49 protein-coding genes, 1 tRNA gene and 1 pseudogene (1 of these 51 running past the window's edge) are annotated in these 57671 nt (G+C 60.2%); 30 read left to right on the forward strand and 21 right to left on the reverse strand.

Features of this window, described 5'->3' with window-relative positions; all coding sequences use genetic code 11:
• The 5 genes and pseudogenes from L972_RS20615 to L972_RS05515 form a co-directional block, all read left to right on the forward strand.
• Window positions 1-771 (forward strand): annotated as a pseudogene (locus L972_RS20615) (beta-galactosidase small subunit); the annotation flags it as partial.
• Window positions 772-1047: 276 nt separating this feature from the next.
• Window positions 1048-2034 (forward strand): galactose/glucose ABC transporter substrate-binding protein MglB, encoded by a 987-nt coding sequence (gene mglB / locus L972_RS05500; RefSeq protein ID WP_005340747.1) that lies wholly within the window; start codon window positions 1048-1050, stop codon window positions 2032-2034.
• 53 nt (window positions 2035-2087) lie between these two features.
• A complete protein-coding gene (gene mglA / locus L972_RS05505) occupies window positions 2088-3608 on the forward strand; it encodes a galactose/methyl galactoside ABC transporter ATP-binding protein MglA (RefSeq protein ID WP_041234376.1) in 1521 nt (506 codons plus the stop codon).
• A 16-nt stretch (window positions 3609-3624) separates the two neighbouring features.
• The gene (gene mglC, locus L972_RS05510) at window positions 3625-4635 is read left to right on the forward strand and encodes a galactose/methyl galactoside ABC transporter permease MglC (protein WP_005342585.1); all 1011 of its coding nucleotides are present in this window, start codon (window positions 3625-3627) and stop codon (window positions 4633-4635) included.
• A 51-nt stretch (window positions 4636-4686) separates the two neighbouring features.
• Window positions 4687-6420: a methyl-accepting chemotaxis protein gene (locus tag L972_RS05515; RefSeq protein ID WP_047436427.1), complete on the forward strand. Its 1734-nt coding sequence runs from the start codon at window positions 4687-4689 to the stop codon at window positions 6418-6420.
• Window positions 6421-6487: 67 nt separating this feature from the next.
• Here the strand turns inward: L972_RS05515 and trmA are convergent, their stop codons facing one another.
• On the reverse strand, window positions 6488-7621 hold the full coding sequence (gene trmA / locus L972_RS05520) for a tRNA (uridine(54)-C5)-methyltransferase TrmA (protein WP_047436430.1): 1134 nt from the start codon (window positions 7619-7621) through the stop codon (window positions 6488-6490).
• Between the two features lie 170 nt (window positions 7622-7791).
• Between trmA and L972_RS05525 the strand changes: the two genes are divergently transcribed.
• Both L972_RS05525 and L972_RS05530 read left to right on the forward strand, forming a co-directional pair.
• Window positions 7792-8934: a DUF5610 domain-containing protein gene (locus L972_RS05525; protein ID WP_047436433.1), complete on the forward strand. Its 1143-nt coding sequence runs from the start codon at window positions 7792-7794 to the stop codon at window positions 8932-8934.
• 89 nt (window positions 8935-9023) lie between these two features.
• A complete protein-coding gene (locus L972_RS05530) occupies window positions 9024-9557 on the forward strand; it encodes an ATP--cob(I)alamin adenosyltransferase (protein WP_043821496.1) in 534 nt (177 codons plus the stop codon).
• Between the two features lie 99 nt (window positions 9558-9656).
• Here the strand turns inward: L972_RS05530 and malZ are convergent, their stop codons facing one another.
• From malZ to L972_RS05575, 9 genes are all read right to left on the reverse strand, one after another.
• On the reverse strand, window positions 9657-11486 hold the full coding sequence (malZ, locus tag L972_RS05535) for a maltodextrin glucosidase (RefSeq protein WP_047436436.1): 1830 nt from the start codon (window positions 11484-11486) through the stop codon (window positions 9657-9659).
• A 5-nt stretch (window positions 11487-11491) separates the two neighbouring features.
• Window positions 11492-12322, reverse strand: coding sequence for an HDOD domain-containing protein (locus tag L972_RS05540; RefSeq protein WP_005355498.1), 831 nt, complete (start codon window positions 12320-12322; stop codon window positions 11492-11494).
• A gap of 88 nt (window positions 12323-12410) precedes the next feature.
• Complete coding sequence (locus L972_RS05545) at window positions 12411-12827, reverse strand: META domain-containing protein (RefSeq protein ID WP_005340725.1); 417 nt, start codon at window positions 12825-12827, stop codon at window positions 12411-12413.
• 165 nt (window positions 12828-12992) lie between these two features.
• Window positions 12993-14354 carry a molecular chaperone gene (gene yegD, locus L972_RS05550; protein WP_047436439.1) on the reverse strand — a complete coding sequence of 454 codons (1362 nt, stop codon included), beginning with the start codon at window positions 14352-14354 and terminating at the stop codon, window positions 12993-12995.
• 92 nt (window positions 14355-14446) lie between these two features.
• Window positions 14447-15436, reverse strand: a complete 990-nt coding sequence (locus tag L972_RS05555; RefSeq protein WP_005340720.1) for a 2-hydroxyacid dehydrogenase — start codon at window positions 15434-15436, stop codon at window positions 14447-14449.
• A gap of 74 nt (window positions 15437-15510) precedes the next feature.
• On the reverse strand, window positions 15511-16005 hold the full coding sequence (locus L972_RS05560; RefSeq protein WP_047436441.1) for a CreA family protein: 495 nt from the start codon (window positions 16003-16005) through the stop codon (window positions 15511-15513).
• A gap of 26 nt (window positions 16006-16031) precedes the next feature.
• Window positions 16032-16478: an Mpo1 family 2-hydroxy fatty acid dioxygenase gene (locus L972_RS05565; protein WP_047436444.1), complete on the reverse strand. Its 447-nt coding sequence runs from the start codon at window positions 16476-16478 to the stop codon at window positions 16032-16034.
• 62 nt (window positions 16479-16540) lie between these two features.
• Window positions 16541-17398, reverse strand: a complete 858-nt coding sequence (locus L972_RS05570; RefSeq protein WP_047436448.1) for a hypothetical protein — start codon at window positions 17396-17398, stop codon at window positions 16541-16543.
• Between the two features lie 146 nt (window positions 17399-17544).
• A complete protein-coding gene (locus L972_RS05575) occupies window positions 17545-17931 on the reverse strand; it encodes a TraR/DksA family transcriptional regulator (RefSeq protein ID WP_005356952.1) in 387 nt (128 codons plus the stop codon).
• Window positions 17932-18411: 480 nt separating this feature from the next.
• Here L972_RS05575 and L972_RS05580 point away from each other — a divergent pair, with 480 nt between their 5' ends.
• The 10 genes from L972_RS05580 (at window position 18412) to L972_RS05625 (ending at window position 30009) form a co-directional block, all read left to right on the forward strand.
• A complete protein-coding gene (locus L972_RS05580; RefSeq protein ID WP_013723370.1) occupies window positions 18412-19743 on the forward strand; it encodes a glutamine synthetase family protein in 1332 nt (443 codons plus the stop codon).
• 173 nt (window positions 19744-19916) lie between these two features.
• Window positions 19917-21278, forward strand: a complete 1362-nt coding sequence (locus tag L972_RS05585; protein ID WP_047436451.1) for an aspartate aminotransferase family protein — start codon at window positions 19917-19919, stop codon at window positions 21276-21278.
• 53 nt (window positions 21279-21331) lie between these two features.
• Complete coding sequence (locus L972_RS05590) at window positions 21332-22429, forward strand: extracellular solute-binding protein (RefSeq protein WP_005340709.1); 1098 nt, start codon at window positions 21332-21334, stop codon at window positions 22427-22429.
• 119 nt (window positions 22430-22548) lie between these two features.
• Complete coding sequence (locus tag L972_RS05595; RefSeq protein WP_005355476.1) at window positions 22549-23634, forward strand: polyamine ABC transporter substrate-binding protein; 1086 nt, start codon at window positions 22549-22551, stop codon at window positions 23632-23634.
• A 78-nt stretch (window positions 23635-23712) separates the two neighbouring features.
• A complete protein-coding gene (gene potA, locus L972_RS05600; protein ID WP_005340704.1) occupies window positions 23713-24867 on the forward strand; it encodes a polyamine ABC transporter ATP-binding protein in 1155 nt (384 codons plus the stop codon).
• The gene (locus L972_RS05605) at window positions 24864-25769 is read left to right on the forward strand and encodes an ABC transporter permease subunit (protein WP_005340703.1); all 906 of its coding nucleotides are present in this window, start codon (window positions 24864-24866) and stop codon (window positions 25767-25769) included. The genes potA and L972_RS05605 overlap by 4 nt, the downstream gene beginning before the upstream one ends.
• Complete coding sequence (locus L972_RS05610) at window positions 25766-26611, forward strand: ABC transporter permease subunit (protein WP_005340701.1); 846 nt, start codon at window positions 25766-25768, stop codon at window positions 26609-26611. The genes L972_RS05605 and L972_RS05610 overlap by 4 nt, the downstream gene beginning before the upstream one ends.
• Window positions 26612-26656: 45 nt before the next feature.
• A complete protein-coding gene (locus tag L972_RS05615) occupies window positions 26657-27361 on the forward strand; it encodes an MOSC domain-containing protein (protein ID WP_021230759.1) in 705 nt (234 codons plus the stop codon).
• Window positions 27362-27516: 155 nt separating this feature from the next.
• A tRNA-Pro gene (locus tag L972_RS05620) sits at window positions 27517-27593 on the forward strand.
• A gap of 262 nt (window positions 27594-27855) precedes the next feature.
• Window positions 27856-30009 (forward strand): nuclease-related domain-containing protein, encoded by a 2154-nt coding sequence (locus L972_RS05625; RefSeq protein WP_047436455.1) that lies wholly within the window; start codon window positions 27856-27858, stop codon window positions 30007-30009.
• 210 nt (window positions 30010-30219) lie between these two features.
• Here L972_RS05625 and L972_RS05630 read toward each other — a convergent pair whose 3' ends face one another.
• Both L972_RS05630 and L972_RS05635 read right to left on the reverse strand, forming a co-directional pair.
• The gene (locus L972_RS05630) at window positions 30220-30747 is read right to left on the reverse strand and encodes an AbiTii domain-containing protein (protein WP_005356927.1); all 528 of its coding nucleotides are present in this window, start codon (window positions 30745-30747) and stop codon (window positions 30220-30222) included.
• A gap of 124 nt (window positions 30748-30871) precedes the next feature.
• A complete protein-coding gene (locus L972_RS05635; protein WP_047436458.1) occupies window positions 30872-31336 on the reverse strand; it encodes a thioesterase family protein in 465 nt (154 codons plus the stop codon).
• 133 nt (window positions 31337-31469) lie between these two features.
• Between L972_RS05635 and recQ the strand changes: the two genes are divergently transcribed.
• Window positions 31470-33305: an ATP-dependent DNA helicase RecQ gene (gene recQ / locus L972_RS05640; RefSeq protein ID WP_047436461.1), complete on the forward strand. Its 1836-nt coding sequence runs from the start codon at window positions 31470-31472 to the stop codon at window positions 33303-33305.
• Window positions 33306-33372: 67 nt separating this feature from the next.
• Here the strand turns inward: recQ and L972_RS05645 are convergent, their stop codons facing one another.
• Entirely contained in the window at window positions 33373-33675 is a 303-nt protein-coding gene (locus L972_RS05645) for a c-type cytochrome (protein WP_005340687.1), read from the reverse strand.
• Between the two features lie 105 nt (window positions 33676-33780).
• Between L972_RS05645 and L972_RS05650 the strand changes: the two genes are divergently transcribed.
• From L972_RS05650 to L972_RS05660, 3 genes are all read left to right on the forward strand, one after another.
• Complete coding sequence (locus tag L972_RS05650; RefSeq protein WP_047436464.1) at window positions 33781-35208, forward strand: protein adenylyltransferase SelO; 1428 nt, start codon at window positions 33781-33783, stop codon at window positions 35206-35208.
• Between the two features lie 10 nt (window positions 35209-35218).
• On the forward strand, window positions 35219-35506 hold the full coding sequence (locus tag L972_RS05655) for a DUF3630 family protein (RefSeq protein ID WP_047436467.1): 288 nt from the start codon (window positions 35219-35221) through the stop codon (window positions 35504-35506).
• Between the two features lie 159 nt (window positions 35507-35665).
• Window positions 35666-36340 (forward strand): 7-cyano-7-deazaguanine/7-aminomethyl-7-deazaguanine transporter, encoded by a 675-nt coding sequence (locus L972_RS05660; protein WP_005340680.1) that lies wholly within the window; start codon window positions 35666-35668, stop codon window positions 36338-36340.
• Between the two features lie 270 nt (window positions 36341-36610).
• On the opposite strand, the gene rraA is transcribed toward L972_RS05660, so the two are convergent.
• Complete coding sequence (rraA, locus tag L972_RS05665) at window positions 36611-37096, reverse strand: ribonuclease E activity regulator RraA (RefSeq protein ID WP_005340678.1); 486 nt, start codon at window positions 37094-37096, stop codon at window positions 36611-36613.
• Window positions 37097-37242: 146 nt separating this feature from the next.
• Here rraA and L972_RS05670 point away from each other — a divergent pair, with 146 nt between their 5' ends.
• Both L972_RS05670 and L972_RS05675 read left to right on the forward strand, forming a co-directional pair.
• Window positions 37243-39096 carry a methyl-accepting chemotaxis protein gene (locus L972_RS05670; protein ID WP_047436471.1) on the forward strand — a complete coding sequence of 618 codons (1854 nt, stop codon included), beginning with the start codon at window positions 37243-37245 and terminating at the stop codon, window positions 39094-39096.
• Between the two features lie 122 nt (window positions 39097-39218).
• Window positions 39219-39869, forward strand: coding sequence for a chromophore lyase CpcT/CpeT (locus tag L972_RS05675; RefSeq protein ID WP_021230765.1), 651 nt, complete (start codon window positions 39219-39221; stop codon window positions 39867-39869).
• A gap of 100 nt (window positions 39870-39969) precedes the next feature.
• On the opposite strand, the gene rpmE is transcribed toward L972_RS05675, so the two are convergent.
• Window positions 39970-40185, reverse strand: a complete 216-nt coding sequence (rpmE, locus tag L972_RS05680) for a 50S ribosomal protein L31 (RefSeq protein WP_005340673.1) — start codon at window positions 40183-40185, stop codon at window positions 39970-39972.
• A 147-nt stretch (window positions 40186-40332) separates the two neighbouring features.
• On the opposite strand from rpmE, the gene priA reads away from it, so the two are divergent.
• Window positions 40333-42540 carry a primosomal protein N' gene (gene priA / locus L972_RS05685; protein WP_047436474.1) on the forward strand — a complete coding sequence of 736 codons (2208 nt, stop codon included), beginning with the start codon at window positions 40333-40335 and terminating at the stop codon, window positions 42538-42540.
• A gap of 63 nt (window positions 42541-42603) precedes the next feature.
• On the opposite strand, the gene L972_RS05690 is transcribed toward priA, so the two are convergent.
• Window positions 42604-43695 (reverse strand): hypothetical protein, encoded by a 1092-nt coding sequence (locus L972_RS05690; protein ID WP_047436477.1) that lies wholly within the window; start codon window positions 43693-43695, stop codon window positions 42604-42606.
• 374 nt (window positions 43696-44069) lie between these two features.
• Here L972_RS05690 and L972_RS05695 point away from each other — a divergent pair, with 374 nt between their 5' ends.
• The 5 genes from L972_RS05695 to dtd all read left to right on the forward strand — a co-directional run bounded on the left by L972_RS05695 (window position 44070) and on the right by dtd (window position 49969).
• A complete protein-coding gene (locus tag L972_RS05695) occupies window positions 44070-45503 on the forward strand; it encodes a DUF2867 domain-containing protein (RefSeq protein WP_047436481.1) in 1434 nt (477 codons plus the stop codon).
• Between the two features lie 169 nt (window positions 45504-45672).
• Complete coding sequence (locus L972_RS05700) at window positions 45673-46899, forward strand: aromatic amino acid transporter (RefSeq protein ID WP_047436485.1); 1227 nt, start codon at window positions 45673-45675, stop codon at window positions 46897-46899.
• A 254-nt stretch (window positions 46900-47153) separates the two neighbouring features.
• Complete coding sequence (locus L972_RS05705; RefSeq protein WP_047436487.1) at window positions 47154-48395, forward strand: malic enzyme-like NAD(P)-binding protein; 1242 nt, start codon at window positions 47154-47156, stop codon at window positions 48393-48395.
• 177 nt (window positions 48396-48572) lie between these two features.
• Entirely contained in the window at window positions 48573-49445 is an 873-nt protein-coding gene (locus tag L972_RS05710) for a virulence factor BrkB family protein (protein ID WP_005340664.1), read from the forward strand.
• 86 nt (window positions 49446-49531) lie between these two features.
• On the forward strand, window positions 49532-49969 hold the full coding sequence (dtd, locus tag L972_RS05715; RefSeq protein ID WP_047436491.1) for a D-aminoacyl-tRNA deacylase: 438 nt from the start codon (window positions 49532-49534) through the stop codon (window positions 49967-49969).
• Here dtd and L972_RS05720 read toward each other — a convergent pair.
• Window positions 49958-50638: a spermidine synthase gene (locus L972_RS05720; protein ID WP_047436495.1), complete on the reverse strand. Its 681-nt coding sequence runs from the start codon at window positions 50636-50638 to the stop codon at window positions 49958-49960. The genes dtd and L972_RS05720 overlap by 12 nt on opposite strands.
• Before the next feature lie 51 nt (window positions 50639-50689).
• On the opposite strand from L972_RS05720, the gene L972_RS05725 reads away from it, so the two are divergent.
• Window positions 50690-51598, forward strand: coding sequence for a bifunctional GNAT family N-acetyltransferase/hotdog fold thioesterase (locus L972_RS05725; protein WP_047436499.1), 909 nt, complete (start codon window positions 50690-50692; stop codon window positions 51596-51598).
• 54 nt (window positions 51599-51652) lie between these two features.
• On the opposite strand, the gene L972_RS05730 is transcribed toward L972_RS05725, so the two are convergent.
• From L972_RS05730 to gntU, 4 genes are all read right to left on the reverse strand, one after another.
• Window positions 51653-53770 carry an AsmA family protein gene (locus L972_RS05730; RefSeq protein WP_047436503.1) on the reverse strand — a complete coding sequence of 706 codons (2118 nt, stop codon included), beginning with the start codon at window positions 53768-53770 and terminating at the stop codon, window positions 51653-51655.
• A 31-nt stretch (window positions 53771-53801) separates the two neighbouring features.
• Complete coding sequence (gene recG, locus L972_RS05735) at window positions 53802-55871, reverse strand: ATP-dependent DNA helicase RecG (RefSeq protein WP_047436506.1); 2070 nt, start codon at window positions 55869-55871, stop codon at window positions 53802-53804.
• Window positions 55872-56061: 190 nt separating this feature from the next.
• Window positions 56062-57411 (reverse strand): CDP-diacylglycerol--serine O-phosphatidyltransferase, encoded by a 1350-nt coding sequence (pssA, locus tag L972_RS05740; RefSeq protein ID WP_047436509.1) that lies wholly within the window; start codon window positions 57409-57411, stop codon window positions 56062-56064.
• Window positions 57412-57561: 150 nt separating this feature from the next.
• Window positions 57562-57671, reverse strand: partial view of a gluconate transporter gene (gene gntU / locus L972_RS05745; RefSeq protein ID WP_005355418.1) — the final stretch only. Its footprint extends 1231 nt past the window's final position; 110 of the gene's 1341 nt are visible here — the last part of the coding sequence; its start codon lies off the right edge, out of view — the gene reads right to left on this strand; the stop codon is at window positions 57562-57564.

Consider the following 57671-nt stretch of genomic DNA (forward strand, 5'->3'; position numbering starts at 1 on the left):
AGCGGCCGCATCACCAGTTGGCAAAAATCGGGGCAGGAGCAGTTGCTGGCGCCGATCATGGATCACTTCTACCGGGCGCCGCTCGACAACGACATCGGCACCAGCGAAGCGGATCACGCCGACCCCAACTCCTGGATTGCTCGCTGGCAGGGCTGTGGCCTCGGTCAGTGGCAGCACCGCTGTCTGGGGATCGCGGTCGCCGGAGGGGATATCCGGGTCAGCCATGGCTACTTCCACCGTGATGAGCTGCTGCTGGTGAGTCACTGGCATCATCACTTTACCGACGATGGCGCTATGAGCCTCGAGATAGAGACCGAGCTGGCACAGGTGCTGCCGTCGCTGCCGCGGATCGGCCTGCTGCTTCATCTGGCCGAGGTACCGGCGCGAGCCGAATGGCTGGGGCGTGGGCCGCACGAGAACTATCCGGATCGCCTGCTGGGCGCCGATCTGGGGCGCTGGAGCCTGCCGCTGGAAGCCATGCACACCCCTTACATTTTCCCGAGTGACAACGGCTTGCGCTGCGATACCCGTCAGCTGCAGCTGGGCAGCACGACGGTGCACGGCACCTTCCATTTCAGTGCCAGCCGCTTCAGTCTGCAACAGCTGGCCGCTGCTCGTCACCAGAGCGATCTGGTGGCCGAAGAGGGGCTGTGGGTCTGTCTCGATGGCGCCCATATGGGGGTGGGCGGGGATGACTCCTGGAGCCAGAGCGTGCGTCCCGAGTATCAACTGCTCGAGCGCCGTTACCGTTGGAGCTGCACTCTCCGTTAATCCAGCTATTGAAGCGACTGTCGAGCCAGTGCGCCATTTTGACAACAGACCAGTAACGACTAGCCTCAATGCTGTGGGAAAGATTGAGTCTCAAATCTGATTTTTATTTATATGTATTTGAAAAATAAATATAAAGTTTCAATGTAACAGAATGTAAACGTTTTCATTTTGTCGTCATGATCACAGAAGAAATGACAACAAACTGATTACATTGATTGGCGCTTGCTCAATTGCTCGCCACCCTACAACACAGATAGACACATCGGAGCACACATAATGAAAAAACTGACCACAGTTGCCGCCCTGCTGATGGGCATGATGGCTGGAGCCAATGCCCAGGCTGACACCCGTATCGGGGTAACCGTCTACAAGTACGACGACAACTTCATGGCGGTCGTGCGCAAGGCCATCGAGAAGGAGGCGGCAGCCACTCCGGGGGTGGAACTGCTGATGAACGACTCCCAGAACGACCAGTCCAAGCAGAACGACCAGATCGACGTGCTGCTGGCCAAAGGGGTGAAGGCGCTGGCCATCAACCTGGTTGACCCGGCTGCGGCACCGGTGGTGATTGAGAAAGCCCGTGGCGAAGATATCCCGGTGGTCTTCTACAACAAGGAGCCGAGCGCTACCGATCTGGCCAGCTACGACAAGGCCTACTACGTGGGTACCGACTCCAAGGAGTCAGGGATCATCCAGGGTCAGCTGATTGCCAAACACTGGAAAGCCCATCCGGAGTGGGATCTGAACAAGGATGGCGTGATCCAGTTCGTGCTGCTGAAAGGGGAGCCGGGCCACCCGGATGCCGAAGCGCGCACCTCCTACGTGGTCAAGACCCTGAACGATGGCGGCGTCAAGACCGAGCAACTGCACATGGATACCGGTATGTGGGATACCGCGATGGCGAAAGACAAGATGGATGCCTGGATCTCCGGCCCCAACGCCAACAAGATCGAAGTGGTCATCGCCAACAACGACGGCATGGCAATGGGTGCAGTCGAGTCACTGAAAGCCCAGGGCAAGACTGCCATTCCGGTATTCGGCGTCGATGCGCTGCCGGAAGCGCTGGCCATGGTCAAGAGCGGTGCCATGGCGGGTACCGTGCTGAACGATGCGGCCAACCAGGCCAAAGCCACCTTCGAGCTGACCAAGAACTTGGCTGAAGGCAAACCGGCCGGTGAAGGCACCAAGTGGAATATCGTCGACAAGGTAGTACGTGTTGCCTACGTCGGTGTGGATAAAGACAACCTGTCCCAATTCGAGTAATTCCCTCCTTCAGGGCAAGGGAGATCCCCTTGCCCTTTTTTCAACCAGATGTGATGGCTGATATGACAACACAGCAACAATCAGAATGGCTGTTGGAGATGATTGACGTCAGTAAGAGCTTTCCCGGCGTCAAGGCACTCGATAATGTCAATTTACGGGTCCGTCCTCATTCTGTGCATGCGTTGATGGGCGAGAACGGAGCGGGAAAATCCACACTGCTCAAGTGCCTGTTCGGCATTTACGAGAAGGATCAGGGCAAGATCTTCTTCAAGGGGCAGGAGATCAACTTCACCTCCTCCAAAGAGGCGCTGGAAAATGGCGTCTCCATGGTGCATCAGGAGCTCAACCTGGTGTTGCAGCGTACCGTGATGGACAACATGTGGCTCGGCCGCTACCCCACCAAGGGGTGGTTTATCGACCACGGCAAGATGTATGACGACACCAAGCGCATCTTCGATGAGCTGGATATCGACATCGACCCCAAAGTGAAGGTCGCGACCCTGTCGGTCTCCCAGATGCAGATGATCGAGATCGCCAAGGCGTTCTCCTACGACGCCAAGATCGTCATCATGGACGAACCCACCTCCTCCCTGACCGAGAAAGAGGTGAACCACCTCTTCAAGATCATCAACAAGTTGAAGGAGAAAGGGTGCGGCATCGTCTACATCTCTCACAAGATGGAGGAGATCTTCCAGCTCTGTGACGAGATCACCATATTGCGGGATGGCCAGTGGGTGGCAACCCAGCCGCTCAAGGGCATGACCATGGATCAGATCATCGGCATGATGGTCGGCCGTGAACTGACCCAGCGTTTCCCGGAAAAGACCAACCAGCCGAAAGAGGTGATCCTCGAGATCGAACACCTGACGGCGAAGAACCAGCCCTCCATTCAGGATGTGACATTCAACCTGCACAAGGGGGAGATCCTCGGCATCGCCGGACTGGTGGGGGCCAAGCGCACCGACATCGTCGAGACCCTGTTCGGTATTCGTGATCGCAGTCAGGGCAGCATCAAGCTGCACGGCAAAGAGGTAGCCAACCACAACGCCCACGAAGCGATCCGCAACGGCTTTGCGCTGGTGACGGAAGAGCGCCGCTCCACCGGTATCTACTCCCGGCTCGATATCGCCTTCAACTCCCTGATCGCCAACATGGACAGCTACAAGGGCTCCATGGGGCTGCTCAGCGACAACAAGATGAAGAGCGATACCCAGTGGGTGATCGACTCCATGCGGGTCAAGACGCCGACCCAGCAGACCCAGATAGGTTCCCTCTCCGGGGGCAACCAGCAGAAGGTGATCATCGGCCGCTGGCTGCTGACCCAGCCGGAGATCCTGATGCTCGACGAGCCCACCCGCGGCATCGACGTCGGGGCCAAGTTCGAGATCTACCAGCTCATCCTGGAGCTGGCGAAGAAGGACAAAGGGATCATCATCATCTCGTCAGAGATGCCGGAATTGCTGGGGATCACCGACCGCATCATGGTGATGAGCAACGGCCGGGTCGCCGGGATCGTCAATACCAAAGAAACTGACCAGAGCGAGATACTGCGCCTGGCATCTCTGTACCTCTAGAGACAGGAAGACATTTATGGAGTCGGCTAAAAATTTCAATCTGATGCAGGCGCTCAAGGAAAACGCCATCTATCTGGTGCTGCTGGTGCTGCTCATGGTCATCGTGATCCAGGAGCCCTCCTTCCTGAGCCTCACCAACTTCAGCAACATCCTGACCCAGTCCTCGGTGCGGGTCATCATCGCGCTGGGGGTGGCGGGCATCATCATCACTCAGGGGACGGATCTCTCGGCCGGTCGTCAGGTCGGTCTGGCGGCACTCATCGCGGCAACCATGTTGCAGGCGCTGACCAACGTCAACAAGGTGTTCCCGACGCTGGGGGAGGTGCCCATTCCTGCGGTGATCCTGCTGGTGTGTGTGGTGGGGGCGCTGATTGGTCTGGTCAACGGTCTCATTGTGGCCTACCTGAACGTCACCCCGTTCATTACCACCCTGGGCACCATGATCATCGTTTACGGTATCAACTCCCTCTACTTTGACTCGGTAGGGGCCTCGCCGGTGGCCGGGTTTGATCCCCGCTTCTCCAGTTTCGCCCAGGGCTTTATCCGGATAGGAGGATTCAAGCTCTCCTATCTCACCTTCTATGCGGCCATCGCCAGCGTGTTCGTCTGGGTGCTGTGGAACAAGACCCGCTTTGGCAAAAACATCTTCGCCATCGGTGGCAACCCCGAGGCGGCCAAGGTCTCCGGCGTCAACGTGGCGGTCAATCTGGTGATGATCTATGCGCTGGCGGGGGTCTTCTACGCCTTCGGCGGTATGCTGGAAGCGGGCCGGATCGGTAGCGCCACCAACAACCTCGGCTTCATGTACGAGCTGGATGCCATCGCGGCGTGCGTGGTGGGTGGGGTGTCATTTGCCGGCGGGGTGGGAACGGTCGCGGGTGTGATCACCGGCGTACTTATCTTCACCTTGATCAACTATGGTTTGACCTATATCGGGGTCAGCCCTTACTGGCAGTTCATCATCAAGGGCGGCATCATCATTCTGGCGGTGGCATTGGATTCCATGAAGTACGCCAAGAAGAAATAACGATTGGCAGAGAGGGTTGGCGTTGTCAGCCCTCTCTTCTGGAGGGACCCCATGCCATTCAAGGTCAAGATTTACCTCTTGCTGCTACTGGCCATTCTGGTCACCATCGGCACTGCCGGGCTCAGCGTCAACCACTTCATCAGTGGCTATATTCGCACTCAGGCCACCCACAACATCAACGAGCAGATCACCCTGGTCAAAGAGAAGCTGGCCAGCGACATCAATCAGAAAATCCTGTTGGCCGCCAACCTCAACTTCGGGGTGACCAACGTCAAGAAGACCCTGCAAGAGACCGGCTTTCACAACATCGTCAAGGTGATCGGCGACATGGCCTTCGACGTGAGCGGGGTCATCAACGACAACGCCAAGGTCGATGCCCTGCGCAAGCTGATCCCCGCCGCCAACAACCAGATCACCGTCAGCCCGCTGCAACAGGTGGATGGCAAGCCGGTCATCACCATTCTGGTGCCGCGCGGTGCCGATTCCGCCTATCTCTACTACCTCGATATGAGCGAGTTCAAAAGCCTGCTGGAGAAGATGAGTGGCGATGGCCGCTACTTCTCGCTGGCCGACAGTCAGGGCAACAGCCTCTATGACAGCAAGCCGCAGGGGGAGAGTGAAGCGCGCCCCAACCAGCTGGATATTCGCGGTAGCAGCTGGACCCTGACCGGCTACATCGATCTTGACTACATCCGGGCCATGACCCGGGCCCTCAACGGCCAGATCATCATGGCGCTGTGCGGCGTGGCGATTGTGGTGATGGTGCTGGCAATGCTGGCGCTCAATGTGGCCTATCGCCCCATCCTCTCGCTGCGGGATCTGGTGCTGGAGCTCTCCCGCGGCAGCGGCGATCTCACCCGCCGATTGGCGGTAACCAGCAAGGATGACCTTGGCCAGATCTCGGCCGGGATCAACCGCTTTATCGAACGGTTGCAGGAGATGATGGGGGAGGTGCGGCAGGCGAGCGGCCAGCTCAACAGTGGTATAGAAGGGCTGGCCAGCCAGACCGGCGCCGCCCAGTCTCTGCTGGCGGATCATGTACGCGAGACCGAGCAGGTGGTGACAGCCATCAACGAGATGAGCCGCACCGCGGTCTCCGTCTCCGAGAGTGCGGCCAGCACCGCCCAGCTCACCGGCCAGAGCCAGCAGCTGGCGAGCCAGTCCCGTCAGGTGGTGGATCAGGCCATGGCCAGCGTGATGGCGCTGGTGGACGAAGTGGAAGCCACTGCTCGCTCCATCGAGGCGATGCAGCAGGATGTGCAGCAGATTGGCTCTGTGCTGGGGGTGATCGGCAGCATTGCCGAACAGACCAACCTGCTGGCCCTCAACGCCGCCATCGAGGCGGCCCGCGCTGGTGAACAGGGGCGTGGCTTTGCGGTGGTGGCAGACGAAGTGCGCTCCCTCGCGGCCCGCACCCAGCAGAGCACAGCCGAGATCCAGACCATGCTGGCCAGTCTGCAGCGGGGCACCCGAACTGTGGTGGATGCCATGGGTAACACCAAGCAGAGCTGTCAGGGGGCGGCCGAGAACACCACCCGGGTCAACGAGTCGCTGGATCTGATGGCAGGGGAAGTAGTGGAGATCAACGATCTCATCAGCCATATCGCCACGGCGGCGGAGCAGCAGAGTGCGGTAGCTGAGGAGATCAACCGCAACATGAGCGCCATCGCCGAAGTGATCCGCCAGCTGACCCACAATGGCGAAGCGACGGTTGCCAGCTCTGCGGCGATGCAGCAGACCTACGACCGGCTGCGGGAGATCGTGGGTCACTTCCGGCTGGAGTGAGGCCGGTGTTCAGCCAATAACAAAACAGGGCCATCCGGCCCTGTTGTTGTTTTCCTGTCTGCCTGAATCAACCGGCCTTGCGGCGCAGATAGACCCCGGCTTCCATGTGATGGGTCCAGGGGAACTGGTCGAACAGGGCGAAACGGGCGATCTCGTGGGTCTCGCCCAGAACTGCCATGTTGGCCTGCAGGGTATCTGGGTTGCAGGAGATGTAGAGGATGTTGTCGTACTCCTGCACCAGCTTGACGGTGGCATCATCGAGACCGGCGCGGGGCGGGTCGACGAAGATGGTGTTGCACTGGTAGCTCTTGAGATCGACCCCCTTGAGGCGGTTGAACTCCCGCTCGCCACGCATCGCCATGGTGAACTCCTCGGCCGACATGCGCAGGATGATCAGGTTGTCGACGCCGTTGGCGGCGATGTTGAACTGGGCGGAGTCGACGCTCGGCTTGGCGATTTCGGTGGCCAGCACCTTGCGGAAGTTCTGCGCCAGCGCGATGGAGAAGTTGCCGTTGCCGCAATAGAGCTCCAGCAGGTCCCCTTCGCTCCCCTTGGTCACATCCAGCGCCCAGGCCAGCATCTGTTCGTTGATGGCGGCGTTGGGCTGGGTGAAGCTGTTCTCCACCTGTTTGTAGGTGAGCTGGCGACCCGCCACGTTGAGCTGTTCGATGACGAAGTCATCCCCCAGACAGATCTTCTGCTTGTGGGCGCGGCCAATCAGTTGCAGCTCGAACCCCTTGGCGCGCAGATCGGCCTGCAGCGCCTCGGCGGCCTGCAGCCATTCGGCCTCCAGCTTGCGGTGATAGAGCAGGCTGACAATGATCTGGCCGGACTGGGTGGAGAGGTAGTCGATCTGGAACAGCTTGCAGCGCAGCACCGGGTGTGGGCGCAGCCCCTCCAGCAGCAGCGGCATCAACTGGTTGATGAGACGGCTGGCGGTGGGGAAGTGGTCTATCTTGATGATCTCTTTGGTCGCCGGGGCATACATGCAGTGGAAGAGGTCATCCCCTTCGTGCCAGATGCGAAATTCGGCGCGCATCCGGTAGTACTCCGCCGGCGAGCTGTGCACTTCCAGCGCCGGGAGGGTGAAGCCGGCAAACAGCTCGGTGAGGCGAGCGCGCTTTTCGTCGAGTTGGGCCTGATAGTCGGCCGCGGTTCTAGGCGCCGGAGCGTTCGCGGAAGGCTGTTGGGATTGGGTCATAAATACCTCACATGCACACCGGCCGGGCCGGGTCGAAATCGGGGGAAGGCAACAGGCCACCCAAAGGGGCCCGATTTTAAAAGCCAGCCGCAGATTGTCCAGTATTTTGTGGTCAAGAAGTGTTCAGTCAGGCCGATAGCTGATCTACAGGCATGGTGGGAGGACACATTATGCAGATCGAAGGCGTGGGCGCAGCCCAACCCAAGGGAGTGGGTGTTTCTCCCAAATCGCCCCAACAGGCGGAGCAGAAACAGGTCAAGAGCGAGGAGGAGGTCTCCTTGCACAAGCCGCCCAAGTGGGCGCAGGTGCTGATCCAGCAGGCGTTGCAGTTCTCGCTGGAGATCAACGGCCAGGGCTATCAGGCGCCGAAGGTGAAAGAGCCCGAGGAGATCACCCCGGAGACCTTGTTTGACTTCCAGTCGGTGGCGGACAACGTGCTGCAGTTCGTGACCGGGCGGCTTGGTGCCGCGCGCGCCGATGGCAAATCCGACGACGACCTGACCGGGATGATGGAGCAGGCCCGCAAGGGGGTCGACAAGGGCTTTGACGAGGCGAAGAAGCTGCTCGGTAAGTGGGCGACTGACAACGACGATATCAAAACAGGTATCGATCAGAGCTACAAGCTGATCCAGAAAGGGCTCGAGGAGTTCGAGAAGGAGTTCTTCGGCAAGGTCTCCCCGACCGACATGGGACAGGCCGAGATGGCCAGTCGCCAGCAGGGTTATCTGGAGATCCAGACCAAGGATGGCGACAAGGTAGTGCTGCGCTTCAACGACAGCTGGCAGACCAAGTCCCAGAGCAGCGAGAGCGGCAGCCAGTTCAGCCTCAAGTCGAGCCAGAGCTTCAGCTTCTCGCTGGAGGGGGACCTCAGCAGCGACGAGATGGAGTCCATCGGCAAGTTGGTCAAAGGGATCGACGAGCTGGCGGGGAGCTTCTTCTCCGGCAACTTCGAGGATCTGCTGGACAAAGCGGGCGAGCTGAAACTGGATGACAGCCAGTTGGCCTCCTACTCCCTCAAGCTCAAGCAGAGCGTCAAACTGAGCCAGACCTATCAGGGGGCGCACTCCCTGCAGGATCTGATCAAGCCGTTTGCAGACTACCTGCCCAAGCTGGATCAGGTGCAGAAACAGGCTGATACCCTGCTGCCACCGTCCCAGCAACAGGCGCTGACCCCGGCCGTGCTGGCCGCGAGAGGTGAAGAGGAACCGGCGCAGGTCGATCGCTTCACCAGCTTCAACCAGCGGATGCTGGAGGCGCTGCGGATGATCAACCAGTTCCAGCCCTCCACCGAGCCCGCCAGTAAGAACGCCTGAGCCACAGCGCGTAACGCAAGTAATGACCTGCCGTTTGCCAGCCCTTTCCGGGGCTGGCAAACTGGCCTTTTCTCCAATCCGGTTGCCCCATGAACCCCAAGAAGCCAAGAGACAAGCGCGAGCTCTGCTACCCCTTTATCTTCGAAACCTCGCTCAAATGTGATTTTGAGATCGCCACGGACGAGCTCTGCTGTCAGGTCGGGGCCGTGCTGTCACACCTTGCGCCGGATGCCGATACCGAGCCCATGCTGGCGGATCTCGCGGCGTTGCAGCGGCTTATCTACAACCTCAACGGCTCGGTGCGCGGCAAGCTGGGGATCTTCGACGCAGATCTTGAGTGGCTCAAGGCCCGTTACGACCACTACAACGAGGCGAGTCGCGGCAGCGTCACCGGTTTTGTGCTGCCACAGGGGCCACAGCCCATTCCCACCCTCCATCTGTGCCGCTGCGGCAGCAAGAAGGTGGTGCGGCTGTTGGTCAGGTTGGAAGAGAGCGGGGTGGCCTTCGATCCCATTCTCTATCGCTTCGCCAACCTGCTGGCCAACTTCTTCTTCGTGCTCACCGTCTACCTCAAGCAGCGCTGGCAGGTGCCGGAAGTGCCCTACGTCAGCATCAACTACTGATGGCGGCAGGCAAGGGGCCAAACGCCATGGTGGATTGAACGGAATAAAAAACCGGAGCTTTGGGCTCCGGTTTTGTTTTTCAGCGCGTCAGTTGCCCGCTCAGCTGGAGATCAGCACCCGGGCCGAGTTGGCCGGGATGGTGAGCTGCACCTCGCCCTGCACCACTTCAAACTTCTCGCCGTTGAAGGCGTCAGTGAAGCGGCTGGCAGGGCTGGCGGTCTGCCACAGGGGCAGGCTGATGGTGCGCGGCTCGCTCGGATGGCGGTTGCAGGCCACTACCACCTGATCGCTTTGCAGGGTACGGGCGAACACATAGCTGTGGGGCCCGGCGTAGAGGGTCTGGATATCGCCGCGGCGCAGGGAGGGGCGCTGGCGGCGGATCTGGATCAGCCGACGATAGTGGTCGTGCAGCACGTGATCCCAGTCTGTGGTATCCCACGGGAAGCAGCGGCGGCAGTCTGGGTCGTTGCCGCCGGAGAGCCCCACTTCATCGCCATAGTAGATGGAGGGCACACCGATATAGGTGAGCAGCAGGGTGGCGGCCAGTTGCATCCGCTGCTTGTCTTCACCCAGCAGATGGAGGAAGCGGGCGGTGTCGTGGCTGTCCAGCAGGTTGAACTGGGCCAGCTGGTTCTTGAACGGGATGTGGGCCCGCGCCAGCTTGAGCCAGCGATCCAGCTCTTCGGCGCTGATCTTGATGGGGTGGTAGGCGATGTCCTTGCCAGCCAGGAAGGCGCGGATCGGGTGGGCGAAGCCATAGTAGTTCATGGCGCCATCCTCCTGATCCCCTTGCAGCCACTGGCTCGCCTCGAAGAAGTGTTCGCCGAGCACATAGGCGTCCGGGTTCTCCTGCTTCACCGCCCCGCGAATGGCGCGCACGTGACTGCGGTTGCCCTCGGCGGTGCCGCGCTCGCCCAGCATGTGGATGACGTCAAAGCGCCAGCCATCGATCTGGTAGGGTGCGCGCATCCAGTAACGGAGGATGGCGTCGTCGGCCCGATAGACGGCGTCTTGTACCTTCTCGCAGGAGAAGTCGAGCTTGGGCAGGCTGCGAATGCCCTTCCAGCTGACGTAATCCCCTTCTTTGTCAAAGGTGTAGAAGCTGCGCCACGGGGAGTCCGGATTGCTCTGGGCTCCCAGTGGCGGGCAGAACCAAGGATGCTCGGTAGAGGTGTGGTTGACCACCGCATCGAGGATGATCTTCATGCCGCGCTGGTGCAGGTTGCGGGTCAGCTCGGCGAACTGTTCGTTGCTGCCGAGGTGGGCATCGACCTTGAAGTAGTCCTGGGTGTCGTACTTGTGGTTGCTCGGCGAATCGAAGATGGGGTTGAGGTAGAGCGCAGTCACCCCGAGAGATTGCAGATAGTGCAGCTTGGCATCGATGCCCGCCAGATCGCCGCCATAGAATTCGCAGGCGCCGTGGCCCTCTTCATGTCGACTGACCGGCTCGCCCCACGCCTTGCTGATCACCGCCTTGCCGCGATATTCGTACTCGTGATGCTTGACGCTCAGGGACGGATCGCCGTTGCAGAAGCGGTCGGGGAAGATCTGGTAGAACACCTGATCCTGCACCCAGGCCGGTGGCTGGTGCAGGCTGTTGAAGCGAAAATGTTGCTCCCGTGGCGGCATGGACGCGCTGACGCCCGCCCCGTGCAGCCACCACTGCTCCTCGTCGGTGAGGCACTTGAAGCTGTAGAGGTGGATATCCTGTCCCTTGATGAGCGGCAGTGTCGCCTGCCATACCTGCAGTCGATCGCGGGTGGAGAACGCTGTCATCGGGATCAGGTACTCCTCGTTATCCGGCTCGTGGCGCAGCCACACCTCGCGGATCGGCGCATCCAGCTCGCTAAAGAGGGTCAATTGCAGTGCGTCGGCGCTCTCTTTGAACCAGGGCGCCACCTGGGGATGAAACAGAAACGGATGGGTCATGATGCTTATTGAGTCAGAAGATCGGCGAGGGCATTACCCTGTTCATGCAGTGTTTCGAGCTGGCCTGCCAGCGACTTGGGATCCAGTCCCAACTGGTCGGCGAGCGGCTTGGGGAAGCGGGCGATGATGGCCTGGGCAGGCACGCCCGCGTTCCAGGCGAAGGAGATAAAGACCGCCAGACGGATCAGCACCGCCTCCTTGCTGACCGGATCGTGGGAGAGCGGGTCAAGCTGTTGGGAGATGGCATCGACGAAGGCCTCGGAGAGGTTCCAGCGCCGCGCCAGCTCGGCACCGAGCTGGGCGTAGTCGTAACCCAGCATCTCCCGCTGTGCCTCGACCCGGCTGCTGCCGTTCTGGATCGCCATGTTGATGAGCTCGGCCTCTTCCGGCAAGGTGCTCTGGATAAGCAGTTCGCCGATGTTGTGGATCAGAGCGCAGGTGAAGGCGGTCTCGGGATCCATCACCTTGGCCTCCTGGGCCAGGGTTTTGGCGATGGTGGCGACCTGGAAGGTCTCGGTCCAGAACTTGTTCTTGTCGAAGCTGGGCGGGGCCTTGAAGGTACCGATGATGCCGGAGGCGACCACCACGGAGCGCAGCCGGTTGAAGCCGAGCCGGATCACCGCCTGTTCAATAGAAGTCACTTCGTTGCCCCGGCGCAGGGCGGCCGAGTTGGCCATCCGCAGCACCTTGACGCTGATCACCTGATCCATGGCGATCTTGGCCGCAATCTCGTCGATGCGGGCATTCTCGTCGTTGAAGCTCTGCATCAACTCGTGCAGCAGCTTGGGAATAGTGGGGAGTTGTTTGATCTTGTCAAACAGGCGATCCATCGACATGGCTGAGGCAGCCTCCGTTGCGAACTCTGCCTCATATTGTGCCACAGCCGGACAACATGTTCCTGTTTGTGATGCGGCTTTGTGAGCGCTAGAACACCCAGTCGCGCAAGGTGTATTCCAAACGGTGCTGTTTTCCCTGCAGGATCAGGTTTTGACTGGTGCCGCTCAGGGTTGCACCCTCGGTAAGGGTGGTCAGTACAGCCTGTTCGATAGTGTCGAGCGGCGGCATGCAGGCCATTTCGGTGCTGCCCAGACTGGTGACCCACAGTTTGTCATCTTCCAGATGGCCCTGACCGAAGTAGCGGTTGCAACCGGCGATGCCGTTGACGGTGAAGTGCTCGCCGATCTCGAAATCGGGGGGATTGTCGCGGGGGGCCTTGATCGGTTCGCCATCCAGTTTGCTCAGTACCCAGTGGTGGTGTTGCAGATCTTGCTGAACAAAGGCGGTCGAGCTGCAGCCAGCGAGCAGTAACAGGGGGATCAGCAAAAAGGGCAATCTGGGCATGAGGGGGCTCCGGTTGGGGGAGCGTCAAGAATACCCTTTTTGGGCAGTCGGGAGCAGGGCGGGAGAGGGGACGACCGACCGCTTCTGTCGCCCCTTGCCCCGCACGACTGTCGCTTAATGGCAACACACGGGTGATGTTGCCATCAATTTACGCTATCTCAGGGATCAGTTGGCGAACAGCCGCTCGGCATAACGGGCAAGACCCGCGGCCACCGAGCCGAAGTCATCGCCCCCTTCAAGCGGGATGGAGGGGAGCTTCTGGTGGATAAAGCTGGCGATCAGCGGCGAGCGGGCGCTACCACCGGTGACGAAGATGCGATCCGGCTGCACTCCGGCAGCGGCAATCGCTTCGTCCATCAGCTCGCCAATCTTCTCCAGCAGCAGGGCCGAGGCGTTGGCCAGCTGTTCGCGGGTCAGCTCCGCTTCCAGCCCTTTTTCCAGCTCGGCCAGCGACTGGCGATTGAGATCCTGCTCCGAGAGGGCGATCTTGCCCTGCTCGGCACGCCATACCAGCTGGTGGCTCAGCTTGTGGGCTCGCAGGCTGGCAAGGCGGCCCAGCTTGCTGCCGGGCTGGCTGTCGAGCTGCAGATCCTGCAGCTGGCGGGCGGTGTCGAGGCTGTAGAAACGGCTCTGGGCGCTGACGTCGTTGATGGCGGCCGCATCCCAGAACAGCGGATGGGGCAGCGGCTTGCCGGTCTTGAGGGTCTCGTGCATGCCGAGCAGCGGCATCATCCCCTCCACCGTCAGGCGGATATCGAAGTCGTTGCCGCCGATCCGCTGGCCGCTGTGGCCGAGCAGATCGCCGCTCCGATCCAGCTGATCTCGGTAGCCGGGGCCCATCCGCAGCATGGAGCAGTCAGTGGTACCGCCGCCGATATCCACCACCAGTACCACGGCGTCTTCGGTGAGGCGCGCCTCGAATTCAAACCCGGCGGCCACCGGCTCGTAGAGGAACTCCACCTGCTCGAAACCGGCCAGACGGGCCGCCTCGGTCAGGATGGCGATAGCTTGCTGGTTGCTCTCTTCCCCCGCCAGACCCTGGAAGTTGACCGGTCGACCGATCACCGCCTGGCGGATCGGGGCGCCGAGCTGCTGCTCCGCCTGCTGGCGAACGTGGAGCATCATGGCGCAGACGATATCTTCAAACAGGGCGATCTGGGGAGCCTTGAGGCCATAAGCGCCGAGGAAGGATTTCGGCGATTTGATGTAGTAGCCGTCGTCCGGCTCTTCCAGATAGCGCTCCAGCGCGGCACCACCAAAGCTCAGCTCGTCGATCAGTCCCTCTTCGCGCATCTGGCGACGAACCGTCTGGGCGCGGGTGACCACGGGGCCACGCAGCTTGAGGTACTCCGCCTGCTGGGCGGGTGCTAGCCCTTCGGCCAACAGACCGGCGATAGCATCTCGGTGGGGGGCATGCAGGGTGGAGGGGAGATAGCGGGATGCGCCAAGATTCAGCAGCCTGGGGCTACCTTGTTCCATCACGGCCACAGCACAGTTGGAGGTGCCGTAATCAAATCCGATAAACATGGGCGCCAGACTCCTGAATAAAAAAGGGGGGCTAGCCTACCCGAAGGCGCCGGGTCTCACAACCCGGCGCGTGACGAAGAGAGGGCGAGCCCTTATTCCACTTCGTTGTCGCAGCGGCCCTGGCTCTCGATGGCGCGGATATTGCCGAGGGTGGTATCGGCGATGGCGTGCAGCGCCTCGCGGGTCAGGAATGCCTGATGGCCGGTGAACAGCACGTTGTGGCAGGCTGACAGACGGCGGAACACGTCATCGGTGATCACCTCGTTGGACTTGTCGGAGAAGAAGAGATCCTCTTCCTCTTCGTAGACGTCCAGCCCCAGCGCGCCAATGCGGGAAGTTTTGAGTGCCTCGATGGCGGCGTTGGAGTCGAGCAGGCCGCCACGGCTGGTGTTGATGATCATCACCCCGTCCTTCATCTTGGCAAATGCCTCCTTGTTCAACAGGTGGTAGTTCTCTTTGAACAGCGGGCAGTGCAGGCTGATGATGTCGGATTGGCGGAACAGGGTATCGAGATCCACGTACTCGGCTCCCAGCTCGATGGCTGCCGGATTCTGGTAAGGATCGTTGACCAGCAGGCGAACCCCGAAGCCCTTGAGGATGCGCAGGGCGGCCAGACCGATCTTGCCGGTGCCGATGACGCCAACGGTCTTGCCATGCATGTTGAAGCCGACCAACCCTTCCAGCGAGAAGTTGGCGTCGCGGGTGCGCTGATAAGCCTTATGGATGCGGCGGTTGAGGCACATCATCATGCCGACGGCGTGTTCTGCGGTCGCCTCGGGGGAGTAGGCGGGCACCCGCACCACTTTCAGCCCCAGCTCTTTGGCGGCGGCCAGATCCACGTTGTTGTAACCGGCGCAGCGCAGGGCAATCACCTGGGTGCCGTTGGCAGCCAGTTCGGTCAATACCTCGCGGTCGGCATCGTCATTGACGAACAGACACACCACCGGGAAGCCGTGAGCCAGTCGGGCCGTTTTGGCCTCCAGCCGCACATCGAAAAACTCCAGGTCGAAGCCGTACTGGCTGTTGGCCTGGTTGAAATGCTCTTTGTCATAGCTCTTGGTACTGAATACGGCGACTTTCATGGTATGTGCTCCGCAGCGTGTGTGTCGTCAAATTACAACAAAATGGGTCAGCTATCACCGGACAAACCGGCTGGTTATTGTCCCCACGGCATAATGGGAACGGCGCTGACTGCACTCTTGTACGAACCATCCACCAGTTTGGTGCTGTAGGTCAGGTAAACCAGTGCATTGCGTTTCTTGTCGTAAAAACGCACCACTTTCTGCTCCTTGAACACCAGCGAGGTGCTGACATCGAACACCTCTTCCCCCGCCTTCAGCTTTTCGGGCAGGGTGATGGGGCCGATCTGGTGGCACGACAGGGAGGCGTGGGAGGGATCTTCCGCCAGGCCCAGCCCGCCTTTTACACCACCGGTCTTGGGGCGCGCCAGATAGCAGGCGACGCCGTCGATGCGCGGGTCGTCGAACGCCTCCACCAGGATCTTGTGGTTGGGGCCAAACAGCTTGAAAGCGGTGCTCACTTCACCGACGGTATCAGCCTTGTCGGCCAATGCCGGGCCGGCAAACAGGGCCCCCAGCAGCAGGGGCAGGGCGCGGCGCAGGGCATTATGTCGCGTGTGGTTATGTGTCATGGTCTCTCCTGTTGGCCCGGCACTCCTCAATAGGGAATGCCCAGGCGACGATAGAGGCTGGCAAGCACCCAGGCGGGGCCTATCAGCAGAAATTGCAGGTCGGCGAGGAAGGAGGGGCGTTTGCCCTCGATCTTGTGGCCGACAAACTGGGCTATCCAGAGCAGCACGAACGCTGCCACGGCGGGCCACAGCAGCGGCCCCTGCCATTGGTGGCAGATCCACAGTCCCAGTGCGGTCAGCCCGGCCATCCCCGCGAACAGCGAAAACGACAGCTGCAAATAGAACAGCAGCACCGGAATGGCTGCCACTGCCGCCCAGTTGAGGGGCTCTGGCAAGGGCCCGTGTGGCAGACACCAGAGCAGCGCCAGCGAGCAGAGATAGATGCCCGGCACCGCCAGTTTGTGGATGGCGACGTTTATCGGATGGCGATGGCTCTGGCCGTACTGCGCAAACCACTCCTGGATTCCCTTCATGGCACCTCCCTGGCGCACTGTGTTCTCGCTGCCTGACCTTCGTGGCCAGGCGCTCGGGATGCTTATCTTTGCGGTGGATACTCCCAATATTGGGCCGGAATGGATTTTAGCAACGGGGTCATATCCGGATTGGGCAGGGCGATGGTGACCCGCTGATCGAGGTTGGCGCTGGCGAGCGCTTCGCGGATCTTGGGGTTGTCATTGAAGAACTTCATAAAACTGCCATCGGCATAGGCCCGCTCCAGCCCGGTCTGAATCGCCTTGGCCAGCTTGGGGTATTCGGGGCTGACGAAGAAGAACTGGGCGAAGGGGTAGCGGATCAGCAGATGCTGCTCGATGGCGAGGTTGGGATACTGCGCCACCAGCTCGCTGCGCTCGGCGAAGATTTCCACCAGGGCGCGCGGGAAGAAGTCGATCTTGTCGCCGTCGTTGATAAGGCGAAACAGACTGCTGTATCGGCCGGAGAAGGTCGGGATGCCTGCATTTTCCAGAATTTTGTTATCGGCCCAACCGACCCCTTGCGCCGCCTTCAGCTGTTTGAGGTCGGCCAGGGTATTGAGCTGGTTGAACTTCTCCTGAGCGTCCGCGTGGATGAATGACAGCCGCAATCCTTCCAGCCCGCGAAACAGCGGAATGGGGACGGCAATCAGGGAAGATTCGAGTGCGCTGGAGGTGCCCATCCAGAAGACGTTGATGGTCTTGCCCTTGCTCAGCTGCTGCTGGAGGGTGAACTGGTTGAGGTCGAGTTCGACAGGCTGGATGCGAAAGGGTTGCCCGGAGCGGGTCAGGGCCAGTTCCAGCAGCTTGTACTGGTACTCCTGGTCAAGATTGTTGACGGGACGGCTGGGGACCTTGACCGTCAGAACCTGTGCTTGTGCCAGCAGTGGCAGGCACAAACACAGCTTGATGAGCCATTTCACTCTCTGTTCTCCTGTAGATTCCGGAAGGTGTCCGGAGTCTAACAGAACTTGTCACCATCTTGCTGCGAGGCGTTGTACAAGGTTTGAGCGCGGGCCCTGCCTTGCTGGCGTCTGTTGCACCAGAATGGTGACGGTTCTTCGAAGAATCAGGCGACGCGACGGAACACGTGGGTATCGTTAAATTCCTTGGTGCTCTGGCATTCGACGCAGAAACGGGATTCCGGACGGGCATGCAGCCGCTTGAGGGAGATCTCGTCACCGCAAGATTCGCAGTAACCAAAATCCCCTTCGCTGATGCGCTTCAATGCGCCCCGCAGCTTGCGCAGGTGCAGCTTGTCGTGCTCGATGCGGTTCAGCTCCAGACGGCGGGCTTCCTCGATACTGGCACGGTCAATTTCATCAGCCATCTCGTTGGTGTCGGTGGCGATGGCCTGGCTGGCCTGGGAGTTCAGGCGCTCTTCGAGCTCGACGATCTGTCGCTCGATCTGCCCCTTGTAAAAGGCCAGTTGGTCTTCAGTCATGAAATCACACATACGATTAACTACCAGTCAGTTTACTAACCCAATTATCCCTGTTTATGGGGGCTGTCTGCCTACAGACCAAGCCCTTGTATCCCGATTTGCACCTGTTTCATGCAAGAGAGTGCAAATCAGGGCGGGCCTTGTACCAAAAAAATGCAGCCAAGCAAAGCAAATAGGATAAGGATTGTGCGCCCTTGCAAAAAAATGGTCCGTTCCTGCGGGGGATTGGCCGGGATCTGGCGCCTGCTTCACCCTCTGTTGGCATCGCCTTTGCAACGATGAGAGGGGGGGGCTTCGTACGGATTTGAGTGTTTAGTATTTGGTGCCGCCTTGGTCATTATATGCGCCGTTATTTATAGTTTTTTAAACACGCCCGCTTGACATTGCCCTTGATGGCGGGCTTTTATGGTGATGTTGATTACAATTTTATAACAAGGGTGTTCCATATATTAGACACCCTTGCCAATGGCAACCGTAAAGTCGGGGTTTAACATGGACAGTATCAAAGGCTGGATGGAGAGCAATCGCATCACGGAAGTGGAGTGCCTGTTCCCGGATTTCACCGGCAACGCCCGGGGCAAGATCATCCCAGCCAACAAGTTTTTGCGTGAAGGGGGCATGCGTCTGCCCGAGGTGATTTTCACCCAGACAGTGACCGGCGAATATCCGGATGACGACAGCATGATCGACCCGCTGGAGCGGGACATGCAGCTCTATCCCGACCCCAACACCATCCGTTTTGTCCCCTGGGCGCTGGAGCCTACTGCCCAGGTGATCCACGACTGTTTCGACGTCAACGGCAAGCTGATCGACATCGCGCCGCGCTCCGTGCTGCGTCGGGTTCTGTCATTTTACGAGAAGCAGGGTTGGAAGCCGGTGGTGGCGCCCGAGCTGGAATTCTATCTGGTCACCCGCAACGAGGACCCCGACTATCCGCTGGTGCCGCCGGTGGGTCGCAACGGCCGCCCTGAGACCGCCCGCCAGTCGTTCAGTATCGATGCGGTCAACGAGTTCGACCCCATCTTTGAAGACATGTATGACTACTGCGAGGCGCAGGAGCTGGAGGTGGACACCCTGATCCACGAGTCGGGCGCCGCCCAGATGGAGATCAACTTCCTGCATGGTGATGCCATCGATCTGGCGGATCAGGTGTTCCTGTTCAAACGCACCATGCGTGAGGCCGCTCACCGCCACGGCATTTATGCCACCTTTATGGCCAAGCCGATGAGCGATGAACCGGGGTCGGCCATGCACATCCATCAGAGTCTGGAAGATGTGAACGGCCACAACCTGTTCGGTACCCCGAACGGCGGCAACAGCGAACAGTTCATGCACTTTATCGCCGGTCTGCAGAAATACACCCCGGCGGTGACAGCCCTGCTGGCCCCCAACGTCAACTCCTACCGCCGCCTCACCTTTGGCGAGAGTGCGCCGCGCAACGTCCAGTGGGGTGTCGAGAACCGCACCTGCGGCCTGCGGGTGCCCTTCTCCGACCCGAGCGCGCGGCGGGTGGAGAACCGCTTCGCCGGTGCCGATGCCAACCCCTATCTGGCGCTGGCCGCCACTCTGGCCTGTGGCTACCTCGGCATGATGGAGAAGCTGGAGCCGCTACCGGAGATGAAGTCGAGCGCCTATGACCTGCCCTACAGCCTGCCCCGCTCGCTGGAGGAGGCACTCAGCCATCTCGAACAGTGCGAGCCCATCAAGGAGATGCTGGGGGAGCGCTTCACCCGCGCCTTCGTCGCGGTTAAACGCAAAGAGTACGAGACCTACTTCGGGGTGATCAGTCGCTGGGAGCGGGAGTTCCTGCTGCTGAACGTCTGATCCCCCTGTAACGGGGGGGCCGGAGTCGGCCTCCCCGGTCCCTGTATCGAAGAGACCGGAACGCGAGTCAGGTGGCGGCAGCCACCTGTGAGTGGTTGTGGCCGAAAGAGCGCTGCCACCTGGACTGATTAACGACTGAATCTTGCTAAATCGAAGGAACCGAGGAGCAACAAATGCAGCAGACAACCCGTGAGTGGCAACAACTGGATGCCAGCCACCACCTGCACCCCTTTACCGACTTTCAGGCCCTGAACAAGAAGGGTTCGCGCATCATTACCAAAGCCAGCGGTGTCTATCTGGAAGACTCCGAGGGAAAACGCATTCTCGACGGCATGGCGGGCCTGTGGTGCGTCAATATGGGCTATGGCCGCCAGGAGCTGGTGGATGCCGCCACCCGTCAGATGCAGCAGTTGCCCTACTACAACCTCTTCTTCCAGACTGCTCACCCGCCGGTGATCGAGCTGGCGACCCTGCTGGCCGAGGTGACACCCGCCCATCTCAACCACGTCTTCTTTACTGGCTCCGGCTCCGAGTGCAACGACACCGTGCTGCGGATGGTGCGCCACTACTGGGCCAGCAAGGGTCAGCCTGACAAACAGGTGATCATCAGCCGCCACAACGCCTATCACGGCTCCACCGTGGCGGGGGCGAGTCTGGGTGGCATGAAGGGGATGCATGCCCAGGGCGGCCTGCCCATTCCCGGCATAGTGCACATCGATCAGCCCTACCACTTCGGTGAGGGGCAGGGGATGAGTGCCCACGAGTTCGGGCTGGAGCGGGCCCGTCAGCTGGAGCAGAAGATTCTGGAGCTGGGGGTGGACAAGGTGGCGGCCTTTATCGGCGAGCCGATCCAGGGGGCGGGCGGCGTCATCATTCCGCCTGACAGCTACTGGCCGGAGATCCAGCGTATCTGCGATCACTACGGCATCCTGCTGATCGCCGACGAGGTGATCTGCGGCTTTGGCCGCACCGGCCACTGGTTTGCCAGCGAAGGGTTTGGCATCAAGCCGGACCTGATGTGTCTGGCCAAGGGGATCACCTCCGGTTATCTGCCGCTCGGCGCAGTGATGGTGAGTGACCGGGTTGCCAAGGGGTTGGTGGAGGAGGGGGGCGAGTTCAACCACGGCTTCACCTACTCGGGCCATCCGGTCTCTTGCGCCGTGGCGGTGGCCAATATCCAGCTTATGCAGAAAGAGAGCATAGTTAAGCGAGTGCATGATACTATCGGTCCCTATTTGCAGCGCCGCTGGGCGGAGCTGGCCGATCATCCTCTGGTGGGGGAAACCCGTGGCCGCGGGCTGGTCGCCGCGCTGGAAATCGTTGAGGACAAGCAGACCAACCGGCGTTTCCCGGCTCAGGCAAATGCGGGGATGACTTGCCGGGAGTTCTGCTTTAACAATGGCTTGGTGATGAGGGCTGTAGGCGATACCATGATCATATCGCCCCCCTTGGTCATCACCGAGGAACAGGTTGATGAATTGGTCGATCTGGCCAGGCGCAGTCTGGATCTGACAGCCGAAAAGCTGAAGGGTTGAGGTGGGTCGGGCAGGTTGGCATGCGCATACAATTTGCTTAGGAGACAAGGATGATGTCTTTCAAAACAGGAGTGATCGCTGCCTCTGTGGCTCTGGTCATGGCAAGTGCCGGAGCAATGGCTGAAGAGAAGGTGCTGCACGTCTACAACTGGAGCGACTACATAGCGCCGGATACTCTGGATAACTTCCAGAAGGAGACGGGGATCAAGGTGGTCTATGACGTGTTCGACAGTAACGAGGTACTGGAAGCCAAGTTGCTGGCGGGTAGTTCGGGCTACGACATCGTGGTGCCATCCAACCCCTTCCTGGCCAAGCAGATCAAGGCGGGCGTGTTCCAGAAACTGGACAAGTCCAAGCTCTCCAACTGGCAAAACATGGATGTCGACCTGCTCAAGGCGCTCGAGCCGAGCGATCCGGGCAACCAGTACTCCATCCCCTATCTGTGGGGCACCATCGGCTATGCCTACAACGCCGAGAAGGTGAAAGCCGTGCTGGGGGCCGATGCCCCGGTCAACTCCTGGGATCTGGTGTTCAAGCCGGAGAACATGGCCAAGTTGAAAGAGTGTGGCGTCTCCTTCCTCGATTCACCGACCGAAATGCTGCCGGCTGCCCTGCAATATCTGGGCTTCAAACCGGATAGCCAGAAACCGGCCGAGTTGAAGAAGGCTGAGGAGCTGTTCCTCTCCATCCGTCCCTATACCGCCTATTTCCACTCCTCCAAGTACATCTCGGATCTGGCCAACGGCAACCTCTGCGTCGCGGTCGGTTACTCCGGTGACTTGCAGCAGTCCAAGGCGCGGGCAGCCGAGGCCAAGAATGGCGTCGCGCTCACCTACACCATTCCGAAAGAGGGGGCAGGCAGCTTCTTTGACATGATCGCCATTCCGGCGGATGCCAAGAACGTCGAGGCGGCCCACACCTTCATCAACTACCTGATGAAGCCGGAGGTGATCGCCAATATCACCAACGTGGTGCAGTTCCCGAACGGCAACAAGGCGGCGACCCCGCTGGTGGATGAGGCGATCCGCACCGATCCGGGTATCTACCCTGATGCGGCAACCCTGCAGAAGATCTACACCTTCCCGGATCTGCCGGCCAAGGTGCAGCGTCTGATGACCCGCAGCTGGACCAAGATCAAGTCCGGCAAGTAAGTAACGAATGCCCCTCCCGGTCCGCAGTTCGGCCGGGAGGGTAGTGATGCCATCCATCCGGATGGGCCGCGCGAATGGATGCGCAGACGGTCAACCACTGAAACAGGAGAACTGACACCGTGAATACAACCAGATTGCTAACCATAGCGCTGACCATGGGATTGGCGAATGTGGCCCAGGCTGCCCCTGTGCTGCACTTCTACAACTGGTCTGACTATATCGGTGAGACTACCCTCAGCGATTTCCAGCAGGCGACCGGGATCAAGACCGTCTATGACGTGTTTGACTCCAACGAGACCCTGGAAGGCAAGTTGCTGACGGGGCGGACCGGTTACGATTTGGTGGTGCCCTCCAATAATTTCCTGGCCAAGCAGATCAAGGCGGGAGCCTTCCAGAAACTGGATAAATCCCTGTTGCCCAATCTGGCCAACCTGGATCCCGTGCTGCTCAAGCAGCTCGACAAGGTGGATCCGGGTCATCAGTACGCGGTGCCCTATCTGTGGGGGACCAACGGCATCGGCTACAACGTCGACAAAATCAAGGCGGTGCTGGGGGTCGACAAGATTGACTCCTGGGCAACCATCTTCGAACCGGAAAACATGGCGAAACTCTCTCGCTGCGGCGTCGCCTTCCTCGACTCTGCCGACGAGATGATCCCTGCAGCCCTCAACTACCTCGGACTCGATCCCAACAGTCATGCGACGGGGGATATCAAGCAGGCCGAGGCGCTGCTGCTCAAGGTGCGGCCCTATGTGGCCTACTTCCACTCCTCCAAATACATCGGCGATCTCGCCAATGGCGACATCTGCGTGGCGGCCGGATTTTCCGGCGACATCCTGCAAGCCGCTGCCCGCGCCGATGAAGCTGGCAAGGGGGTGAAAATTGCCTACAGCATTCCGAAAGAGGGGGGCAATCTCTGGTTCGACATGATGGCGATCCCGTCCGATGCCACCAATGTCAAAGAGGCGCACGCCCTCATCAACTACGTCCTGCAGCCCGAAGTGATCGCCAAGGTCAGCGACTATGTGGGCTACGCGAATCCCAACTCAAGGGCGGGCGAGTTTATGGATGAGGCGGTGCGCAACAATGAGGAGGTTTATCCCCCTCAGGCCGTGCTGGAGCGACTCTATGTGCAGGAAGCACATCCCCGCTCGGTACAGCGTCTAATCACCCGGAGTTGGACCAAGATCAAGTCCGGTACCTAACCTTGGTGCCCGTTCGGGGGCGCCAAATCGCTTTTATGGATCGGCCGCAAGGCCGGTATCACGTTGGGGAGTTTGGTAATGGCGATAGCCTCCAGTGCCTACAAGAAAGCCCTCGAGGGCAGTCAGCAGCGCAAAGAAGTGCTGGTGAAAATTGATCGGGTAAGCAAGCAGTTCGACGAAACGCTGGCGGTCGATAACGTATCTCTCAATATTCACAAGGGGGAGATTTTCGCCCTGCTCGGCGGGTCCGGTTCCGGCAAATCGACCCTGCTGCGGATGCTGGCCGGTTTCGAACGCCCGACCGAGGGGCGGCTGTTCCTCGACGGGGTCGACATCACCGACATGCCCCCCTATGAACGCCCCATCAACATGATGTTCCAGTCCTACGCCCTGTTCCCCCATATGACGGTGGCCCAGAACATCGCCTTTGGCCTCAAGCAGGATGGCCTGCCCAAGGCCGAGATCGATGCCCGGGTGGAGGAGATGCTCAAGCTGGTACAGATGACCCAGTACGCCCGCCGCAAGCCGCATCAGCTCTCCGGTGGCCAGCGCCAGCGGGTGGCGTTGGCTCGTTCCCTGGCCAAGCGTCCCAAGTTGCTGCTGCTGGATGAACCCATGGGGGCGCTCGACAAGAAGCTGCGTTCCAAGATGCAGCTGGAGCTGGTGGAGATCATCGAGCGGGTCGGGGTGACCTGCGTCATGGTGACCCACGATCAGGAAGAGGCCATGACTATGGCGGAGCGGATCGCCATCATGCACCTCGGCTGCATCGAGCAGATCGGCAGCCCGATGGATATCTACGAGACTCCGGCCAGTCGGCTGGTGTGCGAGTTCATCGGCAACGTCAACCTGTTTGACGGCCTGCTGGTGGAGGATGAGCAGGACCACGCCACCATCGCTTGCGCCGACTTGGAACAGCCCATCTATGTGGGCCACGGCATCAGTTCCCGCGCCGAAAACAAGAAGGTGACCTACGCCCTGCGGCCGGAAAAACTGCTGATGAGTCTGCAAAAGCCGGAGGAGATCGAGCACCCGGACTTCAACTGGACCAAGGGTGAGGTCTATGACATCGCTTATCTGGGCGGTCACTCGGTTTATCACATCCAGCTGCCCTCGGGCAAAATCGTTCAGGCTTTCATCGCCAATGCCGAACGCCACGGCAAGCGGCCAACCTGGGATGACCAGGTGTTCCTCTACTGGGAAGATGACAGCGGCGTGGTGCTGCAATCATGAAGTTCTTGCAACGACTGAAGCGGGTCGGGGGGCGCCGACTGGTGATTGGCATCCCCTTCTTCTGGCTGTTCCTCTTCTTCCTGCTGCCCTTTGTCATCGTGGTGAAGATCAGTTTTGCGGAAGCGGATGTGGCGATCCCGCCTTACACCGACGTGGTGAGCTGGGCCGACAATCAGCTCACCATCCTGCTCAACATGGGCAACTACCTGCTGCTGCAGGAGGATGAGCTTTATATCGCGGCCTATCTGGGCTCCCTCAAGATGGCCTTCGTCAGCACTTTGCTCTGCCTGCTGATTGGCTATCCGATGGCCTACTCCATCGCCCGGGCCAACAAGGAGACCCAGACCGTTCTGCTGCTGCTGATCATGATGCCGACCTGGACCGCCATTCTGATCCGGGTCTACGCATGGATGGGGATCCTCAGTAACAATGGTCTGCTCAACAGCGTTTTGCTGGGGATCGGGGTGATCGACGAGCCGCTGCAGATCCTCAACACCAACCTGGCGGTCTATATCGGCATCGTTTACTCCTACCTGCCCTTCATGGTGCTGCCGCTCTACGCCAATCTGGTCAAACACGATCAGAGCCTGCTGGAGGCTGCTTCCGACCTGGGGGCCCGCAACCTGACCCGGTTCTGGCAGATCACGGTACCGCTCTCCAAGAACGGCATCATCGCCGGCTGCATGCTGGTGTTCATTCCGGTGGTGGGAGAGTTCGTTATTCCGGAAATGCTGGGCGGCCCGGAGACCCTGATGATCGGCAAGGTGCTGTGGCAGGAGTTCTTCAACAACCGCGACTGGCCGGTCGCCTCTGCGCTGGCGGTGGTGATGCTGGCGGTGCTGATCATTCCGATCATCCTCTTCAACCGTAACCAGGCCAAAGAGCTGGAGGGCAAGGCATGATGAGACGTTTCGGTTTTGCCAAGCTGATGCTCTGGCTGGGGCTGCTGTTTATCTACCTGCCCATGATCATCATGGTGATCTACTCCTTCAACGCCTCCAAGCTGGTGACGGTGTGGGGCGGTTGGTCGCTGAAGTGGTATTTCGGCCTGCTCGACAACAAGCAACTGATTGGGTCTGTGTTCCGTTCGCTGGAGATCGCCTTCTACACCGCGATCGCCGCGGTGGCGCTGGGGACGGTGGCAGCCTTCGTGCTGACCCGAATTCCCCACTTCCGTGGTCGCACCCTGTTCGGTGGCATGGTGACGGCGCCGCTGGTGATGCCCGAGGTGATCACCGGTCTGTCGCTGCTGCTGCTATTCGTGGCGATGGCCCAGCTGGTGGGCTGGCCCGCCGAGCGGGGCATGCTGACCATCTGGATCGCCCACACCACCTTCTGTACCGCCTACGTGGCGATCGTGGTGTCGGCGCGGTTGCGGGAGCTGGATCTCTCCATCGAGGAGGCGGCAATGGATCTCGGCGCCAAGCCGTGGAAGGTGTTCTTCCTGATCACTATCCCGATGATCGCCCCCTCGCTGGCGGCAGGCGGCATGATGTCGTTCGCCCTGTCGCTGGATGATCTGGTGCTGGCGAGCTTCGTCTCCGGCCCGGGCTCGACCACCTTGCCGATGGAGGTCTTCTCGGCGGTACGGCTCGGGGTGAAACCCGAGATCAACGCGGTGGCCAGCCTGATCCTGCTGTCGGTATCGCTCTTTACCTTCGGCAGCTGGTATCTGATGGCCAGGGCGGAGAAGCGCCGTCGCGCCGAGATAGCCATGACCACCCAGATGCAGGCCGTGGTCTGACGCCATGATAAGATCCGCCTACTCTCGTCAACCTGGAGGATGAGTATGCGGATCTCCCTTTTTAGCGGTCGTGGCACCGAGCTGGTGCCCGGCCTCACCAGCGCCATTCACAAGCAACCGATCTCTGCACCAGTTCGCTGTACCTTTGCCGGTCTGGAAGGGGATGAGCAGTGTGACCTGCGCCACCACGGTGGCCCGGATCGGGCGCTCCACTACTATCCTGCCGATCACTATCTCTGGTGGCAGACCTGGCAAACCGCGCTGGGCTTGCCTGCGCCACGTACACCCTGGCAACCTGCCGCCTTTGGCGAGAACCTCTCCGGTATCGGGCTGACCGAGGTGCAAGCTTGCATTGGCGATGTCTATCGACTCGGCGAGGCGCTGATCCAGATCAGCCAGCCGAGATCCCCCTGTTTCAAACTCAACCAGCGCTTTGGCTATGGCCAGATGTCGCAGGTGATGCAACTGAATGGCCGTTGTGGCTGGCTGCTGCGGGTGCTGGAGGAGGGGATGGTGTCGCCGGAGTCGGCCATGGAGCTGGCAGACAGACCCTATCCCGAACTGACGGTGAAGCGCACGGCGGATATCCTGTTCAATCAGGTGCGCAATGAAGCGGATCTGCTGATGCTGCTGGAGAATCCTGCTCTCTCCCCCAACTGGCGCCAGCATGCAGCCGACTGGCTGGAGCATGGCACTGTGGCTGACTGGCAGCGCCGTCTATTGGGGCCGGCATCCCTGCGCCTGGCCTGACGGCCGGTTACCGGAATGTCACCAGCTGGCTGCAGCCCGGTAAGCGGATGACAAGAGTGCTGAATAGTTGAGCAAATGGCACTTTTTTTCCTGCCAAACGCAAAAAAGGCTTGTGTCGGGTCTGGGCTTTCGGTAAATTCCCGTCCCGCAGACATCGGTGTGTAGCGCAGCTTGGTAGCGCACTTCGTTCGGGACGAAGGGGTCGGAGGTTCGAATCCTCTCACACCGACCAAATCCAAAAAGGGCTTAGCTTCGGCTAGGCCCTTGTGCATTTCTGGCCCTCCAGTTCTGTGGGGCATTTTGATTTTCTGCCCTGTTTACTACATCTGCAATTGCTAGCTATTGACTCCTCATCAGTTGTTTCCCCCTTCTTGGAAACGTGTTAACTATTTCCTTCCATACAGATTGCCAGACTCGTTGTGGGCCTTAAATGAACAGCTGATTTTAATCTCTTTGAATATCAGGGTTCGACTGCAGGAAAAGGATGACCAGATATGCAAGGCCAGGAACGGCAATGCCAGGAATTTTACCAGACTCTCTTTGCTGGATATGCTCAGCAGCTTGCCCCATTCGCCGCACTTGATGAGTGCCTTCACGACTTTCTAGATCAACGCCCGAGCGGCAAATATACCGCGCGCAATCGTGCTGCTGGACTGGCTGCCGCGACCTTCTGGTGGGAACCCGCCAACTTGGACGGTGCTCAACTGGCAAGCTTGGCACTGGGACGTATTTTGCATTCTGAGGATGCTATTAGCACTGCGCTGCTGGATCATCTGGCCGCTCGTCATCCAGATGTATTGCGTTGGGCGATTCGTTACTCGAAGCTGTTTACACGCAGCGATTCACCGCTCTGGCGGCATCTCCGAGACAATCTCGGTAGCGGAGATTGGTACGAATTTTTCGGCGTCTGTGATCGTCTACTTGAGCAACTTGAACCATTCGACGAAGCAATTGCACTGGCTGAGACCCACCTGAAGTCGCTTTCGTTACTAGAGCTGCTTTCCTATTTGAGCGTGATCGCATATGGGCAACTTGGCGCCTCTCAGGGTAAGGACAGTTCTGCGGAAGATTGGGATGTCTATGATCGGTTAATAGCGCGCAAGCTGTCGAATTGCTCTGAGTGTGATTTTCAGCTGACAGAGGAAGCTATTGGCCGCTCTATTAAGCGTCATTTGTCGCCACTCCTGTTTCCACAGTCAGGTTTGGGGCGAGAGAATGTTGCCAACCTCGAATCGGTCGCCTTGCTTACTGTCGCCATGCGTGAGCGAATCGACTACGAGAATTCCATCAATTGGTTCTGTTTTGACAATGATTGTGGTTACCAGCTCAAACCGGGACAACCGGTCATATTCAACAAAACAGATACGGGCTCACAGCGCTGGCAGCGTACCGGGCGCAAAAGCAAGTTGCTTTGGCACTACTGGATGTACCGTGCAATTGACCAATTCGCAGCTTCGGATATGGCTGGCAAAATCATCGGGAGACCGGAAAACCACGAATCGAATCAGCTAGCTTACATAAAAACCATCCGCAGTCAGCTTTACCTGCAGACGATATTCGGCCTGGGTGAGCGCGTCAGACTGAACGACGGAGCGGAGGTAATCCTGCACCACGCGATATTAGCCAGTGAGCTGACGACAGTGTTTTTTAAGCAGGCGTTTCTTCAGCCTTTTCTTCGCTATATGGGCGACTCCGGTGTAGCAGCAAAAGCACTTGGTCAATTAGCTTTGGAAGGGCTTGTACAAGGCGAGAACCGCTTTCCCATCACTTGGTCGGAACCGAAAGATAAGATCCGTCGTATCTGTGGTTGGACCGTCAGCCCCGAACATCCCAAGGGCGACCCCGAAGCGGCCGAGGCCATCCTGAAGTTCTGGACCAGTGACCTGCAGGCACTGTCCGTGCAGATGAGGCTGACACCTAACATGCCATTTCCACGTCTGTACGAGCGGCCGTTCTACAAGATTGGCTGCTACAGCTTTCAGTTCCCCTGGGTTGCCGGTCAACAGAACAATCTGACCGCTGCGGTGAATAACCTGCGACGTGTTGAGCAACGCAGGCCTGCTTTGCGCAGCGAAACGGAACGTATTGAACATACCCTTGCCGAAGCACTAAGGCAGAGGGGGTTTCGCGTCGTCGTGGGCTACCAACCACCATTGAGTGATGAGCGCGATGCTGGTGAAGTGGACCTGATCTGTCACTTGGATGGGGTAGTGTTGCTGCTGGAGGTCAAGTCGGGCTTCATCCGTTCAACTTGCCATGAAGTCTGGCTGCATCGAACCAATACCCTGCGCAAGGCGGCAAGGCAGTTAAAGCGCAAGCAACCGGTTGTGCTTCAAGCCCTGCAAAATGACCAAGGGTTGCGTTCAGCTCTATTGCTGAGTGATTTCAATCCTCTGCCAGCTTTGCATGCTTGGGTTGTGGATACGTCGATTGAATTTGATGGCGAGGTCATCGATGGTTTTCACGTCGTCTCCCGCGAGATCATGGAGATCGCTTTGCGCGATGAACCGCATTATCTGCGCGCGTTTGAACAGATGGGCGATGCTGAGGTTGGGAATGAGGAAGAGACACTGTATGCCGACGGATTCAGTGCACAAGCTCTTGTTAGGTTGATCGAGTCCGATGGGGTCTGGCGTGATGTGCTGTAGAACGTGACAAGTAGGTTTGCGGGATTCATGAGGTGTGGGGCGCCACATTATGGCTATCTGCTTGGCAATAAAGCAGTAGCCGTGGGCATTAAAAGGGCCACCGCTCGGTGGCCCATCGGTGGAGTCTGATCCTGACTCCGGCACTCTAGATTGTGGCAATCTCGCTATGGGTCTTGTCTATGGTGCCCTCCTTGCGCGCCAGGCGCTTACTCAGATATGCCAGTGCTGATGCCGCAAAGCCTTGAAACTGTGTTGAGGCAGCAAGGCCGCGTGCTTGGGGTACTCACTAATGAAATGTTCTATTCCCTCCATCAGTTGTGCACGTAATGAAATCACGGGCTCATGCCAGGCTTGTAGGCATAAATGGCCGGGGATCAACTGCTCCTGATAATCTTCCAGCAGCTGTTCTGGCCAGGGTTCAATACCGGAATTGCGTTGCAGCAAATAGTGGGCGGCGGGTTCACGGGCATAAATGAACTGAATTTGGGCCAGATCGCGTTGGCATAGCGTTTGACTGTTGATGTGACAGGTCAAATATTTTCCCGTTTTCAGATCCAGAAAGTGACCGCGTTGCCGACAGGGAACGATGCGATACCAAGGCAGGGGTGAGGAGAGAGAATACCCCTCAAGCTCCTGTTCCAACCAGTGGCGACACTCGGGTGTCTGCACCTCATCGAGCATGGACTCGAGCTGTGTCAACAAGGCTCTGGATGGTTTGATGGCCAGTTTCGCACTCATCGCCTGCAATCCTCCCTCTGCACACAATCCCGACTATCAGTATGGACCTTGTTCGGCCAGAGGGGGTAAGGAATCTAATGATTAAAATTGGATTAGCCGCGTGGTTTTTATGCACTAATTTGGTTCAACCCACCAGATAGGTACCAGTGCCGAAGGCGATGTGGGTGCCCTCTTCGTTGTGCAGCTCCATCCGGGCTACCGCGACCTTGCTGCCGGCCCGGATGATGTGGGCGGTGGCGATAAACTCGTTGCCGCGCCCTGGGCGCAGGTAATCTACCCGCAGATCTATGGTGCCGAGGCGAGCGAAGCGCTCCTTGAGATAACTGGGGGAGAACTCCTCCACCTCGTCGATGCAGGATGCGGCGACGATCATGCCGCCCGCTACATCGAGCAGCGTGGCGGTGACGCCGCCGTGCAGGATGTTGTGGAAAGGGTTGCCGATCAGCTTCTCGTCCATCTTGATACGCAGCTCCACCTTGTCGAAGTCGTAGTGGGTCACCTGCATGCCGATCAGCTTGTTGAAGGGCATCTTCTCGGCAAACAGGTTGGCAATGCCACTGAGCGCCATCTTCTTGAGCATCTGTTTCATTCTCTGATCCCAATCCTTGTCATCAAAGCCGAGTAAAAACTCCAGCCAGTCTGCAACAGTTCCTTAACAGTCGCAATGGCAGGTTTATTGTGGGCGGCGGCTGCTTTAGAATGGCGACCCCAAAGGAGAGCCCATGACCGCGATTGCCGAAACCCTGCCAGATCCTCAGCCAGAGAGTCCGCTTGCCCTGCTGCAGGCGGTCTTCGGCTATCAGCAGTTTCGGCCGGGTCAGCTCGAGATCATCGAGCAGATCGTCGCGGGGCGCGATGCGTTGGTGCTCAAGCCTACTGGCGGCGGCAAGTCGCTCTGCTACCAGATCCCGGCACTGCTGCGGCCCGGGCTCGGTGTGGTGGTCTCTCCCCTTATTTCGCTGATGAAGGATCAGGTCGACAGCCTGCGCGCCAACGGCGTAGCGGCGGTCTACATCAACTCGGCCCTTAGCCGGGAGGAGATGATCCAGAACTTCGCCGCCATGCGTCGCGGCGAGATCAAGCTGGTCTATGTCTCCCCCGAGCGCTTGCTGCAGCACGAGTTTATGGATCGGCTGGCCGAACTGCCGCTCGGGCTGTTCGCCATCGACGAGGCGCACTGCGTTTCCCAGTGGGGCCACGATTTCCGGCCTGAGTATGCGGCGCTGGGGCGGCTAAAACAGTGGTTCCCACAGGTGCCGGTGGTAGCGCTCACCGCCACCGCCGACGAGGCGACCCGCAGCGACATGCTGCATCGGTTGGAACTGAGCGATCCCTTTATTCACACAGCCAGCTTTGATCGCCCCAATATCCGCTACAGCTTGGTGGAGAAGTTCAAGGCGGCCGAGCAGCTGCTGCGTTACGTGCAGAGCCAGAAGGGCAACTGCGGTATCGTCTACTGCTCCAGTCGCAACCGGGTGGAGGAGGTGGCCGAGCGGTTATCCCGCCACGGCTGCAAGGCCGCGCCCTATCATGCGGGGCTACCGCTCGAGCAGCGCCAGCAGACCCAGGATGCCTTCCTCAAGGATGACATCGAGATAGTGGTGGCGACGGTGGCGTTCGGTATGGGTATCGACAAGCCCAACGTACGCTTCGTGGTGCACTACGACATTCCGAAGAACATCGAATCCTACTATCAGGAGACCGGTCGCGCCGGGCGCGATGGCACTCCTGCCGAGGCGCTGCTGCTCTACGATCCCGCCGACATCGGTCGGGTGCGCCGTCTGCTCGACAACATCGAGAATCCTCAGCAGTTGCAGGTGGAGCAGTACAAGCTCAACGTGATGGCGGCGTTTGCCGAGGCGCAGACCTGCCGTCGTCAGGTGCTGCTCAACTATTTCGGCGAGTACAACGACAAGCCCTGTGGCAACTGCGATATCTGTCTCGATCCGCCCAAGAGCTATGACGGCACTGAAGATGCCCAGAAGGCGCTCTCCTGCGTCTGGCGGGTGGGGCAGAATTTCGGGGTGGGCTATGTGGTGGAGGTGCTGCGCGGTTCGCTGAACCAGCGCATCAAGGATCACGGCCACGACAAGATCTCGACCTACGGCATCGGCAAGGATCAGAGCCATGAATACTGGATGAGCGTGATCCGCCAGCTGATCCACAAGGGGCTGCTGACCCAGAACATCACTCGCAATCTGGTGCTGCAGCTGACCGAAGCGGCCCGTCCGGTACTGCGTGGCGAGGTGAAGCTGGAACTGGCGGTACCCCGCCTGCAGCCTATCTCCAGCCGCAAGGAGAAGCGCAATGGCCTGCTCGATAACGCCAACTACGACAAGCGGTTGTTCAAGGAACTGCGCGGCCTGCGCAAGCAGATTGCCGAGGATGAAGAGGTGCCGCCCTACGTGGTATTCAACGATGCGACCCTGGTGGAGATGGCGCAGCTGATGCCGATGACCGAAGACGAGATGCTGGCTATCAACGGTGTCGGGCACCGCAAGCTGGAACGCTTTGGCGAAGCCTTTATGGACCTGATCATCGACTACTGCCGTCGTTAGGGTCGATTAGGCTGCCTAATCGACCACGGTAAGCGCGGCTCGGAAGAACCTGGGGTCAGACGCGAGGTTATTTCAGGCTGGCGTAGAAGGCCGCCAGATTGTCGATATCCGCATCGGTCAGTGGTGCCATGAAGGGGTCCATCAAGGGCTCTTTGCGGGTGCCATCCTTGAACGCTTTCAACTGTTTTACCAGATAGGCGGCATTCTGGCCCGCCAGATGGGGATAGTTGGGGATCATCGCCTTGCCTTCTACGCCGTGACAGGCGGCACAGACCGCCGCCTTGGCCTTGCCTGCTTCAATATCGGCAGCCTTGGCCTGATGACCCCACGCCAGTGCCAGCAAGGGCAGGGCATATACCCATTTTTGCATCTTCTTCTCCTTGAATTGAAAAATGATGGTCGCCAGTTAGCGCAAGCATGGCTGACGGCAGTATAAAGAGTGACACGAGCATACGCAGGGACGAATGGCACAACCATGAAGTTGATCAACACTTTTGCGACCGAGCTGCCTTGGGCCTGTGAACCCGTGGTCCCCCAGCCGCTGCAGCAACCCCGGTTGCTTCATCTCAACCGGGCTTTGCTGGATGAGTTGGGGCTGAGAGGCGTCAGCGAGGCTGACTGGATCGCCTGTTGTGGCGAGGGAAAAGTGCTGCCCAGTATGCAGCCGGTAGCGCAGGTCTATGCCGGCCATCAGTTCGGGGGTTATAGCCCCCGGCTTGGGGATGGTCGTGCGCTGCTGTTGGGTGAGCAGCAGGCGCCGGATGGTCAGCGTTGGGATCTCCACCTGAAGGGGGCGGGAAAGACGCCGTTTTCCCGTTTTGGTGACGGTCGCGCCGTGCTGCGCTCCAGCATTCGCGAGTATCTCGCCTCCGAAGCGCTCCATGCCCTCGGCATCCCGACCACGCGGGCGCTGGTATTGGTGGGGAGTCAGGAGCCCGTTTATCGTGAGCAGGTGGAGACGGGAGCGACCGTGCTGCGCACCGCCCTCAGCCATCTGCGCTTCGGTCATATCGAGTATTTCGCCTGGAGCGGGCAGGGGGAGAAGATCCCGCATCTCATCGACTATCTGCTGCGCCACCACTTCCCCGAACAGGAGAGTGGTGCCGAACTGTTTACCGAAGTGGTGCGCCGCACCGCGCGGCTGATTGCCAAATGGCAGGCGGCGGGCTTCTGTCACGGGGTAATGAATACCGACAACATGTCGCTGCTCGGCTTGACGCTGGATTATGGCCCCTACGGCTTTATCGATGCCTACGTGCCCGATTTTGTCTGCAACCACTCGGACCCTGCGGGCCGCTACGCGCTGGATCAGCAGCCCGCGGTCGGTTACTGGAATCTGCAAAAGCTGGCGCAGGCGTTGGCTGGCCATGTAGACAGTGATGCGCTGGCTGCAGCGTTGGCCCAGTACGAGCAGCAGCTGATGCTGCACTACTCCGAGCTGATGCGGGCCAAGCTCGGACTGGCAGTGTGGGAGGAGGATGACCCGGCTCTGTTCCGCGAGCTGTTCCGGTTGCTGGCGGCCCACAAGGTGGATTACCACCTGTTCCTTCGTCGTCTCGGTGAGGTAACGCAAGAGGGGGCGTGGCCTGCGTCTCTGCTGGCCCTGTTGTCTGAACCTGGTGTTTGGCAGGCGTGGCTGGAGCGCTATCGGGCGCGGCTAATGCGCGAAGGAAGCGAGGATGCCGTGCGCAAGGCGCAGATGGATGCCATCAATCCCAAGTATGTGCTGCGCAATGCGCTGGCCCAGCAGGTGATAGACGCCGCCGACGCAGGGGATATGCGGCCGTTCGAGCGGCTGTTCGCCGCCCTGCAGCGCCCCTATGATGAACAACCCGAATATGAGGATCTCGCCACCCCGACTCCGGCATGGTATTGCGGTGGTGAGCTCTCCTGCAGCAGCTGAGAGATTGGGCATGAGTTGGCAAATCAAACAGGTAGATAGCGAAGCTGGCGTAGTGACGCTGGATTGTCCGGCGCTCGACTGGGACATGTTTCCGCTGTTGGCGCAGGCCTTGCTGCGAGAGTGGGAGCTGCAGCCGCTCGAGCAGGATGCGGGGGCCGACCGCCATTGCTGGTTGCTGGAGTTTGAAGGGAGCCAGTTTCGGCTGGAGTACGAACACTACAGCGGCTGCTGGCTGGAGGCGGTGCGCCCGGCGGATCGGGAGGCGCTGCTCTGGCTCGCCAGACAGCACAAGGTGTGACTATCGCCCGCAAGGCCTGCTCTGCCGCTGACCAACCTGGACAAGCGTAATCGCATAAAGATTGAACTATCGGTTTGGGGGCGTATAATCTCGCCCCTCGATTATCGCCAATGGTGGCGATATGGGTTCCCTAACCCCATTAACCAAAAAGGTCACAAGATGAATCTGACCCCTGCGCAGTACCAAACGGCGCTCGTTCGCCTGTCGTTGTTCCACATCCTGATCATTGCCAGCAGCAACTATCTGGTGCAGCTGCCGATCACCGTGTTTGGCTTCCACACCACCTGGGGTGCGTTCAGCTTCCCGTTTATCTTCCTCGCCACTGACCTGACGGTGCGGATCTTCGGTGCCGGTCTGGCACGCAAGATTATCCAGACCGTGATGCTGCCTGCGCTGGCGGTCTCCTATGCGCTCTCCGTGCTCTTCTTCGAAGGGAGCTTCCAGGGCGTGGGTCATCTGGCCGAGTTCAACCTGTTCGTGGCTCGTATCGCGCTGGCCAGCTTTATGGCCTATCTGGTAGGGCAGTTCATGGATGTGGTGGTGTTCAACCGCCTGCGTCTGCTCAAGCAGTGGTGGATTGCGCCAGCGGCCTCCACCCTGTTCGGTAATCTGGTTGATACCATCGCTTTCTTCAGTGTGGCCTTCTGGCGCACCACAGACCCTTTCATGGCAGAGCACTGGGTCGAGATCGCAACCGTCGATTACGTATTCAAGTTGCTGATAAGCCTTGGTTTGTTCGTGCCGCTCTACGGTGTCTTGCTGCGCTACCTCAGCCGCAAGCTGGTGGGCGAGGCCGGATTATCCAGCCTGCAAACGGCCACCCGGCAAGCCTGACCAGATTGACCACCCTTCGCGGTGGTCAATTTTTTTGCACTTTCTGCAAATAGCGCTTGCCTAGTTAAATGAGAATGATTATTGTTAACTTGTTTTCCGGGAAAGACTTCATTCGTTCCAACGTGATGGACTTCTTGTGAAGGCACGACATTGCTCACATTGCTTCCAGTTAAGGGCCAGTTTATCTGGCCCTCTTTTTTTGTCATTTTTCAGCAAGTTGCAGGCATAAAAAACGGGAGCCAAGGCTCCCGTCGTCACGCTGTTTGTGGCTTACTCGATATCGAGTGCCTCGGGGGAGAGGATCACCCCTGTGGTATCGGCGTAGAGGTGGTCGTCAGGCAGGAAGGTCACGCCACCGAAGTTGACCGGCAGATCGGTCTCCCCCACATCCTTGCTGTCGGCACCGACCGGAATGGCTGCCAGTGCCTGAATACCGATATCCAGATCTTCCAGAATATCGACTTCGCGGACGCAGCCGTAGCAGACAATCCCTTCCCAATCGTTCTCGGCCGCCGTGGTGGCGATGTCGCTGTCGATCAGAGCTCGGCGCATGGAGCCACCGCCATCGATCAGCAAGACGCGTCCCAGTCCGTTCTCTTTGACGAGTTCACGGATCAGGCCATTCGATTCGAAGCATTTGACGGTGGTGATGACGCCGCCGAAAGAGGCGCGGCCGCCGAAGGAGCAGAGCATGGGTTCAAGCACATCCACCATGTCCTGATAGATGTCGCACAGTTCAGAAGTATTGTATTCCATAGTGTCAAATCCACGGCTGGAAACAGGTGCAACCAGTATAAGGAGTGGGTGTGGCATTTCAATGAATATTCCTTGCACAGATCACCTGTCGCCGCTTTTCTGCATAAGCTCAATGCAGTTCACTGCCAGTTTGCGAGAGGTCTATCGTGCTTATCCGTCATAAGTTGATCCTGAATACCGTGCTGGTTGCCGTTGCCATGCTGGTACTGAGCGGCCTGTTTATCTACTCCAGCCAGGTGCACCGTCACCTGACCGAAGCTCAGCGCAATATCGACCAGCTGGAGATCGCCATGCTCAACCTGCGGCGGGCCGAGAAGGATTTTCTGATCCGCAAAGATATGACCTTCGTCGAGCGCTTCAATCAGGGGCTGTCAGACTTTCACCAGCACAATCGGGAGCTGCTGACCGATGACAATCTGGCGGCCGTCGAGGGGGAGCTGACCAGACTGGATCAGCAGATCAGCGGTTATGGCAAAGCCTTCAACGATCTGGTGGCCCAGCAGCAGAAGATTGGTCTGGGGCCGGAGGAGGGGCTCTATGGCAAGCTGAGGGCGGCGGTGCATGAGGTGGAGAATGGGCTCAAGCAACTGGACCAGCAGGGGCTGCTCATCACCATGTTGCAGCTGAGACGGGCGGAGAAAGACTTCATGCTGCGCTCCGATATCCAGTATCTGGAGCGTTTTGAAACCTTGCACAAGAGTTTTCAGGATAGCCTTGCCACTTTGCCGGAGGGGGATCGCGGCAGGTTGGAGCAGGCCAGCAAGCAGTACCGGCAGGACTTTGTGGCGCTGGTGCAGGGGATGCAGGTACTGGGGCTGAAAGAGGATGAGGGGCTGCGCAACCAGATGCGGGATCTGGTGCATCAGACCGAACAGGGGTTTGCCGCCGTCGATCAGCACATTGTCGCTGAGCTGGAGCGGCAGAGCGCTCGCCTCAACAGCCTGATGCTGGTCTGTGGCGGGGTGATTGTGGTGCTGATCGGCATCATGAGCGTGTTGCTGGGGCGCAGCATCGACCGTCCCATTACTCAGGTGAATGATACCGTCAACCGCATTCGCCAGGATAATGACCTGCGCCTGAAGATAGAGCTGCGCGGGGCAGATGAAATGGCCCAGCTGGCAGGCAATCTCGACGTGATGCTGGGCGGGTTTCGCAACCTGATTGGCGATGTGAAGCAGAGCGTGCACACCCTGACCGAAGCGGCGGATCACCTCTCGGCCAACGTCAAACGCACCAGCGAAGGGGCGGCGCGCCAGCTGCAGGAGACCGACATGGTGGCGACCGCGTCCACCGAGATGGGCTCCACCATCGAAGAGATCGCCCGCAACACCGAGCAGGCGGCCAACAATGCGCAGGCGACCAACAACAAGGCGATGGAGGGGCGGACTGCGGTCGAGAACACTGTCGAGCAGATCCGCTCGCTGGCGGGCAATCTGGAGAGTTCATCCCGCGAGGTGAGCCAGCTGCAAAAAGAGAGCGAGACCATCGGCTCCGTGCTCGATGTGATCCGCGGCATTGCCGAGCAGACCAACCTGCTGGCCCTCAACGCGGCCATAGAAGCTGCTCGAGCAGGAGATCAGGGGCGCGGCTTTGCGGTAGTGGCCGATGAGGTGCGCAATCTGGCCATCCGTACCCAGAAATCGACCCAGGAGATTGCCGGCATCATCAGCTCGCTGCAGAAACAGACCGGCAGCATCGTAGAGGTGATGGCGACCTGCCGCGAGCAGGGCAACCGCAGCTCGGATCAGGCCAGTACCGCAGGGGAGTTGCTGGGGCAGATCACTCAGGATGTTACCAACATCATGGACATGAGCACCCAGATTGCTGCGGCTATCGAACAGCAGAGTCTGGTGGCCAACGAGGTGAACCGCAACGTCAACAACATCCGCGACATCGCCCAGGAGTCGAGCATCATGGCGGAGGAAAATGCGAGATCCAGCGAGGGTCTCAACGAGCAGGCCCAGCTGCTCAACAAGGCGGTGGCAAAATATCGGGTTTAGTGAGCGGACTGGCATCCTTGTGAGGTTTTTGCACCAGAGTGGCAATGATTTGATCGTAGTGGCTGTTATTGGGGTAATTCGCTCATATAATCGCCGCCACTATGATGATTCGGAAGGATTCGATGGCAAAGTTGCTGGTGGCCGTATTCGGGCTGCTCTGTTCCTGTCTGGTGTTGGCAGGTTCGGCGCCTCAGGCTACCCCACTCAAGCCCGGTATGGAACCGCTGCTCAGCTGGTTCAACGGGGCCTTTACGAGCCGGGAGCAGGCCAGTTACGACAGCCGCTTTACCAGTGCCGAGCTGCGTCTGATGGAGATTTGGCCCGGCTATCAGGGCTATCGCTGGGTCTATGCCGAGCAGTATCTGAGCATGCGCTCCGTCCGTCCTTTCCGCCAGCGCATCTATCGCTTCTCACCCGCCCCTGACGGGCGGATCCTGATGGCAGAGCTGACCATGCCCCGTGCCACCGATTTTGCCGGTGCCTGGCATGATCCCGCCCTGCTCGACAGTCTGACCCCGCAGCAGCTCTCCTTGCGTCACGGATGCGAGATTTGGCTGACACGCACTCCCTCCGGCGAATATGCCGGTCACACCCGGGTGGGCCACTGCTCCACCGATTTTGGCGGTGCCACGACGCTGGTGCAGCATATCTGGATTGGCCCCGATAGCGTCAGATTGCTGGATCGCGCCTATGACAACGCAGGGAGTCCGCGCTGGGGCAGCCCGGGTGAGGGGTATGTCTATTTGCGTCGTTCCAAAGGATTTGGCCAGTAGGGGAGAGTGCGTCTGGCTGCGGGAACATGAAGGATGAAAAACAGGGATCGTAAAAAAGGCGCCCGATGGGCGCCTTTTTCAGAATTCTTCAGAAGTAAAATTACTTCTTGGTGGTCATCGCACCGAAACGCTTGTTGAACTTGTCTACGCGGCCGCCGCTAGAAACTTCTTTCTGCTTGCCGGTGTAGAACGGGTGGCACTCGGAGCACACGTCCAGGTTCAGATCTTTACCGATGGTAGAGAAAGTGTTGATGACGTTACCGCAAGAGCACTTGGCGGTGATGGCTACGTAGTCAGGATGGATACCAGCTTTCATGGACAACCTCAATTAATAGGCCGTGTCGCCATCCGATCTCTTGTCGGACACCACACGATTGTTGAACACAGTTTCAAAGGCTGCGAATAATATAGGAAATGCCTGATATCAGGCAAGTGGCTTCGCAGAAAAAATAGGCAACCCCTGGTGAATTCTTCCCAAACGCTGGATCTGGTTCGTGTCGCTGTCCCGGTACCGTTACGCCGTCACTTCGACTATCTCTCTCCCCTGCCGTTACCTGCCCCCGGTTGCCGGGTCGAGATCCCTTTCGGTCCCCAGACCCTGGTCGGGCTGGTGGTGGATCATCCGGCTGACAGCCAGGTGCCCCGCAACAAGCTCAAGCCCATCAAGCGTGTACTCGATGCGACGCCGGTGCTGGGGCCGGATATTCTGGCGCTGATGAACTGGAGCGCCAGCTACTACCAGCATCCGCTGGGGGAAGTGCTGCCCCACGCCTTGCCGGTGTTGGTGCGCAAGGGGGAGCCTGCCGCCTATCGCGAGCTGGAGTTCTGGTTTGCCACCGAGGCAGGCATGGCCATCGACCTTAACGAGCTCAAGCGGGCGGCCAAGCAGCAGCAAGCGCTCGCCCTGCTGCGCAAGGGGCCGCAGACCCCCTCCGCCCTCAAGCAGGAGGAGATCCAGAGCGCCGCTCTCACCGCGCTGGAGAAGAAGGGGCTGCTGGAGAAGCGCTCGCTGGAGCCAAGCCATGACGGCGACTGGGCCGCCCGTTTTGAACCGGGGGAGGGGCTGCGCCTCAACGGCGAGCAGGCATTGGCCGTCTCTGCCGTTACCAGCCAGAGCAACCAGTTCGGCGCCTTCCTGCTGGATGGCATCACCGGTTCCGGCAAGACCGAGGTTTACCTGAGCATCCTCGAGCCCCTGCTCAAGACGGGCAAGCAGGCGTTGGTGATGGTGCCGGAGATCGGTCTCACCCCGCAGACCATCAACCGCTTCCGGCGCCGCTTCAACGTGCCGGTGGTGGCGATGAACTCCGCCATGAACGATCGGGAACGGCTCGACGCCTGGCTCGCCTGCCGCGACGGCGGCGCCGCCATCCTGATCGGCACCCGCTCCGCGGTATTCACCCCGTTTCACAACCTCGGCATCATCATCATCGACGAGGAGCACGACGGCTCCTTCAAGCAGCAGGACGGTTTTCGCTACCACGCGCGGGATCTGGCGGTGATGCGGGCTCATCGTGCCGGTATCCCCATCCTGCTTGGCTCGGCTACCCCGTCGCTGGAGACATTGCACAACGCCCGCACCGGCAAGTATCACCATCTCACCCTGACTCGCCGTGCCGGTAACGCCCAGACCGCCCGTCAGGTGATCCTGGATATCAAGAGCGTGCGGCTGCAGGCCGGGCTCTCCCCCCAGTTGGAGCAGCTGATGGCGGAGCATCTGGCGGCGGGCAATCAGGTGATGCTGTTTCTCAACCGCCGTGGCTATGCCCCGGCTCTGATCTGCCACCAGTGCGGCTGGAGCGCCGCTTGCGAGCGTTGCGATGCCTGGTACACCTGGCATCAGGCCGGACGACGGCTGCACTGTCACCACTGTGACAGCGTGCGCCCGCTGCCCCACCACTGCCCCGAATGTGGCAGCAACGAACTGATCGGATCGGGAGTGGGCACCGAACAGCTGGAACAGCTGCTTACCACAGTGTTCCCGCAATATCCGGTAGTGCGCATCGATCGGGACAACACCCGCCGCAAGGGGGAGTTGGAGACCCATCTCGGTGACATCAAGGCGGGCAAGTACAAGATCCTGATCGGTACCCAGATGCTGGCCAAGGGTCACCACTTCCCGGACGTGACGCTAGTGGGTCTGCTGGATGTGGATGGCGCCCTGTTCAGCGCCGATTTTCGCGCCGCCGAGAAGCTGGCCCAGCTCTACACCCAGGTGGCGGGTCGTGCCGGGCGCGCCAGCAAACCCGGGTTGGTAGTGCTGCAGAGCCACCATCCGGAGCACGCCCTGCTGCAGGATCTGACCCAGAACGGTTACGGCCACTTCGCCGATACGGCGTTGAAAGAGCGCCGCTTGTTGGGGCTGCCGCCGTTCAGCTATCAGGGGCTGTTCCGCGCCGAGGCCAACGGCCGCGACGAGGTGCAGCTGTTCCTCGCCCGCCTCGCCGATACCCTGCGCAGCGCCCGCTATCCCCACGTTCAGGTGCTGGGACCCATCAGCGGCTTTATGGAGCGCAAGGCGGGCAAGTTCCGCATGCAGTTGCTGGTGCAGGGGCCGAACCGGGCACCGCTGGCCCAACTGCTGGACTGGGCGGTGAAGGAGCTGGAAGGCTGGCCTGAGACCAAAAAGGTGCGCTGGAGCCTCGATATCGACCCCACCGAGCTGAGTTGATAGCACCGGCGCCGGTCGCTGGCAGTTATCGTCAGCGACCGATGGGTGATTTCATTTCAAGGCTCAGACCCGCAGATCGATCTGCTGCACCCAGCCTCCTTTACCCTGTTCGGTGAGATAGAGGCCGGATTGGCGCAGCACCCCCTGATTGCCGCTCTCTCCCAGATGGTTGAAGGGGGTGTCGAGGGGGCGCAGCAGGATGGCGCCGATCCCCAGTTCGACCAGAGCTATAGGTGCGTGCTCCGGATGCCAGAACTGCAGGGCTGAAAACTGGCTATCCCCTTCATCCAGCACCCCGTTGCCATCCTCATCCAGGGTTGCCAACTCGTCGAAGCCATTGCCGGAGCGAGCACCAAACAGCTCGCCCCCATCGTCTATGGTGCCGTTGCCATTGCGATCCAGCGCCACAAAGCCGCTCCCTTCCCGCAGACCCGGCAGGCTATCCTCCTTGCCATCCTGATCAATATCGAAAGTGACCCGAGCCTCGGTCAGATCGGCGATCTTGCCATCCAGACTGAGCACCAGCGGGTCTTTCAGGGCATTGAGGGTGGTGCGCCGCTGGCTCACCTCCAGCTGACGCCAGTCGAGCACAAAGCCGAGATCGAGCTGAATAGTCTGACCATCCCGAGTCGCTACGCTTGCTGACGCCACCACGTTGAGCTGCTCCTGTTGCAGCAGGGTGTCTGTCACCTCCACCAGTTGGTCCGGCTCGGCGGCCTGAGCAGCGGCATCTCCTTGGGTCACTCCATCGCCCCCCTCTTCGGAGGGTTTGATCGGCTTGGGCAGCTCGATTTCGTGGCCCAGCATCGCTTCAATCATCAGCTTGATCAGCCGCTGGCGGTTATCCAGTCCATCGTCGGGAATACCATCCTGCTCTTTGCCGACGTTCGCTGCGGGCGGGGCGGGAGGTGTTGCAGCTTGCTGGCTGGCGGCTGATTGCCTTGCGGTTTGCAGCGTCAGGGCGCTGGTGAGGGTCAGAGTGCTGCTGCGTTCGCCGGCCGCAGCCGTGTTGTTGCCCTCCGGTGGATTGACGACGGTAGGCACTGGCCCAAGATTGCGCACCTTGCGGCTCTGGGTCTGTTGTTGCCGGTATTGTACCTCCCCCCGGAGGTCGTAGTGATCGATGCGCATACGTTCGCCCTCGGCGCTATACATCTGGTCAGTTATCGACCAGTCAATGAGCAGGGCTTAACACCAAATCGGACTAATCAGGGAGGTGGTTAGTACTAGGTTGCAAGGTGGTGGCGTGGCAGGATGGCAAGAGACTGGATAGTGGCGATCTAGTTGAACATTTTCAGGTAACGCGGCGCACTCTGGCTGACAAGCGGCATCGGTGAGGATAGGGAGAATTACATGAGAAATTGTCTGGTGATGGACGTGGCGGGCTATGGTGGATTCCTGTCTGGCGCCCCTTGCATCAATGATGTTGAGGGCTGCACTCATGCGTAACTGTCTGGTGATGGGAGCTGCAGGCTATGGTGGATTCCTGTCTGGCGCCCCTTGCATCAATGATGTTGAGGGTTGCACTCATGCGTAACTGTCTGGTGATGGGAGCGGCGGGCTATATCGGTTCCTATCTGGTGCCTCACCTGCAAACCCTCGGCTACAAGGTGATTGCCGGGGCGCGCCGTCCCTGCCGCTTGCCTGAGGGGGTCGAGTTTCGCCTCGCGGACAGCCTCAAACCCATCACCCTGCTGCCTGCGCTGGCGGGCATAGATACCGTCTTCTATCTGGTGCATGCCATGGGGGCGGGGGCCGATTTTCACCGGTTGGAGCAGCAGGGGGTAAAGAACTTCGCTGCCGCTGCCCGCGCCGCCGGGGTACGTCGCATCATCTATCTCGGGGCAATCCAGCCCGAGCAGTGCAACAGCCGCCATCTCAACTCCCGCCGCCATTGTGGCGAGTTGTTTCGCGAATCTGGCGTGCCGACGGTTGAGCTGCGCGCCGGCATCATCATCGGGCCCGGTTCGGCGGCGTTCGAGGTGATGCGGGATCTGGTGTTCAACCTGCCGATGATGGTGACGCCGAAATGGGTGCGCTCGCGCACGCCGCCGATTGCGCTGTCCAACCTGTTGCACTATCTGGGCGGGCTGGTAGAGGCAGACGAGGTGGATGGCCGCATCTTCAACGCGGTCGGCCCCGAGCTGCTCAGCTATCAGCAGCAGTTACAGAAGTTCGCCGCCCATATCGGCAAGCGCTGCCCCATCATTCCCATCCCGTTTCTGAGTCCGCGCCTCTCCGCCTGGTGGCTGCAGTTTGTCACTTCTGTGCCGCAACCGGTAGCCAAGGCGCTGGTGGGGGGTCTCAAGCACGATATTCCGGCCGATGATGGCCCGCTGCGGGCCCTGCTGCCACAGACTCTGCTCAGCTTCGACGAGGCGCTGGCGGAGAGTCTGGCGCTGGAGCAGAAGCTGGGTGCCGAGCAGCAGGGGCAGGAGACCCCCCTCGGCCTGCGCTGGCGCCATCCCGAATATGGCTTCTACGACCGTACCGCCAGCGGCGAGGCCATCTGTCTCGCCTCCCCCGAGGTGGTGTGGCAGGTGTTGCAGCAGCTGGGGGGAGAGCAGCGTTACTTCTACATGAACGAGCTGTGGGTGGTGCGCGAATGGATGGATCATCTGATCGGCGGCCCGGCCCGCACCCGTGGCCGCACCAATCCGGATCGTTTCGTGAAGGGTGACATGCTCGACTCCTGGCAGATCCTCGGGGTCGATGAGGGGCGCAGGCTCGATCTCTTGTTCAACATGAAGGCCCCGGGCGTCGGGCGGCTGGAGTTCAACATCCTGCCGGAGGAGTCTGGCCTGACCCGCATCCGGGGCACCGCTCACTGGCATCCGCAGGGCGCCTGGGGGCTGGCCTACTGGCTCGCCATGCTGCCGTTCCACCTCTTTATCTTTCAGGGGATGACCGAGGCCATCGCCCGTCAGGCTGAGGCGAGGGCAGGTATCCCGGTGATGGATTAACCCCTCTTCACACTATCCCCGCTGATAGAGTGCCCCGTTCGGGGCACTTTTTATGCGGCGGCCATGCCCGGTTATGGCAGATAGTGGTAGGCGTCTCATGGCAAAGGCTGGCATCATGCCGCGGTCTTGTTTACCGCGGATAGATAATCAGTCAGAAAAAGAAGGGATTATGAAGAAAAAACCGTCAATTTTGGGGGGCGCCTGCATCATTGCCAGCGTCTGCGTGGGAGCCGGCATGCTCGGTCTGCCGAGTTCGGGGGCGGGGGCCTGGACCCTCTGGTCGGTGCTGGCGCTGACCATCACCATGGTGATGATGACCCTCTCCGGCTGGATGCTGCTGGAATCCTTCCAGCACCACGATATGCGGGTCTCCTTCAATACCGTGACTCGCGAGCTGCTGGGGGAGAAGCTCAATCTCCTCAACAACCTCTCGGTCTACTTTGTTGGCGGCATTCTGCTCTACGCCTATATCACCTCCTCCGGTGCCATCCTGCAGGGGATACTGGGGATCGACAGCAAGCTCGCATCCGTGCTGTTCGTGGCGCTCTTCTCTGCGGTGGTGTGGCACTCGACTCGCGCCGTTGACCGTATTTCGGTGGTACTGATCGCCTTCATGATCCTCAGTTTCGCCCTCGGTGTGGCCGGGCTGCTCGGCAGTATCAAGCTGCCGACCCTGCTTGATCTGGCGGGCAGCGAGAGCCGCTACGCTCCCTATGCCATGGCGATGCTGCCGGTAGCGCTCACCTCGTTCGGCTATCACCACTCGGTGGCCTCCCTGCGTGCCTACTACCAGAACGAGCAGCAGGCCAGATGGGCCATTCTGGGGGGAACCCTGATCGCGCTGGCGCTCTACGTGCTCTGGCTGCTGGGGATCTTCGGCAACCTGCCCCGTCAGGATTTTGCTCCGGTGATTGCCAAGGGCGGCGATGTGAGCGTGCTGCTCTCAGCCCTCTCCGGGGTCATTGAATCGGAGAAGGTGGCCAGCGCCATCAACGGCTTCTCCATGGCGGCGATCCTCTCCTCCTTTATCGGGGTAGGGCTCGGGGTGTTCGACTATCTGGCTGATCTGTTCAAGTTCGACAACAGCCGCGCCGGTCGCTGTAAGACCTGGGCGGTCACCTTCCTGCCGCCGCTGCTGCTCTCCCTGCTCTTCCCGTTTGGCTTCCTGCTGGCCATCGGCTATGCCGGTGCCGCCGCCACCATCTGGACCTGCATCATCCCGGCACTGCTGGTGCTGCGCACCCGGGCGCGGGCCGAGCGGGGCGAAGTCACCCCCCATTTCGTCACCCCAGGCGGCAAGCTGATGGCTTGGCTGCTGATCCTGTTCGGATTGGCGACCGCGCTGTTCCACTTCCTGTCGATGGCAAATCTGTTGCCGGTCTATCTGGGCAACTGAGTCAGGTCTACAGCTCTGACAGAAAGGGCGGCAAGGCCAACTTGCCGCCCTTTTTGCTCCATTTTCACTCCATGCGGCAGAATCTATAACTAAAGTGGTAGGTGTGGGTGGGGTAAGGTGCTGAAATAACTGGTCTGATCTGGCTGGCGGTAGCATGATCTGCTGGGCATGCCCGCCGCTTTCTTTTATGATCCCCGCCCTTCTGCGTGCCCCCTGTCGGCACCTCATTTGCACCAACCACATCGGGGTCCCCCATGTCCGATCTGCGTCAAGAAGCTCTCGATTACCACGCCCAGCCCGTACCGGGCAAAATTGCCATCGCCCTGACCAAGCCTGCCGAAACCGCCCGTGATCTGGCGCTGGCTTACAGCCCGGGTGTTGCCGAGCCGGTGCGCGAGATCGCTGCCAACCCGGCCGATGCCTACCGTTATACCGGCAAGGGCAATCTGGTGGCCGTCATCTCCAACGGCACCGCCATTCTGGGGCTGGGTAATCTGGGGCCGCTGGCCTCCAAGCCGGTGATGGAGGGCAAGGCCCTGCTGTTCAAGCGCTTTGCCGGTATCGACGCCATCGACATCGAGGTGAAGCACGAGACCAGCCAGCAGTTTATCGACACGGTGACGGCTATCGCCGATACCTTCGGCGGCATCAATCTGGAAGATATCAAGGCACCTGAGTGCTTCGAGATTGAAGAGGCGCTGATCGCGCGCTGCGATATTCCGGTGTTCCATGATGACCAGCACGGTACCGCCATCGTCACCGCCGCCGGCCTGCTCAACGCGCTGGAAGTGCAGGGCAAGCAGATCAGTGACAGCCGCATCGTCTGCATGGGGGCGGGGGCTGCCGCGACCGCCTGTATGGATCTGCTGATCAAGTGTGGCGCCAGGGCGCACAACATCTTCATGCTGGATCGTCAGGGAGTGATTCACACCGGCCGCAGCGATCTCAACAAGTACAAGCAGCGCTTCGCCAACGAGACCCCGCTGCGTACCCTGATGGATGTCATCGAAGGGGCGGATGTGTTTGTCGGTGTTTCCGGCCCCGATGTGTTGCCCGCCGAAGCGGTCGCCCTGATGGCGCCCAATCCGGTGATCTTCGCCTGCTCCAACCCGGACCCGGAGATCAAGCCGGCGCTGGCCCACGGGGTGCGCAGTGACCTTATCATGGGTACCGGCCGCTCCGACTACCCGAACCAGATCAACAACGTGCTCTGCTTCCCCTTCATCTTCCGCGGTGCCCTCGACGCCCGCGCCAGCCGCATCAACGATGCCATGAAGATTGCTGCGGTCGAGGCGATCCGCGCGCTGGCCAAGGAGCCGGTGCCGGCCGAGGTGCTGACCGCCGCCGGGGTCAGCGAGCTCGCCTTCGGCAAGGATTACGTCATTCCCAAGCCGATGGATGCCCGTCTGCTGCCACGGGTTGCCCGCGCCGTGGCGCTGGCAGCGGTGGCCTCCGGCGTCGCCCGCATCGAGCTGCCCGCGGACTACATGCTGTAATCCGGCGTTGCAAACGGCCCCTTTATCGGGGCCGTTTTTATCTCTGCTTCTGGCGACAGCCAGAGACGCCATCCGGGCGACAGGTTAGGGCATATGGAGGCAAATCGGGTTCAAAGGTGGTCAAACAGCGCTCTCCTCTGACACAATATTGCCACTATGACGCTAACGAGAATCAAGATGCAGCAGCCTGTCAGTGGCCGTTTGGCCCACGCCCTCTCCTTCTTGCGCCATGATGGTCGCCACTTTGCCCAGTTTGTCTGGGGCCGTTTCCAGCAGGACAGATTGACGGTTACCGCCGGTTATCTGGCCTATGTCACCCTGCTTTCACTGGTGCCGATGATCGCCGTGGTCTTTGGCATGATGTCCGCCTTCCCGGTGTTCCAGAGCCTCAAGCAGGCGATGGAGCAGTTCGTCTACCACAACTTCGTGCCGACCGCGGGCGACATGCTCAAGGAGTACATCGACGGCTTCGTCGCCAATGCCACCAACACCACGGCTGTGGGGATTGGGGCGCTGGTGGTGGTGGCGTTGATGCTGATCTCCGCCATAGACAAAAACCTCAACTACATCTGGCGTTCGACCCAGGGCCGCCCGCTGGCGCAGGCCTTTGCCATGTACTGGATGATCCTGACCCTGGGGCCTGTGCTTATCGGGGCCAGTATCGCCATCTCCTCCTATATCTTCTCGCTGCGGCTGTTTGGCGCCGAGAGCCTGTTCGGTATCGGTTATCTGCTGTTGCGCGGTTTGCCGTTCCTCTTCTCGGTGCTCACCTTCCTGCTGGTCTATACCGTGGTGCCGAATTGCAAGGTGCGGCTGATCCACGCCTTTATCGGTGCGCTGGTAGCTGCGACCCTGTTCGAGCTGGCCAAGCGCGGCTTTGCCATCTACATCACCAACTTCCCCTCCTATCAGGCCATCTACGGCGCGCTGGCCACCATCCCGATCCTGTTTGTCTGGGTCTATCTCAGCTGGCTGGTGGTGCTGCTGGGGGCTGAAACCACGGCCTGCCTCGGTGAATATGAGAAACCGGCGAGTGAGGAGCTTGGCTAAGCCATCGCCTTGGCCATCGGTTTATTGGTAGCATCGACGACCGCCCCTGTGAGGGGGCGGTCGTTCTGTTTTCAAAGGAGAGGGATGTGATTGCATTGATTCAGCGGGTCAGCGAGGCCAGCGTGACTGTCGAGGGGGAGGTGACCGGCGCCATCGGTCAGGGATTGCTGGTACTGCTCGGGGTAGAGCAGGGGGATGACGAGGCCAAGGCCGACAAGTTGCTGCATCGGGTTAGTGGTTATCGCATCTTTCCGGATCAGGAGGGCAAGATGAACCTCAATGTCAGCCAGATCGGCGGCAGTCTGCTGGTGGTCTCCCAATTCACGCTGGCGGCGGATACCAAGCGAGGGATGCGTCCCAGCTTCTCCTGCGGAGCTCACCCGAGCGAGGCCGAGCGGCTCTATGACTACTTCGTGGCCAAGGCCGCCGCCAGCGGCATCCCGACTGAAACCGGCCGTTTTGCCGCCGACATGAAGGTGGCGCTGGTCAACGACGGCCCGGTTACCTTCTGGCTACAGGTCTGAGGATGCCTGATCCCGCGGTGTGACGTGGACGATCACGTTGATAAGCCCCGCAACCGGATAGGGGGTGGCCGGGCCAATCCACTGCTCGATCAGCGTCAGGGCGTGGGTTAGCTCCAACGCGGTGCGCGGCAACAGGTTGATGACCAGGGTGCCGGTCAGGCGGGGAGCCAGCGCCCGGTAGAGTCGCTCCTGAAACAGCAGCAGCGGGTTGCCATCCTGACTGAAGAGATCGAGCAGAATGAGGTCGTACTGCTGTTCGCTCTGCTCCAAAAAGGCGAGGGCATCGGCCTGATGGAGTGCCGGAGCGGCGCGTTCATCGCTCTCCTGATGCTGGAAAAACTGCTGATAAACGGTTAGCACCTCTTCGTCGAGGTCGACGCACTCGTGGCGGGCCGAGGGCCAGCGCTGACTCAGATGGCGGGTGAGATCGCCGCCACCCAGACCCAGTTCGAGGATCTGCTCAGCCCGCTCCGGCAGCAGGCAGGCGATGACCCGTTGATGGGGCAGACAGAGGGCTGCGGGGTCGGCGAGCGACATGGCGGATTGCACCACGCCGTCTATCTCCAGCCAGCGGTGCTGGTCATTTTCCTGTACCGTGAGGCGGCGCTGAGGTTTGACGCTGAGGTGCAACAAGTGATCGGCTTGGTACGCTTGCAGATTGAAGTCCATGAATTTGCACGGCAAGATGGTTTCCGACCAGTGTAACTCAAGGATGAAACTATGTACCGGGTAGTCACCCCTCAGACAGTCGCCGAGCTGAATGCCTACTACCAGTTGCGCTGGGAACTTCTGCGTAAACCCTTCAATCTGCCCGTCGGTTCCGAGCGGGACGAGTACGACACTGTCGCCATTCACCGGCTGATGCTGGCACCCGATGGCACTCCCATTGCGGTGGGTCGCCTCTTTATCGGTGGTGACGAGGCGCAGATCCGCTTTATGGCGCTGCGTCCGGAATATCGCGGTCAGGGGCTGGGCGCCAAAATGGTGGAGGACCTCGAAGAGCTGGCCCGCAGCGAGAAGGTGAAACGGCTGGTGATGAACGCCCGTCAGGAAGCGGTGGAGTTCTATCGCAAGTGCGGCTTTCTCGAAGTGGGGGGCGGCCCCGTCTCCTTTGGCCGGATTCCCCATCGCCAGATGATCAAATCCCTGAGCCCATTGCAGACTATCCAGTACCGGCCGGAGTGGTGTCAGGATCTCACCACCCGCTGGTCGCGCGGGGTACCCATCAGCGAGAAGATGGGGATGCACATCAGCCACTACGATGGCCAGACTTTCCACCTCAAGGCCAATTTGGCGGCCAACTTCAACGTGCATGGCAGCATGTTCGCCGGCAGTGTCTACAGCCAGTGCGTGCTGGCAGGCTGGGGGCTGATCTGGTTGCAGCTTAAAGAGGAGGGGCTGGTGGGCGAGCCGGTGCTGGCCGAGAGCTCCATCAAATATCATGGCCCGGTCGATGAGGAGCCGGAGGCGCGAGTGGCCCGCGAGGGGATGCCCGCCGTGCTGCAGCCGCTCAAACGGGGCGAGCCTGCGACTTTCAGCCTCAAGATCCAGCTGTTCAGCGGCGGCAAGCTGGCGGCGGAGTTTTGCGGTCACTATGTGGTGCAGCCGCCCCGCCGCCCGGGCCAGTAACCGCGTCGTTTCCCCATCAAACAACAAGGCCTCATCATGAGGCCTTGTCTGTTTTTACCCTTGCTGGCTGTCGCTTGTCTGCCCGGCTTGGGTCTGCACTCGGGCCTGGTTTTGGGCTTTCGTTGCGGGAGCCGGTCGCCAGAGCGGGGCGCTGTTGCCTTGCGGCGGATAGCGCACTCCCACTTCCCAGCCGCAGGCGTCCTGCTTCTGCGGGAAGCTCCAGGCCAGCGTGGGTTCCGTCAGCGGCCCGCGCCACTGGCCGAGCAGCTCGGCGCAGCGGTTGCCGTTGAGGATCCCCAGATCCAGCTGCCACTGCTCGTTGACCAGATCGATCCCCCCTTGCAGTGCCAGCAGATGGGTGATGGTGGAGGCGCCAGCCTGCTCGATCTGCAGTTGCCCCTTATCGATCTTGCCCTGCAGCTTGATGCGGTAGAAGGGGGTGTCACCCTCCTGCATCGCCTGCCACAGCTGATCCGGCGTCAGGGTGGGCGGGGTCGCCCCCTTGAACCACTCATCCAGCAGCGGATCTATCTTTACCTTGTCCCAGAATGGCTCGTCGGCATCGAGGGCAAAGCTCCCCTGCAGGCTCTGGCGCCACTCGCCCGCCGTTTTGCCCTGTTCGGCTTGCAGGTCGGCGCTCACGTCCGCCTTGCCAGCGAAGGAGACAGGGGAGTGGAATATCTTGCCCCACTGCTGCAGATCCAGCTTGGTTGCCTGCAGCTGCAGGCGGCTGCTCTGGCCCGGTTCGCGACCCCACTGGCCACTCAGGTTGAAGGTGCCCTCATCCGGCAGCGAGCTGGTGAGTTTGCCCAGTTGCCAGGAGCTGGGGGTCAGCTCCCCATCCAGCTCGCCGTTGCGGGCGCTGAGGCCATCCCACACCAGCTCGAACCACTTGCTCTCGATACGAGCACGGCCGAGCAGCGGGCCGGGTTGGTTATCGCGCAGGGCGAGATCGCTCAGATAGAGCTGCCAGCCGGTCAGCGACAGGGGCAGGGTATCGTCGAAGGAGAGCACCTTGAGCTTGTCGAACGCCAGCTTGCGGATATCGACCTGCTGCGGGCGCCAGCTCTGCCAATCCTGCCACCACCCTTGTGGCAGGCTGATATCCATGCCGCTTAGCACCACGTCTTTCAGGGTCAGCTTCTGCTGCTGGCTATCGAGGGAGAGCTCGACATTGAACTCCCCTTCATAGGCCTTGCCCTGCAGTTCGCCGTCGATCTGCTGGGGCGAGAAGGCGAGCTTGCCCTTGATCTCCTCCAGCTGGAACAGACCGCGCCCCATGTCCCCCAGGGTGCCGCTCAGATAGCCGGTGGGCTGGTTGCCCGCCTGCCAGTTGAAGGCGGTGAGCTGGCCGCTGAAGTTGTTGAAGGAGAGCTCCTGATTGATGTCGTTGAGGCTGACGCCGTCCAGCTGGCCGCGATCCAGCGACACCCTTTGCAACGGGAAGCGCTGCGGGAAGCCTTGTTGTGTCAGATCCCCCAGCTCCACCCGCATGCCGCGCGCCTTGAGGTCATGCAGTTGCAGGGTGCGGGCGGGCCAGTCCAGCACCATGCCGGTCTCCAGCAGACCGTCGAACAGGTTGGTTACCAGCTTGTCGGTGCGCAGCACTTCTCCTTCCAGCCGTCCTTGCAGGTTGAGACGGGCGAAGGTGAACTGCGGAGTCTCCAGCTGGCCGATATTGAGGCTCAGGTTGGCCTGTTGCTGCCGTTTCGGATCGATCAGCTCCCAGTCGCTCAGGGTGGCATTGAGGCCGCGCAGGGTCAGCTCGGGGCTCTCCAGACTGAGCCGGTCTATGGTGCTGTCGCTGATGGTGAGGGAGTGCACCGGCAGGTTCGGCAGTTGGTTGGGCAGTGGCAGCTTGATGGCGGGACGGATCAGATCGAGATGGGCGATGCGCACGTCGCGGCTCAGCCAGTCGATGCTCTCGATCTCCAGATAGATCTTGTCGAGGGAGACCGCATCGCCATAGCGTACCTGCTCTGCCAGCAGGGTGTAGGGGTGCAGTGGGTTGAATACCAGCCGTCCTATGGTGACCGGCACACCGGTCTGCTGGCTGATCCAGCTGGCGATGGGGCCTTTGGCTCGCTCGGCGTCGAACAGGCCGAGGGCAACCCAGACAAACAGCAGCAGGAAGGCGAAGGTGTAGAGCAGGCCGCGTAGCCAGGAATTCATGGTTGCTTTCCTCCTGTTTTGGGATGTGTTGTCAGGCGTTTGAGTAGTGGTCTCGCAGACCGAGCCAGCGCCGTATCAAGGATTCGACATGACTAGGATGCCTATCCATAAGGAAGCGTGCCATCTTTTGCACCTGCGGAATAAGCGGCTGATCCCGCACCAGATCGGCGATCTTGAGATCGGCCAGACCTGTCTGGCGGGTGCCGAGCAGTTCCCCCGGGCCGCGCAGTTCCAGATCGCGCTGGGCGATGAGGAAGCCGTCGTTGGTTTCTCGCAGTACCCCGAGCCGGCTCTGGGCCGTCTTGGACAAGGGGGCATGATAGAGCAGCACGCAGTGTGAGGCTACCGCACCCCGGCCAACCCGCCCGCGCAGCTGGTGCAGCTGCGCCAGCCCGAGCCGTTCCGGGTTCTCGATGATCATCAGGCTGGCGTTGGGCACATCCACCCCCACCTCGATGACGGTGGTGGCGACCAGCAGTTGCAGTATGCCCGCCTTGAACTCCTCCATCACCCGCTGTTTCTCCACCGGCCGCATCCGACCGTGCACCAGCCCGATGTGCAGGCCGGGCAGCAGGTTCTGCAGCTCGGCGGCGGTATCCTCGGCGGCCTGACACTCCAGCACCTCCGACTCCTCGATCAGGGTGCAGACCCAGTAGGCCTGCTTGCCCTCGGTGCAGGCGAGCTTGACCCGCTCGATCACGTCGCCGCGACGGCTGTCGGGCAGCGCCACCGTGGTGATGGGGGTTCGGCCCGGCGGCAGTTCGTCGATGACCGAGGTGTCGAGGTCGGCATAGGCGGTCATCGCCAGGGTGCGAGGGATGGGGGTGGCGGTCATGATGAGCTGATGGGGATGTACCCCTTCCCGCTCCCCTTTCTCGCGCAGGGCTAGGCGCTGATGCACCCCGAATCTGTGCTGTTCATCGATGATGACCAAGGCGAGGCGCTGGAACACCACCTGCTCCTGAAAGATGGCGTGGGTGCCCACCACCATCTTGACGCTGCCATCGGCGATGGCTGCCAGCGACTCTTCCCGCGCCTTGCCTTTCTGTTTGCCCGCCAGCCAGCCGACTCCGATGCCGAGCGGCTCCAGCCATTTGGCGAAGTTGATGGCGTGCTGTTCCGCCAGCAGCTCGGTCGGCGCCATCAGCCCCACCTGACAGCCGTTGCCGATAGCCTGCAGGGCGGCCAGCGCCGCGACCAGGGTCTTGCCGGAACCTACGTCACCCTGCACCAGCCGCATCATGGGGTGGCTCTGTTGCAGATCCTTGCTTATCTCGGCCACCACCCTGCTCTGGGCGCCGGTGGGCTTGAACGGCAGGGCGCCGAGCAGCTGTTTAACCAGCGTGGGCGCCGGTTTGAGGGCGCGAGCCAGCTGGGTTTGCGCCTGAGCGCGCACCTTGAGTACCGAGAGGTTGTGCGCCAGCAGCTCCTCCAGTACCAGTCGCTGCTGGGCCGGATGCTGGCCGCTTTCCAGCAGCGGCAGCGCCACCGAGGGAGGCGGGCGGTGCAGCAGCTTCAGGGCGGCGGCCAGCTCAATCTGATGGGGATAGAGTCCGGCGGGCAGCAGCTCCTCCACGCCATAGAGGTCGAGCTGGGCCAGCGCCTGATCGGTGAGGTTGCGCAGGGTGAGCTGGCGCAGCCCTTCGGTAGTCGGGTAGACGGGGGTGAGCGCCTCTTCGGTCTGGCCTGCTTGCTCCTCGCCGAGCAGCTTGTACTCGGGATGGGCCATCTCCAGCCCGTATTTGCCGGGGCGCACCTCGCCAAAGCAGCGGATCAGGCGGCCCGCCGCCAGACTGTTTTTCTGGGCGGCGGTGAAGTTGAAGAAGCGCAGGGTGAGGGTGCCGGTGCCATCGCTGATGCGACAGACCATCATGCGGCGGCGCCCCATCACCAGCTGAGTGTCCTGGATTTCGCCCTCGACGGCGCCGTGCAGGCCGGGCGGCAGATCGCCGATGGGCCACACTTGGGTGCGGTCCTCGTAGCGCAGGGGGAGGTGGAACAGCAGGTCCTGTACCGTGGCCAGCCCCAGCCGCTCGAGCTTCTCCAGCATCTTGCTGCCGACACCCTTGAGGCTATCGAGAGGAATTTTATCCAATTTCATCAATTAGATGCCCGAAAACACTGTAAATATGTCCAGATGATAGGGGTTGTTGAGGGGCCGATGCAAGCCGAGTTGCTGCTGGCAGGGCCGCCAACGTAGGGGAAACGGCGGATATAACAAAGGCCTGCCGAAAACGGGAGGCCTTTGTGTGGTTGCCAACAGGCAAGGTGCGGGCGCATGGCGCCCAGGGTCAGATGATGCGTTTAAGCAGCAAATGGGCCTTGACCCGGTGGATCCGTCCCAGCAGCTTGCGCACCTGTTCCGGGTAGTCCTGGATCTGTTCCACCTGATCGAAGTGGCTGATCCGCTTGGTGTTGGTCAGGATGTTCTCCCGCTCCGCGTTGAACTGGGGACGCAGCAGGTGGCGACGATCGTGTACCAGCAGGCCGTTCTCCAGATCCAGCGCCCAGGCGCGGGGGTTGAGGTTGTTGCCGGTGAGCAGGGCCCACTCGTCATCCACGAAGATCCCCTTGAGATGGTAGGAGTTGCGCTCGCAACACCAGAGCATCAGGTTGAGGCGACCGTCGTCGATGTGGCGCTGGTTGCGCTCGGCAAACTTGCGCAGGTTGGTCTCGTAGAGATAGGGCAGGCCACCGATGGTGGAGAACTTCTCTTCCGGCGGAATGAAGAAGTCGTTGGCGGTCTTGTCGCCCACTACGATGGTGACTTTGCAACCGCGCTGCAGCAGATCCTCGATATCCTTGCTCAACTCCTTGGGGGGGTTGAAGTAAGGGGTGCAGATGAAGATCTCCCGCTCGGTGGCACGCACCAGATTGCGGATCATCAGGTTGAGCTGATTGTTGCGCTTGCCCAGACCCACCATGGGGGTGACGGCCACCTCCTGGGTGTTGACCGGCATGGTGCTGAAGCGGTACTGGCTCTGGCGCAGGTTCTGCTTGAAGCGGCGGATCGGCCCCTTCAGCTGTTTGGCGCTGGGGATATCGCTGTGATCCAGTCGCTGCACCGCGTCGCTCTTCACGAACAGGTCATCCACATAGTTGACCATGCTGCGGGCCAGCTCCGGGCTGGTGATCTGGTGATAGCGATCGAAGCGGTAGCGATCTTGCTGGTGCAGGTAGATGTCGTTGAGGCTGGCACCGGAGTAGAGCACCACATCATCGAAGATGAAGCCCTTGAGGTGGAGCACGCCGAGCAGCTCGCGCCCCTTGACCGGCACGCCGTAGATTTCGATCTGGTACTCGTGTTCGGCAGCCATGGCCTGATACATCAGGTGGTTGCCGCCCTGCTTGCCCTTGCCGATCAGGCCGCGCTGGGCACGGTGGAAGTCGACGAACAGCTTGATGTCGAGGGCCGGATTGCGCTGCTTGGCGGCGTAGAGGGCGGAGAGGATCTCCCGGCCCGCTTCGTCATCCTGCAGATAGAGCGCGACCAGATAGATGCGCCGGGTGGCACTGGCGATAAGCGCAAGAATGCGGCGTTTGAAATCCTGGGCGCTGTAGAGCACTTCAAACTGATCCGCTGCGACGGCGATCTGGGGCAGGCGCGCCAGCAGTTGTCGATAATGGGCCGATGAATGCATAGATAAACCTGAAATCACGGGGTTAAGCGTTCCACTCGGAGCGATGAATAGGCGATTCTAGCAATCTCGCCCTCTCAGCCAAAGAAAGAATCATCAGAAAGATGAAAAAGGCCTCACGAGTGAGGCCTTTTTGTCAGCATTTTGCCCTTGTCAGAGGAAGCTGTAGATGATCATCGCCATCACGCCGCCAGTGGTGCCGATGATGGTCTCCATCACGGTCCAGGTCTGCAGGGTCTGCTTCTCGGTCAGGCCGAGGTAGC

The organism is Aeromonas sp. ZOR0001 (assembly GCF_000801015.1).
Taxonomy (GTDB): domain Bacteria; phylum Pseudomonadota; class Gammaproteobacteria; order Enterobacterales; family Aeromonadaceae; genus Aeromonas; species Aeromonas veronii.

Coding starts and splice junctions, on each gene's coding strand:
- L972_RS05610 (WP_005340701.1), top strand. CDS start 25,766: ATGATGAGACGTTTCGGTTTTGCCAAGCTGATGCTCTGGCTGGGGCTG.
- L972_RS05720 (WP_047436495.1), bottom strand. CDS start 50,638: ATGGACTTCAATCTGCAAGCGTACCAAGCCGATCACTTGTTGCACCTC.
- L972_RS05690 (WP_047436477.1), bottom strand. CDS start 43,695: ATGTATAGCGCCGAGGGCGAACGTATGCGCATCGATCACTACGACCTC.
- yegD (WP_047436439.1), bottom strand. CDS start 14,354: ATGTTTATCGGATTTGATTACGGCACCTCCAACTGTGCTGTGGCCGTG.
- L972_RS05545 (WP_005340725.1), bottom strand. CDS start 12,827: ATGCCCAGATTGCCCTTTTTGCTGATCCCCCTGTTACTGCTCGCTGGC.
- L972_RS05710 (WP_005340664.1), top strand. CDS start 48,573: ATGCAGCAGCCTGTCAGTGGCCGTTTGGCCCACGCCCTCTCCTTCTTG.
- L972_RS05580 (WP_013723370.1), top strand. CDS start 18,412: ATGGACAGTATCAAAGGCTGGATGGAGAGCAATCGCATCACGGAAGTG.
- L972_RS05650 (WP_047436464.1), top strand. CDS start 33,781: ATGAAGTTGATCAACACTTTTGCGACCGAGCTGCCTTGGGCCTGTGAA.
- mglB (WP_005340747.1), top strand. CDS start 1,048: ATGAAAAAACTGACCACAGTTGCCGCCCTGCTGATGGGCATGATGGCT.
- L972_RS05700 (WP_047436485.1), top strand. CDS start 45,673: ATGAAGAAAAAACCGTCAATTTTGGGGGGCGCCTGCATCATTGCCAGC.
- rpmE (WP_005340673.1), bottom strand. CDS start 40,185: ATGAAAGCTGGTATCCATCCTGACTACGTAGCCATCACCGCCAAGTGC.
- L972_RS05645 (WP_005340687.1), bottom strand. CDS start 33,675: ATGCAAAAATGGGTATATGCCCTGCCCTTGCTGGCACTGGCGTGGGGT.
- L972_RS05540 (WP_005355498.1), bottom strand. CDS start 12,322: ATGTCGATGGATCGCCTGTTTGACAAGATCAAACAACTCCCCACTATT.
- trmA (WP_047436430.1), bottom strand. CDS start 7,621: ATGACCCAATCCCAACAGCCTTCCGCGAACGCTCCGGCGCCTAGAACC.
- pssA (WP_047436509.1), bottom strand. CDS start 57,411: ATGCATTCATCGGCCCATTATCGACAACTGCTGGCGCGCCTGCCCCAG.
- L972_RS05615 (WP_021230759.1), top strand. CDS start 26,657: ATGCGGATCTCCCTTTTTAGCGGTCGTGGCACCGAGCTGGTGCCCGGC.
- L972_RS05515 (WP_047436427.1), top strand. CDS start 4,687: ATGCCATTCAAGGTCAAGATTTACCTCTTGCTGCTACTGGCCATTCTG.
- L972_RS05660 (WP_005340680.1), top strand. CDS start 35,666: ATGAATCTGACCCCTGCGCAGTACCAAACGGCGCTCGTTCGCCTGTCG.
- L972_RS05730 (WP_047436503.1), bottom strand. CDS start 53,770: ATGAATTCCTGGCTACGCGGCCTGCTCTACACCTTCGCCTTCCTGCTG.
- L972_RS05525 (WP_047436433.1), top strand. CDS start 7,792: ATGCAGATCGAAGGCGTGGGCGCAGCCCAACCCAAGGGAGTGGGTGTT.
- recQ (WP_047436461.1), top strand. CDS start 31,470: ATGACCGCGATTGCCGAAACCCTGCCAGATCCTCAGCCAGAGAGTCCG.
- L972_RS05585 (WP_047436451.1), top strand. CDS start 19,917: ATGCAGCAGACAACCCGTGAGTGGCAACAACTGGATGCCAGCCACCAC.
- L972_RS05530 (WP_043821496.1), top strand. CDS start 9,024: ATGAACCCCAAGAAGCCAAGAGACAAGCGCGAGCTCTGCTACCCCTTT.
- L972_RS05625 (WP_047436455.1), top strand. CDS start 27,856: ATGCAAGGCCAGGAACGGCAATGCCAGGAATTTTACCAGACTCTCTTT.
- malZ (WP_047436436.1), bottom strand. CDS start 11,486: ATGACCCATCCGTTTCTGTTTCATCCCCAGGTGGCGCCCTGGTTCAAA.
- L972_RS05555 (WP_005340720.1), bottom strand. CDS start 15,436: ATGAAAGTCGCCGTATTCAGTACCAAGAGCTATGACAAAGAGCATTTC.
- L972_RS05635 (WP_047436458.1), bottom strand. CDS start 31,336: ATGAAACAGATGCTCAAGAAGATGGCGCTCAGTGGCATTGCCAACCTG.
- L972_RS05605 (WP_005340703.1), top strand. CDS start 24,864: ATGAAGTTCTTGCAACGACTGAAGCGGGTCGGGGGGCGCCGACTGGTG.
- potA (WP_005340704.1), top strand. CDS start 23,713: ATGGCGATAGCCTCCAGTGCCTACAAGAAAGCCCTCGAGGGCAGTCAG.
- mglC (WP_005342585.1), top strand. CDS start 3,625: ATGGAGTCGGCTAAAAATTTCAATCTGATGCAGGCGCTCAAGGAAAAC.
- L972_RS05725 (WP_047436499.1), top strand. CDS start 50,690: ATGTACCGGGTAGTCACCCCTCAGACAGTCGCCGAGCTGAATGCCTAC.
- L972_RS05655 (WP_047436467.1), top strand. CDS start 35,219: ATGAGTTGGCAAATCAAACAGGTAGATAGCGAAGCTGGCGTAGTGACG.
- L972_RS05560 (WP_047436441.1), bottom strand. CDS start 16,005: ATGACACATAACCACACGCGACATAATGCCCTGCGCCGCGCCCTGCCC.
- L972_RS05695 (WP_047436481.1), top strand. CDS start 44,070: ATGCGTAACTGTCTGGTGATGGGAGCGGCGGGCTATATCGGTTCCTAT.
- mglA (WP_041234376.1), top strand. CDS start 2,088: ATGGCTGATATGACAACACAGCAACAATCAGAATGGCTGTTGGAGATG.
- L972_RS05575 (WP_005356952.1), bottom strand. CDS start 17,931: ATGTGTGATTTCATGACTGAAGACCAACTGGCCTTTTACAAGGGGCAG.
- L972_RS05675 (WP_021230765.1), top strand. CDS start 39,219: ATGGCAAAGTTGCTGGTGGCCGTATTCGGGCTGCTCTGTTCCTGTCTG.
- L972_RS05565 (WP_047436444.1), bottom strand. CDS start 16,478: ATGAAGGGAATCCAGGAGTGGTTTGCGCAGTACGGCCAGAGCCATCGC.
- L972_RS05630 (WP_005356927.1), bottom strand. CDS start 30,747: ATGAGTGCGAAACTGGCCATCAAACCATCCAGAGCCTTGTTGACACAG.
- L972_RS05705 (WP_047436487.1), top strand. CDS start 47,154: ATGTCCGATCTGCGTCAAGAAGCTCTCGATTACCACGCCCAGCCCGTA.
- L972_RS05590 (WP_005340709.1), top strand. CDS start 21,332: ATGTCTTTCAAAACAGGAGTGATCGCTGCCTCTGTGGCTCTGGTCATG.
- recG (WP_047436506.1), bottom strand. CDS start 55,871: ATGAAATTGGATAAAATTCCTCTCGATAGCCTCAAGGGTGTCGGCAGC.
- rraA (WP_005340678.1), bottom strand. CDS start 37,096: ATGGAATACAATACTTCTGAACTGTGCGACATCTATCAGGACATGGTG.